This is a genomic window from Polyangiaceae bacterium (assembly GCA_020633205.1).
Classification (GTDB): domain Bacteria; phylum Myxococcota_A; class Polyangia; order Polyangiales; family Polyangiaceae; genus JAHBVY01.
In genome coordinates, this window is record JACKEB010000019.1 from 57672 (window position 1) to 115342 (window position 57671).

Annotated in this window: 47 protein-coding genes (2 of these 47 cut by a window edge); 22 read left to right on the forward strand and 25 right to left on the reverse strand. The window is 64.3% G+C overall.

Going from position 1 to position 57671, the window contains the following annotated elements; all coding sequences use genetic code 11:
- Both H6718_30015 and H6718_30020 read right to left on the reverse strand, forming a co-directional pair.
- A protein-coding gene (locus H6718_30015) for a DNRLRE domain-containing protein (GenBank protein ID MCB9589688.1) crosses the window boundary here: on the reverse strand, positions 1-821 show its 5' portion. The gene continues 3136 nt to the left of window position 1, outside the view; only the first 821 of its 3957 coding nucleotides appear in the window; its start codon is at positions 819-821; its stop codon lies off the left edge, out of view.
- Between the two features lie 143 nt (positions 822-964).
- Positions 965-2269 carry a hypothetical protein gene (locus H6718_30020; GenBank protein MCB9589689.1) on the reverse strand — a complete coding sequence of 435 codons (1305 nt, stop codon included), beginning with the start codon at positions 2267-2269 and terminating at the stop codon, positions 965-967.
- A gap of 196 nt (positions 2270-2465) precedes the next feature.
- Here H6718_30020 and H6718_30025 point away from each other — a divergent pair, with 196 nt between their 5' ends.
- The 4 genes from H6718_30025 (at position 2466) to H6718_30040 (ending at position 8306) form a co-directional block, all read left to right on the forward strand.
- Entirely contained in the window at positions 2466-3509 is a 1044-nt protein-coding gene (locus H6718_30025) for a DUF2169 domain-containing protein (GenBank protein MCB9589690.1), read from the forward strand.
- 12 nt (positions 3510-3521) lie between these two features.
- Complete coding sequence (locus tag H6718_30030) at positions 3522-4676, forward strand: hypothetical protein (protein MCB9589691.1); 1155 nt, start codon at positions 3522-3524, stop codon at positions 4674-4676.
- Complete coding sequence (locus H6718_30035) at positions 4666-6396, forward strand: hypothetical protein (protein MCB9589692.1); 1731 nt, start codon at positions 4666-4668, stop codon at positions 6394-6396. The genes H6718_30030 and H6718_30035 overlap by 11 nt, the downstream gene beginning before the upstream one ends.
- A 71-nt stretch (positions 6397-6467) precedes the next feature.
- Positions 6468-8306, forward strand: coding sequence for a tetratricopeptide repeat protein (locus tag H6718_30040; protein MCB9589693.1), 1839 nt, complete (start codon positions 6468-6470; stop codon positions 8304-8306).
- Between the two features lie 2 nt (positions 8307-8308).
- On the opposite strand, the gene H6718_30045 is transcribed toward H6718_30040, so the two are convergent.
- Positions 8309-10357, reverse strand: a complete 2049-nt coding sequence (locus H6718_30045) for a hypothetical protein (GenBank protein MCB9589694.1) — start codon at positions 10355-10357, stop codon at positions 8309-8311.
- Positions 10358-10460: 103 nt separating this feature from the next.
- Between H6718_30045 and H6718_30050 the strand changes: the two genes are divergently transcribed.
- Positions 10461-10916, forward strand: coding sequence for a hypothetical protein (locus tag H6718_30050; protein ID MCB9589695.1), 456 nt, complete (start codon positions 10461-10463; stop codon positions 10914-10916).
- Positions 10917-10946: 30 nt separating this feature from the next.
- Here the strand turns inward: H6718_30050 and H6718_30055 are convergent, their stop codons facing one another.
- Complete coding sequence (locus H6718_30055) at positions 10947-12068, reverse strand: hypothetical protein (protein MCB9589696.1); 1122 nt, start codon at positions 12066-12068, stop codon at positions 10947-10949.
- A 75-nt stretch (positions 12069-12143) separates the two neighbouring features.
- On the opposite strand from H6718_30055, the gene H6718_30060 reads away from it, so the two are divergent.
- Together H6718_30060 and H6718_30065 are read left to right on the forward strand one after the other, a co-directional pair.
- Entirely contained in the window at positions 12144-13217 is a 1074-nt protein-coding gene (locus H6718_30060; protein MCB9589697.1) for a DUF4150 domain-containing protein, read from the forward strand.
- Positions 13218-13258: 41 nt separating this feature from the next.
- A complete protein-coding gene (locus tag H6718_30065; GenBank protein ID MCB9589698.1) occupies positions 13259-13564 on the forward strand; it encodes a hypothetical protein in 306 nt (101 codons plus the stop codon).
- 160 nt (positions 13565-13724) lie between these two features.
- Here the strand turns inward: H6718_30065 and H6718_30070 are convergent, their stop codons facing one another.
- Together H6718_30070 and H6718_30075 are read right to left on the reverse strand one after the other, a co-directional pair.
- Positions 13725-15368: a thrombospondin type 3 repeat-containing protein gene (locus tag H6718_30070; protein ID MCB9589699.1), complete on the reverse strand. Its 1644-nt coding sequence runs from the start codon at positions 15366-15368 to the stop codon at positions 13725-13727.
- Between the two features lie 138 nt (positions 15369-15506).
- Positions 15507-16472 (reverse strand): hypothetical protein, encoded by a 966-nt coding sequence (locus H6718_30075; GenBank protein MCB9589700.1) that lies wholly within the window; start codon positions 16470-16472, stop codon positions 15507-15509.
- Positions 16473-16849: 377 nt separating this feature from the next.
- Here H6718_30075 and hcp point away from each other — a divergent pair, with 377 nt between their 5' ends.
- From hcp to tssG, 4 genes are all read left to right on the forward strand, one after another.
- Positions 16850-17362, forward strand: coding sequence for a type VI secretion system tube protein Hcp (gene hcp, locus H6718_30080; protein ID MCB9589701.1), 513 nt, complete (start codon positions 16850-16852; stop codon positions 17360-17362).
- Between the two features lie 127 nt (positions 17363-17489).
- Entirely contained in the window at positions 17490-17897 is a 408-nt protein-coding gene (tssE, locus tag H6718_30085) for a type VI secretion system baseplate subunit TssE (protein ID MCB9589702.1), read from the forward strand.
- Positions 17898-17971: 74 nt separating this feature from the next.
- The gene (gene tssF, locus H6718_30090; GenBank protein ID MCB9589703.1) at positions 17972-19741 is read left to right on the forward strand and encodes a type VI secretion system baseplate subunit TssF; all 1770 of its coding nucleotides are present in this window, start codon (positions 17972-17974) and stop codon (positions 19739-19741) included.
- On the forward strand, positions 19705-20766 hold the full coding sequence (tssG, locus tag H6718_30095; GenBank protein MCB9589704.1) for a type VI secretion system baseplate subunit TssG: 1062 nt from the start codon (positions 19705-19707) through the stop codon (positions 20764-20766). The genes tssF and tssG overlap by 37 nt, the downstream gene beginning before the upstream one ends.
- 153 nt (positions 20767-20919) lie before the next feature.
- On the opposite strand, the gene tssC is transcribed toward tssG, so the two are convergent.
- From tssC to H6718_30145, 10 genes are all read right to left on the reverse strand, one after another.
- Positions 20920-22404, reverse strand: coding sequence for a type VI secretion system contractile sheath large subunit (gene tssC, locus H6718_30100; GenBank protein ID MCB9589705.1), 1485 nt, complete (start codon positions 22402-22404; stop codon positions 20920-20922).
- Between the two features lie 2 nt (positions 22405-22406).
- Positions 22407-22904 (reverse strand): type VI secretion system contractile sheath small subunit, encoded by a 498-nt coding sequence (gene tssB, locus H6718_30105; GenBank protein ID MCB9589706.1) that lies wholly within the window; start codon positions 22902-22904, stop codon positions 22407-22409.
- A 77-nt stretch (positions 22905-22981) separates the two neighbouring features.
- On the reverse strand, positions 22982-24628 hold the full coding sequence (gene tssA / locus H6718_30110; protein ID MCB9589707.1) for a type VI secretion system protein TssA: 1647 nt from the start codon (positions 24626-24628) through the stop codon (positions 22982-22984).
- A 237-nt stretch (positions 24629-24865) separates the two neighbouring features.
- On the reverse strand, positions 24866-25816 hold the full coding sequence (tagF, locus tag H6718_30115) for a type VI secretion system-associated protein TagF (GenBank protein ID MCB9589708.1): 951 nt from the start codon (positions 25814-25816) through the stop codon (positions 24866-24868).
- A gap of 88 nt (positions 25817-25904) precedes the next feature.
- Positions 25905-29459, reverse strand: coding sequence for a type VI secretion system membrane subunit TssM (gene tssM / locus H6718_30120; protein ID MCB9589709.1), 3555 nt, complete (start codon positions 29457-29459; stop codon positions 25905-25907).
- 21 nt (positions 29460-29480) lie between these two features.
- On the reverse strand, positions 29481-30143 hold the full coding sequence (locus H6718_30125) for a DotU family type IV/VI secretion system protein (GenBank protein MCB9589710.1): 663 nt from the start codon (positions 30141-30143) through the stop codon (positions 29481-29483).
- Between the two features lie 140 nt (positions 30144-30283).
- On the reverse strand, positions 30284-31639 hold the full coding sequence (gene tssK, locus H6718_30130) for a type VI secretion system baseplate subunit TssK (GenBank protein MCB9589711.1): 1356 nt from the start codon (positions 31637-31639) through the stop codon (positions 30284-30286).
- Positions 31640-32320 (reverse strand): type VI secretion system lipoprotein TssJ, encoded by a 681-nt coding sequence (gene tssJ, locus H6718_30135; GenBank protein ID MCB9589712.1) that lies wholly within the window; start codon positions 32318-32320, stop codon positions 31640-31642.
- Positions 32321-32326: 6 nt separating this feature from the next.
- Positions 32327-35044 (reverse strand): type VI secretion system ATPase TssH, encoded by a 2718-nt coding sequence (gene tssH, locus H6718_30140; GenBank protein ID MCB9589713.1) that lies wholly within the window; start codon positions 35042-35044, stop codon positions 32327-32329.
- Between the two features lie 103 nt (positions 35045-35147).
- A complete protein-coding gene (locus tag H6718_30145) occupies positions 35148-36608 on the reverse strand; it encodes a lytic transglycosylase domain-containing protein (protein MCB9589714.1) in 1461 nt (486 codons plus the stop codon).
- Positions 36609-36846: 238 nt separating this feature from the next.
- Here H6718_30145 and H6718_30150 point away from each other — a divergent pair, with 238 nt between their 5' ends.
- The 3 genes from H6718_30150 (at position 36847) to H6718_30160 (ending at position 39657) form a co-directional block, all read left to right on the forward strand.
- A complete protein-coding gene (locus tag H6718_30150) occupies positions 36847-38148 on the forward strand; it encodes an FHA domain-containing protein (protein ID MCB9589715.1) in 1302 nt (433 codons plus the stop codon).
- A 261-nt stretch (positions 38149-38409) separates the two neighbouring features.
- Positions 38410-38913: a hypothetical protein gene (locus tag H6718_30155; GenBank protein MCB9589716.1), complete on the forward strand. Its 504-nt coding sequence runs from the start codon at positions 38410-38412 to the stop codon at positions 38911-38913.
- Positions 38914-38961: 48 nt separating this feature from the next.
- Complete coding sequence (locus H6718_30160; protein MCB9589717.1) at positions 38962-39657, forward strand: hypothetical protein; 696 nt, start codon at positions 38962-38964, stop codon at positions 39655-39657.
- A gap of 77 nt (positions 39658-39734) precedes the next feature.
- Here the strand turns inward: H6718_30160 and H6718_30165 are convergent, their stop codons facing one another.
- On the reverse strand, positions 39735-40706 hold the full coding sequence (locus H6718_30165) for a hypothetical protein (GenBank protein ID MCB9589718.1): 972 nt from the start codon (positions 40704-40706) through the stop codon (positions 39735-39737).
- 134 nt (positions 40707-40840) lie between these two features.
- Between H6718_30165 and H6718_30170 the strand changes: the two genes are divergently transcribed.
- From H6718_30170 to H6718_30180, 3 genes are all read left to right on the forward strand, one after another.
- Positions 40841-42742: a type VI secretion system contractile sheath large subunit gene (locus H6718_30170; GenBank protein MCB9589719.1), complete on the forward strand. Its 1902-nt coding sequence runs from the start codon at positions 40841-40843 to the stop codon at positions 42740-42742.
- Between the two features lie 208 nt (positions 42743-42950).
- A complete protein-coding gene (locus H6718_30175) occupies positions 42951-43436 on the forward strand; it encodes a hypothetical protein (GenBank protein MCB9589720.1) in 486 nt (161 codons plus the stop codon).
- A complete protein-coding gene (locus H6718_30180) occupies positions 43433-44209 on the forward strand; it encodes a hypothetical protein (protein MCB9589721.1) in 777 nt (258 codons plus the stop codon). Before H6718_30175 ends, H6718_30180 begins: the two co-directional genes overlap by 4 nt.
- Here the strand turns inward: H6718_30180 and H6718_30185 are convergent.
- Positions 44199-45482 (reverse strand): hypothetical protein, encoded by a 1284-nt coding sequence (locus H6718_30185; protein MCB9589722.1) that lies wholly within the window; start codon positions 45480-45482, stop codon positions 44199-44201. The genes H6718_30180 and H6718_30185 overlap by 11 nt on opposite strands.
- A 635-nt stretch (positions 45483-46117) precedes the next feature.
- On the opposite strand from H6718_30185, the gene H6718_30190 reads away from it, so the two are divergent.
- Positions 46118-47560: a tetratricopeptide repeat protein gene (locus tag H6718_30190; protein MCB9589723.1), complete on the forward strand. Its 1443-nt coding sequence runs from the start codon at positions 46118-46120 to the stop codon at positions 47558-47560.
- A 1-nt stretch (position 47561) separates the two neighbouring features.
- On the opposite strand, the gene H6718_30195 is transcribed toward H6718_30190, so the two are convergent.
- On the reverse strand, positions 47562-48158 hold the full coding sequence (locus H6718_30195; GenBank protein MCB9589724.1) for a hypothetical protein: 597 nt from the start codon (positions 48156-48158) through the stop codon (positions 47562-47564).
- Between the two features lie 194 nt (positions 48159-48352).
- On the opposite strand from H6718_30195, the gene H6718_30200 reads away from it, so the two are divergent.
- The 4 genes from H6718_30200 to H6718_30215 all read left to right on the forward strand — a co-directional run bounded on the left by H6718_30200 (position 48353) and on the right by H6718_30215 (position 52198).
- Positions 48353-49006, forward strand: a complete 654-nt coding sequence (locus H6718_30200) for a hypothetical protein (protein MCB9589725.1) — start codon at positions 48353-48355, stop codon at positions 49004-49006.
- 537 nt (positions 49007-49543) lie between these two features.
- Positions 49544-50914 carry a prolipoprotein diacylglyceryl transferase gene (gene lgt / locus H6718_30205; protein MCB9589726.1) on the forward strand — a complete coding sequence of 457 codons (1371 nt, stop codon included), beginning with the start codon at positions 49544-49546 and terminating at the stop codon, positions 50912-50914.
- Positions 50915-50929: 15 nt separating this feature from the next.
- The gene (locus tag H6718_30210; protein ID MCB9589727.1) at positions 50930-51517 is read left to right on the forward strand and encodes a GNAT family N-acetyltransferase; all 588 of its coding nucleotides are present in this window, start codon (positions 50930-50932) and stop codon (positions 51515-51517) included.
- A gap of 150 nt (positions 51518-51667) precedes the next feature.
- Positions 51668-52198 (forward strand): hypothetical protein, encoded by a 531-nt coding sequence (locus tag H6718_30215; protein ID MCB9589728.1) that lies wholly within the window; start codon positions 51668-51670, stop codon positions 52196-52198.
- A 98-nt stretch (positions 52199-52296) separates the two neighbouring features.
- Here the strand turns inward: H6718_30215 and H6718_30220 are convergent, their stop codons facing one another.
- The 6 genes from H6718_30220 to H6718_30245 all read right to left on the reverse strand — a co-directional run.
- Positions 52297-53229: an SDR family oxidoreductase gene (locus H6718_30220; protein ID MCB9589729.1), complete on the reverse strand. Its 933-nt coding sequence runs from the start codon at positions 53227-53229 to the stop codon at positions 52297-52299.
- A 79-nt stretch (positions 53230-53308) separates the two neighbouring features.
- Positions 53309-53902 carry a hypothetical protein gene (locus tag H6718_30225; protein ID MCB9589730.1) on the reverse strand — a complete coding sequence of 198 codons (594 nt, stop codon included), beginning with the start codon at positions 53900-53902 and terminating at the stop codon, positions 53309-53311.
- A 51-nt stretch (positions 53903-53953) separates the two neighbouring features.
- Complete coding sequence (locus tag H6718_30230) at positions 53954-54742, reverse strand: 4-hydroxy-tetrahydrodipicolinate reductase (GenBank protein ID MCB9589731.1); 789 nt, start codon at positions 54740-54742, stop codon at positions 53954-53956.
- A gap of 46 nt (positions 54743-54788) precedes the next feature.
- Entirely contained in the window at positions 54789-55115 is a 327-nt protein-coding gene (locus H6718_30235) for a four helix bundle protein (GenBank protein ID MCB9589732.1), read from the reverse strand.
- 509 nt (positions 55116-55624) lie between these two features.
- Positions 55625-56524, reverse strand: a complete 900-nt coding sequence (locus H6718_30240) for a 4-hydroxy-tetrahydrodipicolinate synthase (protein MCB9589733.1) — start codon at positions 56522-56524, stop codon at positions 55625-55627.
- 42 nt (positions 56525-56566) lie between these two features.
- Positions 56567-57671, reverse strand: partial view of a Sun protein gene (locus H6718_30245; protein MCB9589734.1) — the 3' portion only. It continues 173 nt past the right edge of the window; the window shows 1105 of its 1278 coding nt (coding positions 174-1278); its start codon lies beyond the right edge, outside the window; the stop codon is at positions 56567-56569.

Below are 57671 nucleotides of genomic sequence, written 5' to 3' on the forward strand. Positions count from 1 at the left end.
AAACCGGAGATGCAGTGGGTATCGCTCGAACAGGTCGTGCGGCAGTTACCAGAGTTGCAGGTGTAGTTGGAGCAGCCGGTGGAGGGTGCTGGAGTGCCGGAGGAGAGCACGCAGGTTCCGGACCCATTACACGCTCGACACGCGCCGCCGCAGCTGGTGTTGCAGCAAACCCCGTCCCAGCACTGACCCGAGAAACAGGCGCTGCTCGACGAGCTGTCTGGCGAGCAGGCCGCACCCTGAGGGTTGCGGTAGGTGACCGTCAACGCCGGAGGTGTCGCGCCTTCGCTGGACGTGATGATGGCGAGGCCGCCGCTGGTCTGGGACACCCGGAAGCCGTTGTTCGTGCTCCCGTTGACCCAGGCCTGGACGATTGTGGCGACGTCGATATTTACGGTCGTGGGCACCGCAGTGTAGTCCGCCGTGGCGGTCGAACCGGTCCCAGGGATGGCTCCCGGCGTGCCAACGTCCCCCTTGCAGAAACCACCACTGCCACCTGCGACGCTGGTTGTGCCCTCGCTCCAGGTGCCATTGGCGCGCTGGACCGTGATGGTACGCATCCCTGCAGCGGGGGGCGCACACACGAGGCAGTCCTCCAGGTGCAATGCGAGCGACGCGGTGTCGATGTGCGCGTTCGCCGGGATATTGTTGAGGTTGAAGCGAATCAGCGCGGTGCGGGTCGTGTTGCCCGTCTCGTTGGTCGAGCCCACGACGCCCGCGCAAATCGCGGGCGCGTCACCGTTCTTTTCTCGGTCCGTCCCCGACTGCATGTCGTCATCGAGGACGGGCGTCGCGGTCGTCAGCGCCCCTGCCACCTGTGCCACGGGTTCATTGGGAGTGTTCTGAACGTCTCCGGACGAACACCCTGCCAAGCACCCAACCACCGAAATGAGGACGCACCCCAGCCAAGCAAGCCTCTTCATACAACCCCTCCAGACTCTAATCGATCTGGGAGGCTGGGACGAGCTTAGAGCCCAAATCGTATCGGGTCCGCCGCACTCGCCGGCTCGTCGTCACCGACGTTTTGCGTGCTGCCGTTCCCAAGCACCCCGTTTTGTCCGCTCCCCCAGCACCTGACTCCGTCCGCCGACAGCAAGCAGCAGGCGGCAAACGCACAAGCCAGATCAGTTCCCGCAGGCAGGTCCAGGTCGCTGGTTGCGTTGGCCGAATCCACACTCAAGGTGTCGCCTTTGCCAAGCTGACCGACGTCCGCGGCACCCCAGCAGCGGACCTGGCCGTCTGATTTCAGAGCGCATGTGTGGTGCTGGCCGCCGCCGACCTTCTGGGTGTCGCCAATCATCAGCGGCGACACGGCAGACAGCGGCTCATCATCACCCAAGCTGTCGCGAGCGCCGGAGCCAAGCTGGCCATCCATCCCTTGCCCAAAGCACTTGAGCTCGCCGCCGGTGCCCACGAAACAGGTGTGGGCGATACCGCCCCCCACCGCGTGGAGTGGAAAGCCCGCCGTAAGCGCTCCCGCACTCGCCGGCTCATCGTCACCGATGCTCAGAGTGTCGCCGTGACCGAGCTGACCTGCGTTGTTGTTCCCCCAGCAGCTCACCTGCTGATCGTTCCACGCACAGGTGCGGAAGAAGCCCGCCCAAATGTGATCCGGCGTGAAACCTAGAGGCACGTCGCCGGCACTCGCGGGAGTCTCGTCGTCCCCAATCGTGTCCAGGTTTCCGTAGCCAAGCTCGCCAGCCATGGAGAGTCCCCAGCAACGCACGCTCCCGTTGGTGAGGAGCACGCACGCATGACTCCCACCGACACTCAGTTCTGCAACCTCACCCCCAACGTCCGCGAAGCCGCCCGCGCTGACTGGCTCGTCGTCACCGATCAACTCCCGGTTGCCAACTCCCAGCTGACCCACGCTATTCGAACCCCAGCAACGCACGCGATGACTCTCGAGCAGCGCGCAGCTGTGTGCGCGACCGGCCCCGATGGAGATCGCCGCCTCCCCCAGAGCGACGGGTTGCCCTGCCGAGACCGGCTCGTCATCACCGATCGTTTCCGTGGACCCAAGCCCCAGCTGACCGTCGCTATTGCTCCCCCAGCAGCGCACCGAACCGTCGGCAAACAGGGCACACACATGCTGAGCTCCGGCGGCAAGCGCACTGGGCACTCCCGCAGCTCCCCCAGAACCTGACGAGCCGCCTGCCCCGCTGGTCCCGCCGGTGCCGCTCGTGCCGCCAACCCCCGAGCTGCTGCCACCCTCGTCCCCACATCCGACCAGACAACCGAGAGCTAGGAGCCCGGCAATCGCCATTCTCATGCCGGAACCATAGAGAATTGATCGGCACCGAGCCACTTTGTGATTGGGTGACAGTTTGTGGTTGTTCGCACTCCCGGGTGCGAGTTTGGACGCTAACCGCGCGGATACAATCCCCGCACGAAGCCTCGAATCGAGCAAAACTCAGGCTGGACGTTGTTCGCCCACGAGCCGCTCAGATGCGTCTACACTGCGGCACGTGGACCAGCCCCCCCTGGACAACCAAACGGATTTCTTCGCACATCCCCAGCTCCTACTGGACAAAGACGGCGAGAAGCTCGCAGTGGTCATCAAGGCCACTTGGGAGATGCCCCATGACCGCTCGGGGCCACTCGAGCTGGCACCGGAGCACCGCATGCGCCCGTTGTGGTTCGCCGATGTGCCCTGGGGCGAGCCGGAAATCCCAAGCATCGCGTACCCGGCGGACCTTTGCTTACGCAAGCCCGGCACCGACGTCATCGTCGTGGGGACCGCTCATGCCCCCGAGGGAAAGGCCGTGCCGAGCTTCGACGTGTTGGTGCGGGCCGGTCAACTTCAGAAGGCAGTCAAGGTGTACGGGCTTCGCGTATGGGAAAAGAACGGCACCGGGCTGAGCGAGGCGCGGCCCATCTCCTCGCTGGAGATGCGCTATGACTACGCCTGGGGCGGTTTCGACGACAGCGACGAAGAGAACATCGTCGAGGAGGGTCGCAACCCTGTAGGCATGGGCTGCGTGCGCGACCCCAGCGTGCTCACGCATCAGGCGGCGCCGCACATCGAAGACCCAGCGTTCCCGATCCAGAACTACAAGACCGCACCTCCCCCCGCTGGTGTCGGAGCGACGGGCCGCAGCTATTTGCCGCGCAGAAAATACGCCGGCACCTATGACGAGGCCTGGCAAGAGCTGCGAGCGCCGCTGTTGCCCAAGGACTTCGACGATCGTTTCAATGTGGCTGCGTCACCAGGTTTGTGGTCGGAGATCCCGTTCCGCGGTGGGGAAGCCGTGCAGCTCTTGAATCTCGTCCCCGGCGGCGGCGTACTGCAGTTCAACCTCCCGCTGGTTGGCGTACAAGTCGAGTTCGAGGTGGACGATCGGGAGCCGCTCGTGGTGAAGCCCCAGCTGGACACCGTGCTGATCGACACCTTGGGTATCGGCCCGGACAAGCCTATTGCAGTTGAAATGGTGTGGCGTGCTTCGACCAAAGCACCTCGCCGCATGAAGGACTCGAACACGATTGTCTCCGAAGTCGCCGTCGTTCCCTGACAGAGGATGCTCATGAACACGCTATGCGTCATCGCGGGTGTTGGTGCCCAAACCAGCCTCGGCGCCACTGCCCCAGAGACGGCCTTCGTCTATCGCACCGGCCACATCGGGATGCGCGAATCCGCGATCCTCGACTCCGTCGACAACCTGGTCACCCTGTGCTCGGTGCCCACACTGGAACCCTGGCTAAGCGGTGACGCTCGGCTGATTCAACTCGCCATGCCCGCGCTGGAGGAGGCGATGGCCGCCCTGGGCGAGCACGCCAAGACCCTGCGCATCAAGCTCTACCTATGCGTGGACGAATGGCTCGCGGCCACCGACGCGACGGGCGTTTCCGCTGCGCAGCGCGTAGCCAGCAGCCTGCTATTTCGGGCGCGAAAGCTGGCACACGAGAACGTGACGATCGAGACGCGGGTCGAGGGACCGGCTGCTCCAGGCCTATTCCTCGAGGAAGCGGCAAACTTGATAAACATGGGGCAAGCCGACGTGATCGTGGTCGGCGCGGTTCACTCCGACTATGACCCTGCGGTGATCCGTACGCTCGAAGAGCGCGGCCGTCTATTCTCCTCGGATCATCTCGACGGCATGATCGGGGGTGAGGGTGCAGCGTTTCTGCTGCTGACCAGCGAACGGCTCGCTAACAAGCTAGGGCTCAGAGCCCACGTCGCCCTTCACAGTCTCGGCGTTGCCTACGAACGGGCGACCCCGGACAACGACGAATCCGCGTACGAGGCCGCCGGGATCACCGTTGCCGCGCGAAAAGCGATGGAGCCGATGCTCGCAAGCAACCTCAAGTGTGGGTGGCTCCTCGGCGACGCGACCTACGAGATGCGCGAGATCTACGAGTGGCAGGCCTTGACGGCGCGGAGTCAGCGGGCCTTCGAGTTGCCCCAACAGGGAGACTTCCCAGCCCACCGTGTGGGGCATATGGGCGCGATGGCCCTGCCGCTGATGCTCGTGCTGGTCTTCGAGGCCTATCGTCGGGGATACGCGCCCCACGAACGAGCCATGATGTACGCCGGCAGCGACGCTGGCGCGCGCACGGTGTTGATCGTCGGGCAGACCTCGGACTCGAAGCGCGCGTTGGGCGAAGACGCTCCGCCGATGCGGCCCGTGTCAGGTCAGGGGCTGCCGCCAAGCTCTGGCTCCGCCGGCCGTGTCCGCTGAGCCGCCCCGGCGCGTCGTCCTCAAGCCGGACGTGGACGCGGACGCCATCGACGACGCGGCGCGCTTCGCCGGCTGGCAACTCGCGAACATCATTCCCGGAGACGCCCGGCACCCCCGTCAGCTGCTCTTTTCGGTGTTCGATGGAGGCTGGCTGTACCTGGTAGACGACGCGCGGTTCTCTCAGCGCTGGTTTCAAGCGGAAGGTCCTCGGCAAAACGAGAATCTCGAACGCGTCCGAGCGCTGCTCGACTGCGAGGCGCCAGGAGCGGAGCCGGCCCCTGCCTCGCAACATTCCCCCACGGAATCGTCTACGGCGGCCACGGTCAGCCCTGCCGGGCCCCCTCCCCCCCACCGACCGCGCCTGGCGGATCATGTGCTGCCCCGACTACACCTAATGGATGGCAGCCCGCACTTGCTGCTCCATGACAACGCTCGCGGCGACGCGCTCGAGCTCGACCTCGAGCGATTCGAGTGGCTCGAGCTGGCAGATGGCACACGGGACGAAGAAGGCCTGTTCCTCGAGGCGAGCCGTCGCGGCGTGTTGCACAAGCGCTCCGAGCTCCGCGCGCTGCTAGAGCAGCTCCACGAGCGCGGAGAACTTGCCGGGGGAATCGCAGGCGAGCAGCGGGCCACGCGCATCCCCGAGCGCGAGGTCAAGCTCATACCGGGGCTCCGGCTCGGCTGTGACGGCACCGGCAGCTGTTGCCGAACCTACTCCTCCATGCTTTTTGATCGCGCGGAAGCTGAGGCCACCCAAGGCATCGCGCCCCCCGGCCTGACAGCGCGGCACGCTCGGGTGTTTCTACCGGCGTTTGGCGCCAACGACGCCATCCAGGCGGTCGCGACCCGAGACGGCGAGTGCGTGTTCTTGGACGCAGACTCGCGCTGCGTATTGCACGCCCGCGGCGCAAAGCCTCGCGGCTGCAACGACTACCCGCTAACCCTGGTGGACGACGGGAGTGAGCTGTGGGCGGTCCCGGTGTTCGAGTGCCCGTGTGTGCAACGAAGTTTCCTGGCAGAAATACCGGCGGTGCCGCCCGTGCTGCCAACGCATGAGTCGGGCTTGCCCGAAGAGCGTCCGATCATCCGGCTTCGCGAACGCTTCGAACTCGACTCCGATACGCCGCTCGCGAGAGAGGAACTCCGTGATTGGGTCCAGCGCGGAGTCGCTCAGATCCCCAAGGCAATGGACCAAGCCGACGCACTACACTGGCTTTGGACCTGGGCCCACGCCGACTTGAACGCGCAAGAGGTTCACACGTCGGCGCCCCCCACCTACGCTCTCGCTCCCTGGATACAAATGCTCGGCGACTACGCCTCGCGACGGGTGGACTCGGCAGCTTGGCGGAGCACGCGCGATCGCACGCGGCGGCTGGTGGAGTGGATGCAGGCCGCGTGCGCCACACTCAGTGACCCGCAGCGGGTACGCGCGCTGCTGGCCCCGGCGCAGGAAGGCGCTGGCTCACGCCGTAGGCACGCGGCTGAGTGGGCGTACGTGCGCTGTCAGCTTGGAGGCTACCAGTTCGCTCAAGGCAGCGAACCGCTGCGAAGCGCCCTGGAGCAGCGCTGTGGTCGGATCTTGTTGGCGCGAGCGATGCTCGACACCTGCCCTCACGCGAGCGCCGACGATGCCGCTCGGACATCGCCGCTGACCGCCGTCGAGGCGCTCCTGCGCTCTGAGTCCCTACGCTCGGCTGAAATGGCTGAGGTGCATCCGTGATTCGCTGAACAACTCAACACCGCGCTTCCTCGTCTTCTCCAACCGCCCTGACCAAGGTAGGGTGCCTCGCGATGACGTCGGCCGGTGAACGAGAGAGCCGAGAGCAAGTCCTAGAGCGCGCCAATGCGGAGGCGCAGCGCTGTTTGGCCGCCGGGGAACACCAGGCGGCAGCTGAGTACCTCACGCAGCTGTTGTTGGCCGAGCCCTCTAACCCGGCGTACCAGACGATGATGCGCCGGCTGCTGAGCGACGTGGAAGACCCGCTGGCACTGGCCCCTCTAAGCAACCCGCTCGACCTGAACGTTGCGGTTCGCCACGCGTTTATCCTCGGGGAAATGGGTCGCAGCATCGACGCGACCGGCTTGATGCTGGACGTACTGGCGGCGGTCCCTGGCATCCCCACGTGGGTCTGGATAGCCCGCTGGCTAGATGCCCACGACGGACCCATTGACGCGACCACCCTCGGCGCGCTGAGTCAGAAGCTAGCCTTGGCGGTTCGCACCGGGAAAGCGCACCTCGGAGACGCCGGTACGACGCCCGTGCTGGTGGTTGGTGAGCTGCTTCAGCGCAAAGCGCCGCGGCACGTCGAGCTCGGCCTCTACGTGGTGACGCTGTTCCGCCAGGCGGGCAAGCTTCGACGAGCGGCAGAGATCGCGGAACAGTTGCTGAGCGTGGAACGCACCTGGAGAACGTTGGTGGCCCTGGCCGCGGTGCAACGGGAACAGTTTAATTTCCCCGCAGCAATCAAGCATCTGGAACAGGCAGCAAAGCTCGAGCGGAACGAGGCCTCGACGTTCCTGGATCTGGGCGATATCCAGCTCACCCTGGGCGAGTTCGAACGCGCTCGCGAAGCCTACTCGCAAGCGCTAGCGCTGCGTCCTGACAAGGCGTGGGCCAAGAGCAGTCTGCTCTTGTGCCGCTACTTCCTCGAGGGCGACACGCTGCACCTCGAAGCGCTTCGAAGAACCGCTGCCAGTGGCGAACAGCGCGCCCAGGAGCTCTTGTCGAGACTCGAGAAGCCCGCCTGGGTTGGCTACCTGCCAACTCCCCTCGACCCTGAGACGGCGGCGTTGAGCGCGGCCATCGAGACGCTGAAGCAGCATCCAGCCGTGGACACCGAGCAGGAGGCTGCGAACATTCGCTTGAACGTATCTCAGCTCGGCGCGCCCAGCCTGCAGCTGGGCTTCATCGTTGGGGTGCGGCTCCTCGGGCACCGCGCGAAGCTCTCGCTGGGAATCCAGCGAATTCCCGAGCCCGACCCGAGAGTTTCCACAGGGCAACCACTTTTCAGCGTCTGGCGCTACGACGGGGCAACTGCTGTGGCGGCGTTACCTCCACCGACCGCCGACGTAGAACCACAGATCGCAGCCATCGCATACACTCCGTACGAGCTCGGTGCGTGGTGGCGGCTAGCCAAGCAACAGGCGCAGACCCTCGCTCCGACGAACGTCAGCGATCTGCTAGCCTGCTTGGTGCATATTCCGTTGCCCAAGCCCCCCGATTCGAGCGAGTACGAACTGATCATTCAACCCCACGACTGGGTGCAACGGGTTCAAATCGCGAGCTGCCTGCTGATCGCAAATCTAGATGAAGGCTGGCAGGGTTCCGTCAGGCAGGCGGCGCTCGAGTCGCTCCTCAACGGCCCGGTGGATTGGACGACCAATGCGGCGCTCGTCGCGCTGGCAGGCATCGCGCGGCACGAGCCGGAGCTCGCCGAAACGATCCGGCCGCTCTTCGCTGGCCTGCAAGATCGCGTCCCCCGAGACGGTAGCTTCAGCTGCATGCTCCATCCTCTGGCTTGCCTTTGGGGCAGCCTGCCGGGGGCTTCGGCCAACCTAAGGGGCGACTTGTGGCGGCTAAAATCTCGTGTGGAAATCGCCTCACGGCGTGCTCAAGCCGGCAACGCCTGAATTCAGCGTCGAGATGCGACGGTCCAGGCGCCTGGCCGATTGCTGGCGGCACGTGCCGGCGCCTCCCACGCCACGAGAGCCTGCTCCTGGCGAGGCACGAACCACTCCACACTAAACGGCACGAAGGCACCAGTGCGGTAGACCAGCTCCCGCTGAAGCATACGTCGTTCCCCGGGCGTGCATGGGGCAGCGTCCAGTTCGTTCCAAGACACCAGTGGCGTATACGGCACTCCCCTGCGGAAACGCTGTCCGGCAACGAAGCGCTGAGAGTTGTCCTTCCACCAGCGGTACCAACGGTTGAACTCGACGCTTGGGAAATTCATCAGGTCAGGGGAGCCGGGTTCGGGCATGTCACGCGGGTCGCTCACCAGCTTCGCGAGGGGTTCCGGTTCATCACCGGTGATCGGCTCCGGAGCTTCGGGCTCCTCCAGCTGCTCCGGGGGCACCTCGACCTCTTCGAATAGCCCAGCAGCGGTGATGCGCTCCAAAGCGAAGGCGGCGGCCAACGCGAGATCAGCGTCCTTGCCCTTCAGCGTCTGCATCAACGGCTCGATGTGTGCGGCGTCTCCCGCCCAGCCGAGGGCCGATGCGAGGATTGGTTGCTTTTCAGTCGCGAACAGCTTGAACAGCTGCTCGACGTCTGGTGGACCCCCGAGCGCGCCAAGCATCAACACCGCGTCATCGTGAAGCTCTCCGCCGAGCTCCTGGTAGAGCGTGTAGGTGAAACGAGGATCGTTCGAGACCGCCATCGCCTCCCAGACGGCTTGGCGTACCCGAGCGCCTGGTAAGGCGTAGGCGTGGTTGATCGCATCCCGGATGCGCGGGTGTTTGGCCAACGCCAGCGGAAGCAGCGCGGGCGCCGCCAGCTCCGCTTCCGCGAACGCCGCCCATTCGAGCTCCTCTGGTGTGATCGCTTCGCGCTCGACCAACACCTCCACCCCAAGGCCGCGGTGCGCGGGCTTCGGATCCCGCAGGAGCTTGCGGGCAAGCGGAATCACCCCAGTGTGCGGGATCAACTTCAGCGCGCGTGCAAACTGTGGGACGGCGTCGTCGTCAGCCAGTGCAACGCGGTGGAACGCCCGCTCGGCAGCGGCCAAGGTATCCCTACCCTCGACGCAACCAAGCACCATGGTGATGGCCCAAACTCGGAACGGGTCTGGAGCGGGTGAGTCGACCACCCACGGTTCGAGCTGAGAGAGTGCCCCTGGACCGAGCGCGATGATTGCGTCGATGGAATTCAGCATGCGCTGATCGAACGTCTCCATGGAGCGCCAGGGCTCATTCAACATGGGCAGGCGCGCCATGCCGACCATCGTGACTTCTTCGAAGCAGAGTCGGGCGTTCTGCTGAGCAAACTCCGCCGAAGAGAGCTTCGGCAGCGGATCCCGCGCGAATCCGGGAGGTGGCTCGGGCGGCGCAAGCGGGTCCTCTGCGGTCTCCGCTGGCTTCTTGCTGCGTTCCTTGGCGGCCTCGGCGCGGGCAGCCGCGCGTTCCTTCAACGTCGCCATGTTGGCGTCTAGCTCTTCGAACGTCTTCGGTGGCGGCAGCGGTTCCGCGGGCACGACAGTCACCTCCGGCGGTGGTGCCGGGGGGAAACGCCAGTGGGGCACCATCCTTTGGCGCCGGAGGCGATTGAGACGGGGAACCCGCATGCTGGCCAGTTGATCCGTTGGCTCCGGTGGCGGCAGGTGGATTTGGCTTCGCACCCGCTCCTCCGCGCGTTGCAAATGCACAATTGCCTTACGGAAACCATCTATGACGCCCGCCAGGATCGGATCCGAATCAGCGACACCCGTCAGCCCTGCGGTGCCGCGGTCGAGAAAGCCACGCGCGGCAACCAACTCGGTCACCGGGTCGGCCTCGCGATCGTAGGCTTGCAGCAGGTGTTGATGAGTGGCCACGAGGTCCGACTGCAGAGTCTCGAAGTCGGGTCCCGGTTGGGCGCCGGTCTCGATCAGTCGCGTGTGCGTCCGGAGCAGGTCCAGCGCCGAGTCCAGCTCCTGTTGCCAGACCTCGATGGGCTCGCTCCCCAAAGCCATTCGAGCTTGCATCGCCTTCTGTTTACCATCCCCGCCGAGACAAGTGCGCACTGGAGATCTTCTGGGTCGCTGGCGCTTGGTCTGCCCCTCACGCACTGGCAGACTAGGCCTCGCAATGCAGCCCAAGCTCGACCTGGATACCTACGCCAGGCTGCTCGCCAAGTTCGCCGCGGACAGCTCGGCACGCGAGTCCCTGCTCATGACCCACTCGCTCACGGAGGACGACTGGGAGGAGATCGATGAGTATTGGCAAGACCGGCTGGCGGAGGACGGCGAGACGGAAGACGAAATGAATCCGCTGATCACTCGCTTCTCCGAAGTCTTCACCGAAACGCAGCTGCAGCTCGCGGGCGTGGAGCTCGAGCTCGATCGCTACGTCGAAATTCTGCGACAGGTTCAAGGCGGTCGCGAGTTACACAAAGTGCTCGCTGACGAGCGAGTCCCGTTGAACGACTACCTGAAGGCGCACGCACACTGGACCAAGCGCTCCCTCGAGAGCAGTGAAATTCGTGAAGACCTTCAAGCCAAGCTGAGTGAGCCCCGAAGCTCGCGCCGCCGCAGTCAAGCTTAGAACCGCAAGCGCGTCTGAGTCGCGCGCAGGTCAGCGCTTGTAGACGCTGCGCCAGTGGCGCTTCGCAGACTCGAAGCGCTCCTGATAGTTCTCCATCTCGTAGCCGTCGGAGCGCAGGCGCTGTTCCCAGTCTTGCTGGATGGCTTGCCAGACCCGCGAGTCACCGATCCCGTACTTCGCGAGCGCGCGCTCGACTTGCTCGGGCATGACGACGATCTCGGCGGCGAGCATCGCGTAGTCCCCCAATGAAAGCTGAGGAATGTTCGTGATTGGAGGCGCGGGTTCAGCTGAAGGGGGGGCCGCTGATGTGGCCGACGGCGGTTGAGAGACAAAAAAGCCGCCCGCTGCTGCGACGTTTCCGGGCGCGGAAACGGCGCCAATCATCGGTGGCTCAGCGGGCGCCGCAGCGCTCGGAACCGGTGAGACCATAGGTGGCGGAGCGACAGCGCCAGAACTCGGAAGCGGCGGAACGTCGGCGCTCGGTGGTGCACTCGCGGGGATTGGTGGCACGGCGCCTGGCATCGGCGGAACCCCGCTAGGAGCCGCACCAGGCATCGGGGGTACAGCACCCGGCATTGGGGGCACGCCTGAAATCGTGGGCATCGGCGGAACCGAGTACGCAGGCATCGGCGGAACTCCCGCTGACGCAGGCATCGGCGGAACTCCGCCAGAAGCTGGCATCGGCGGAACTCCGCCAGAAGCTGGCATCGGCGGAACTCCACCCGACGCTGGCATAGGGGGTATCCCCGAGCTCACGATCGCTGGAGGCTGCACCATTGCTGGCGGCGCGGCACCAGTCGGCGGTGCGGAAGGCGCTGTTCCCGCAGCCTGTTGTTGCCACCGCAGGTACTCCCAGTCACCAGACTCGTTGCGCCGAGCTTCTCTTGGCGCGGCAACTGCAGGGGCGGACTGCAATCCGAGTTGTCGCTCGGCATCAAGGCGGTTTTGCAGAAACCACTGCGTATACCGCTGATAGAGTTCATAGTTCTGGCGCTGGATCTGGTCAGAGAGATGAGTCAACCAGGTGACGAGTTCCTCTTCCCATTGCTGCTGGGTCAGGCCAGCCTCTTTCAGCACCCCATCTCGAGGCATGCCTGCATCGAGTCGCGCTGACACGACGGCGAACTTCTCAAGCGACAGCACACTCGACACGGCGGGAACTATATCCAAGGCGCGCCCAACAGGGCTACCGAGCAGGGCGATCCTTGGTACCTTCTGGGAGAGGCCATGGGCAAGGTAACAGCCTGCAAGACTGACTGCGTCACCAAGAAGTCCAACCACAACTGCATCGGTTGTGCCGTGAGCGTGTGTACCACCCCCGCGGCTCCGAGTCCGATCCCGCTCCCTTACCCAACCACTGGGACGGTTTCCGAGGGCATCACCGACCAGGCGATGCGCACCAAGATCGAAGGTGCGGACGTGATGACCGTGGGGTCGGTGATGAGCAAGTGCCACGGCAACGAGCCAGGCACGCTCAAGGAAACTTGCAGCCTCAACACCAGCGGTCCGACGTTCCCCATCATGGGCGCGCCAACCGTCCTCATTGAACTGGGCATGGCAGGGATCACCGGCAGCCCGGGTCAGATGAACAAGGGCATCACCGTGGGTGCCGGAGGCTCTGCTAGCGGGGCCGGCGGTGGCGCCGGTGGCGGTGGCGGAGGCGGTGGAAGCGCTGGTGGTCCAGGCGGACCAAGCAATCAAGGCCCATCCGGCGGTGGTGGCAGCGGCGGAGGCGGTAGCAACGCAGCAGCGGCACCACCCCCTGCTGGCGTCAGTCGCGCCGAGGCGGACCTGGCGGCGGCCCCCGGCAACAGCCCGGAGCAGATTGCCGCACGGCAAAAGCTGGCAGAGGCCTACTACGCAGAAAACTGCCCGGGCATGTCCCAGGCAGACATCGCGTCGAACGTGCGCGGCATCGACATGAATCAGCCCGTTGCCGCGGTCACAATCCCGCCCAGCGGCGGTGGCCCCAACGGCGATCAGCTGTACCAGCACGCCTGGCCAGGTGGTGGCGACGGTCAGTACTTTGCGACGGATCCGAACACCACGCCTGGGGAGCTCGGGATCAACGACCGCGTCCTTGTGCCTGCGGACGGCAATACTCCGCCCCGCATCGCGCCTCGCGAGCCCCGCTCCTACACCGCCTCGAGCGATCAGCCTGCATCAGGTCTGCAGAGCACCGCGTCCCCAGTGACGGACACGTGGTCCCACAGCGGCGAGCCCAAGGACACGCCTGGCGGAGGTCAGCAGACGTTCATCCCTCGCGACAACGGAAATCAGGGCGGCATCGTTCGCCACTGATCTCGGTATTGCGCGACAATCCTTGGTAGGACTCCTATCCAATGGTCAAGCCGAACATCATCCAGAGCAAGCTCACCTGGCGCTTCATGCTGCAAGACGCGCAAAAGCGCACCGACGACATGCTCAAGGTGGACCCCGACTGGCAGCTGGCGAAGGTGATCAAGCGCCAGCTGGATTTCATGGAACAGTGCACGAAGGGCAATCGCGCGCCCACCCCGGAAGAGGCCGACCGCATCACGATCGGGCCAATTGCCGCAAAGAATTTCGAAGTCAGCGACCCAGAGTACGCCACCTGGCTGAAGGAGCTCGACTACGGCTTCCGCGTCAGCTGGAACCGGTTGCCTTAGCTCCGCCCCTGAGCCCCCCGACGCGCACTTCGCGAGCGCGCTGTCGTCCAGCGCACTCTCACCCCCAACCCCCTCAAAATCAGCCGGGATGTCCGGCCTTTTTTTGGGGGGAGGCGGCACCGCAGCGCGTGCCCCATGAGGGCCGCAGCGTGGCGGTCCGCTACTTCTGCCAGCGGCGCGGGAAGTCGATGTACAAGATGGCGCCCCCTTCGAGGTCGGTCTTGTAGCGCATCTTCGGCTCAAAGGCGCCGCCACGCACCATTACCGTGAGGATCACGCGCCCCTCGAGCTGCTCTAGCTTCACGCCGGACAACGCGGAGTCCTTGTCGTCCTTGTGTTCCTTGAACAGGTTCTTGGTGTCCTCGGTGAGCTTGGCGCCCGTGAGCTGATAGCGCACCACCGTGCCCCCGCTCGTGGACGATAGTTCGACCGGTGCGTTCAGGTGAATCACCACACGCTCTGTGTCCGAGTCGACGCGCTCGACCTCGGCTGACGTCACGATGATCTCGAACTTCTCGTCCGCGCCCAGTGCCTTGTGCGCGGGGCAGCCGCCGTACTCAGCTGCGCCCACATCGTCCGGACAAGCGTCGTACTCGTCGGGGATCTTGTCTTGATCCGTGTCAAGCGCCGGCTCTGGGCAGCCGTTGGCGGTGTGTCCGCCACTGCGAGCAAATCCGGCGACCGTCGGGCAGTCATCCTGCCAGTCGTCCAGGCCGTCCTTGTCGAAGTCAAAGTAGTGCTTTGGACAGCCGAAGCGCGCCTTGTCCTTTTCGGGACGAGCGGGGCCCGCTTCCTCGGGGCAAGCATCAATCGAGTTTCGGATCTTGTCACCGTCGGTGTCACCCGGACCGTCGTCGAGGGACGCCTGACGATCTGGCGCGGGAGAGTACGCAACGCTGAGCACTCCGCGCGTCGCGGCGCCAGGAGACGCGGTGAGGCCGGGCCCCGCAGCGGCACCGATCACGATGTCCCCCGCGCGGTATTTCAAGCCAAACAGCGCTCCGCCCGGGGTCGTACGCTTCGAGAACAGCGAGCCGAACTGAGACTCGAAGGTGCTGTAGCCGTAGACTTCCGCGCTTGCTTGCAGGGCATCCTGCAGGAACATCAGACCTAGCCCTGCGGAAAATGTAAGGGAAGGTCCCGTCTCCAGCGAACCGGAGAAGTAGTTCTTGCGAGCCAGGTAGCCGCCCGATGCCGAGTAAATCAGATCGCCAAGCCGCCCACTGAGCAGCAGCTTGGGATTCGCTCGGAACTTCCCGTCGCTTGCGAGTTCGTTCTCGCTGCCTACAGGGATCCAGGTGTCCACTCCCAGACCAATCGCGATGGGATCGACACGGGTGCCGATTAGGTTCAGGCGGGCACCGACTCGAGGATCGGCAAACACGCCGCCGCCGGGTTCATTGGCCGCGCCGACCTGACCGTCCTGATAAGGCACGAAGGGGATGTCCAGGTTGAGGAGCAGTACGTCCTCAATAGCCAAGCTCAGGTCCGCATGGGTGTAGAGCTGGTATTTGTTGACCCGGCGTTTCTCCGCGGTAACCGGATCCTGGCGAATCAACGGCGCCGAGAAGGCCCAGCTGCCGAACGCCATCGCGTAGAGCTGCGTGTCGCCCACGTTCGCGTCGGGAGCAGCAAAGAACCAGTCACCGGCAGGAGCCGGCTCGAGCGTCTGCAGGGCGAACCCCTCAGAGTACTCCTGGTCCAGCACGCTCTGAGCATGCGCCTCACTGGTCGTGAGCGCACACACAGGTATCGACAGCGTGATACCGAGGGCAAGCGGTAAGAAGCGGCGCAGGAAGCTCATCGCGATCTCAGGAGCAACGGAACCCGAAGTAAGACCTTAGTTGAGGTTTTTCGGCGCGGAACCAAATCGACAAGAAACGCAGGGTTCTTGCCTGGAACGCGTGCGCTCTGGCAGGCGAACCAGTGCGCGGACCCGGCCTCATTTGGCCTCCGCTGGATTGTCGCCCTCTGCTCCCCCACCCTCCGGCGGGTTATCAGTCTCGAAGACCCGGGTCCACAGCGAAGGCTCGCTCTCCACCAGTTGCCCTTCCTTCAGCCAGAGCACCCTCTGGAGCTCCGCCTTCCGCAACTGACGACCGAGAGAATCCTCTGCGGAAACCTGCTCGATGATGTTGATCTGACCCTCCTTGAACTCGGGGGAGGAAGTCAGTCGGTAGACGATCGGGCCGCCCATGCCAGGCTCGGCGTTGCGCGCGATGCCGACGCGCTCGAGGGGCAGCTCGGCGGCCGCCTTCAGCTCACCCTGACGAGGCAGGAAGATCCGCAGCGTGGTCTCACATGGGGTCTGACTCTTCGGCTGCAAACAACCTTCCGCCTGGACCGTGGGGATCACCTCGGAGCCCATCCGCTCGATCCGCAGCTTGGATTGCTCCGGCGGCCCTCGATACGCACCGACTCCGTAGGCTTCGGCCTGGTTGTCCAGGGTACGCACCAACGCCAGAGCACCACCCGCAGTGCCATCTGGGAAGGCATGCGTGCGGAGCCAGACGAGGCGTAGGCGACTCCCGCCAGCACCGAAGACCACGTCGCCTTCCTTGATGCGGAAGGGCCAGCCGCGTAAGGGCCTGCCGCCTTGCATGACCTCGCTGGAGTAGACGTCGTGGCCCGCGCAGTCCTTCGAGTCTTTGGGTAGCTCCTGGCGCCGCTCGTTGAAGGCGGGGAAGACCAGCTTCCAGTACTGCTCCTCTCGTAGCGACCGAGAGAAGCTCGAGCTCTTGCCCTTTGGGGGCAACCGCATCACGCAAGCCGGCACCGGGGCCACGCTCCGCGTCAGATCGCCATCCAACGACTTGGGGATCGTGTCGGTACACGCCGCGACACCCCCCAGCGAGCCCAGCCCTAGGCCAACCCCCAGAAATCGCCGCAGTCTTCGCCTGGCTTCCATCCTGCGACAACTTTGCCAATACCGGTGCGAGACGGCCAAGAAAGCCAGCTAGAGGTAGGTCTTTCCCCCACAATATGCAGGGACTTGCACAGGTGCAAATCCCTGCACCGCTGGCAGTGCAACGGCTTGCATCGAGAAACTCATGTTTCGTGAGGAAACGCGCACTTATCAGGCTTGCGACGAGTGGCACGGAGAGTGCTTAAGGCTTGGTCACGAACGGGGGAGGCAGACTCAACCCGCCGAACACTCGGAGCCCACTGGACCGACTGCTTGGCGCGGCCCACAAGTATCCACGCGGATACGAGTGATCAGCTTTCCAAAATTAGGAACCCGCGACTAACGCGCGGACCAACACAGGAACAAGGAGCACCACCACCATGGCATTTGACGTACTTCTGCGCGGCACCAACGGAGCAACCCAGGGCGCTTTCCCCGGAACCTCGATCCGTACCGAGCACACCGACAAGATCGAGATCATCAGCTTCGAGTACGAGCTGCTGGCCCCCAAGGATCCGCAGCGTGGCCCCCACGCCACCGGTCGTCGTCAGCACAAGCCGATCCGCATCTGCAAGAACCTGGACTGCACCACGCCCTTGTTCTTCAACGCCTGCACCACGAACGAGTTCATCACCACGATGACCTTCGAGTTCTGGGAGACCAGCGAGCAGGGCATGCCGCAAATCTACCACGAGATCACCATCGAGAACGCCGCGGTCGCCTCGATCAAGTACACCACCGGCTTCGAGGGCACGGGCAACCTGTCCACCAGCCGTGGCCACTCGCAGTGGGACCTCAAGGAGCTCGAGTACATCGACCTCGTGTTCGAGACCATCAAGCTCGACCACCTCGTTGGTACCCCCACCTCCGCTCAGGACTCCTGGAAGAACTGAGCCCCAGAGGTTCACGGTCACACGGCTCGCACTTCGGTGCGGGCCGTTTGGCTTTTGTGGAGAAGGTTCTCGAGGGTGGAGCGTGATGCCCCCCGCCGCTCGCCAGATGTACTAAGCTCGAGTCGTCATGCGTGGGAACAGCTTGCTCAAACGGATCAGAAATCCTGAGCTCGCCGTCGCTCGCCGCACCTACTCGGATCACGAAATCCGCAACAGCATCCTCGAACATCTGCAGACGATGTGCGGCACTCGCCTCGGGTCGATGCTCACTTGCCCCGACTTCGGGGTGATGGATCCGAGCGATCTCGTGCATGGATTCCCCGACGCCACGACGGCGCTCGCGAGGGCAATCCGACACAGCATCGAGACCTATGAACCAAGGCTCCAGAACGTCCGTGTGCGCTTCGTACCGGACGACGGATTGGACCTCGTCTTGCGCTTCGAAGTGAGCGCGCAGGTGCTTCGCGAGGACGGTAAGGTACCTATTTCCTTCGAGACCAGCTTGAACGCCGCCCGCGAGCTCAAGGTCCGCTAACCCTGGGTGCGCCCGGGCTGCGGTCGGCTCAATTCGCACCGATTCACGCGGCTTTGGACTAAGCTCGACGCGGGGTGTTCAACAAGTATTACCAGGACGAGCTCGCCTACCTGAGGCAGCTAGGCAAAGAGTTTTCCGAGGCGTATCCCGCGTTGGGGCCCATGCTCGCGGACCGCGGTGCAGACCCGGACGTCGAGCGCCTGCTGGAGGGCGTTGCCTTCCTCACGGGCCGCATCCGGCAAAAGCTCGATGATGAGCTTCCAGAGCTCATGCTGGCGATTGCCGGCTTGCTCTTCCCTCACCTGACGCGGCCGCTCCCGGGCGCTGCGATCCTGGAGCTTGAGCTGCTGCCGAACGTGCTGCGCGAACGGAAAATCGTTCCGCACGGATCAGAGTTCTCGAGCATCGCGGTGGACGGAACGCCGTGTCGGTTTACCTCCTGTGCGGACTGCGAGGTCGTACCCTGGGCGATCGCCGATGCGCGCCTCGACCCACTCCCGGACGGCACCCAACAGCTGCGGATCGACTTTCGCTGTGCCGCGGGGATTCAGATCGCTGCCGTCGCGCCGGAGATGCTACGGCTGCACCTCACAGGTGACCCCCGCACGGCCCTCGGCCTGCTGCACTGGATCCATGAGCACACCCGCGACGTCGTGCTGATCGAGACGAACAAGCTCGGTGGCCGAGAGCAGGAGATCTCGATCGGGAAGCGTGCGATCAGCCCCGTCGGGTTCGACGATGACCAAGCGTTGCTTCCGTACGGCGACCTCGCGTTCCCGGGCTTTCGCCTGCTCGAGGAGTACTACGTACTGCCTCAGAAGTTCGCGTACGTGGACATCGCGAACACCGCGCGCCTGGCAGAGCTGAAGGAAGAGCTTCAGGACTTCGCGATCGCGATTCGCTTCGATCAACCGCTAACCAACGCGCCGCAGGTCACGAAAGACTCAGTCAAGCTGCATTGCGTACCGGTCATCAACCTGTTCAAGACCACGGCGGAACCGATTCGCCTGAGCCAGACCCGCGAGCAGTTCCTGGTACGTCCAGCGGGCCTGGAGCCTGGGCACGGTGAGGTCTACCAAATCCTCGATGTTCAGGCGATCACGCGCGGCGCGAGCGAACGCGTGAACATTCCGAGCTTCTTCGAGTTCACGCGCATCGGCGGTACTGCTGCGGCGAACCAGGTCTACTACTCGACGCACTTGCGGCCGGCCGTGATTGGCACCGGCGTCGACATGATGATCTCGTTCGGCACGCCAGAGAACAGCGGTGTCTTGCCTCAAGCAGATGTCGTCTCGATCGACCTGCTGGCGACCAACCAGCGCCTGGCGAGCGCGCTCCGTCCTGGCGAGATTCGCACCCCGACGCCAAGCTCGCCGGCGTTTGCCAAGTTCAAGAACATCGGTGCCGTGACGACCCATGTGCCTCCGCCACTGGGCCGCGACTTGCAGTGGAGAGTCACCGCGCATGCGGCGATGAACCTGCGCAGCCTGGCTGAGAAGAACGCCCTGCGCGCGATGCTCGGCGTCTACAACCTTCACGGGTTGGTGGACCGTCAGGCTGCCCGCGCCAACGATCTGCGCATCCAGGCGATCCACGACATCCAGGTCAAGCCCGCCGAACGACTGTACCGCGGCGCGCCAGTGCGTGGCCTCAGCATCGAGATTTTCCTCGAGGAAAGCGGCTTTACCGGCGACGGCGACATGTTCCTGTTTGGAGCGATCCTGGATCGCTTGTTCGCGAGCTACGTTTCCCTCAACTCGTTCACCAAGACGTCGGTGCACGGTGTTCAATCCAAGGTGAATTTCGAATGGCCGGCGCGCAGCGGCAACCTGACGATTCTCTGATCGAGCGCTTGGTGCAGGAGGCACCGGGCTTCTCTTTCTTCCAGGCGGTGCAGCTGCTGCATCGGGTGTCTCCGAACCTGAAGGCCGTTGGCGACGTGGGTCCTCCCGAGAAGGAGGTGTTGCGCTTCCGTGTGAACCCCGAACTGAAGTTCGCCGCGGGTGACATCGAAGACATCACGGCACCCAAGGAGGGCGTGCAGCACCGTCAGTTCGAGCTGACCGCGAACTTCATGGGGCTCGTCGGCGCCTCGTCACCGCTCTGCTTCAAGTACACCGAGGAGGTGATCGCGGCGGAGCTGGATGACAATTTCACGCTGCGTGGCTTCTACGACATCTTTCACCACCGGCTCCTGTCGCTGTTCTTCCGCGCTTGGAAGAAGTACCGCCTGTCCGCAGGTTTCCGCACGGATGGTAGCGATCCGTTCACCCGACGCGCGCTCGCGTTCGTGGGGGTTGACCCTGGTGCACCCCTCGGCTCTGACGCGCTACCCCCCCGCTTGCTGCTGACGCTCGCGCCGATTCTGGCTCAGCGTACTCGCTCCTCCCGAACGCTCGAGATCGCACTCAGGCGCCTGCTGCCGGGCGTGACCGTCGGGGTCGAGCCTTTCGTCGAACGCCAGGTGCGCATCCCGTTTGACCAGCGCGTGAAGCTCGGAGTGAAGAACACGTCGCTCGACAGCGACTTCACCATCGGGGAACGCGTGCTGGATCGTGCCGGGCGCTTCCGCGTGAAGGTCGGACCTGTCGACTACGAGGACTTCGAAGCGCTGATGCCCGGTGGCGAAAACTACCCGCTGCTGAGGCAGGTGGTGCATCAGTTCACTCGCGGTGTGCTGGAGCCGGAGCTCGAGGTCACGCTCGCGACGGATCAGTCCCCGCGCTTTCAGCTCGGCAATTCCCGTGGTGCGTTGCTTGGGACGACTACCCAGCTCGTCACCAAGCGCGAGAAGCCCATGAAGATGCGCGTCGTCCTCGCGGAGAACACGAAAAACGTCGTGCCCCAGCTGGTCGCGGACGACGAATAGCGTCCTCTCCCCCAACAATACGGAGCAGCCCTGGATACAGGCGGTGGGTACAGCATTCTGCCGTACGGCAATAGCTCGTGACGGTCGCACAAAACACGAAAGCCGCTTCTTGCGAAGCGGCTTCCTTGTCGAGCTCAATCGCGAACGATTAGCTCATGTCTTGTCGAGCTTGCCGACCAAGCTCAGGGTGAAGAACGCGCCCATGTACTTGAAGTGGGGGCGAACCTGCATCCCGACCTTGTACCAGCCTGCGTTGCCCGGCACGTCTTCGACGGTGATCTGGGCCTTGCGCAGCGGCTTGCGGCCACGAACAGCGGCAGACACGCCGTCCTGATCGGCGACGTACTGGTTGATCCACTTGTTCAGCTCGCGCTCGAGATCGCCGCGCTCCTTCCAGCTACCGATCTGCTCGCGCTGCATCACCTTCAGGTAGTGGGCGATGCGGCACGTGACGAACAGGTAGGGCAGCTGAGTACCGAGACGGTAGTTCAGCTCGGCGTCCTTGCCTTCAGCAGACTGACCAAAGTTCTTCGGCTTCTGGCAGGAGTTCGCGGAGAAGAAGCACGCATTGTCGCTATCCTTGCGGAAGCACATTGCGATGAACCCTTCCTCGCTGAGTTCGAACTCACGGCGCTCGGAGATGAGCGTCTCGGTGGGGCACTTGGTCTGGATCTCGCCCATTGCTTCGTACTGATGCAACGGCAGATCTTCGACGGTACCACCCGAGGTCGGACCGATGATGTTCGGGCACCAACGGAACTTCGCGAAGCTGTCTGCGATACGCGTGGCCATTGCGTTGACCGCGTTACCCCAGAGGTACTTCTCGTGCTGCCCGATAACGCTCTCGTTGTAGTTGAACTCCTTCGCCGGCACCGTCGTGTCGCCGTAGGGCAGACGCAACAGGAAGCGTGGGCATAGGAGGCCAACGGAGCGAGAGTCCTCGGACTCACGGAAGGACTGCCACTTGGTGTACTGCGGGCCCTCGAAGATCGACTTGAGGTCCTTCAGCTTGGGCAGCTCGGTGTAGCTCTCCTCCCCGAAGAACTTGGGACCAGCCGCTGCGAAGAACGGCGCGTGAGACATCGTGGCGATGGACGCGCAGTTCGCGAGCAGCGCCATGTCCTGGGGCCCTGGGTTGATCTCGTAGTTCGCGAAGATCGCTCCGTAGGGCTTGCCGCCGAACTGGCCGTACTCAGCGGTGTAGACCGTACGGTACAGACCGCTCTTCACGATCTCGGGAGCGTCCTCGAAGTCCTCCATCAGGTCGGCCTTCGAGCAGTTCAACATCTCGATCTTGATGTTCTCGCGGAAGTTCACCCGATCGATGGTGAACTTCAGGCCACGCCACGCGCTCTCCAGCTTCTGAAAGCCTTCGGCGTGGATGATCTCGTCCACCTGTGACGATAGCTTCGCGTCGATCTCGGAGATCAGCGCGTCGACCAACGCCTTGTCGATCTTCTCGTTCTTGTACTTCGGCGTGATCAGCTCGCTGATCAGCGCCTGTACGCCGGCCTTGGCAACGGCATAGCCGTCATCCGAGGGAGCGATCTTCGTTTCCGCGAGGATAGAGTCTAGGAGGCTACCTTCGGTTACTTCCGCGGCTGCGCCTCCGCCTTCGGCGGATTGTTCTTCACTCATGCTCAGCCTTCCTCTCCACCGCTGAGACCAAGCTCAGCGAGCAGCTTGTCGCGGGAGTCCCCGTCCTCGAGCAGGCCCTGGATCTTCTTGCGGAAGGCAGGCACGTTGCCGAGCGGTCCCTTGAGCGCGGTCAGTGCGCCGCGAAGGTCCATCAACTTACGCAGCTCAGGAACCTGGTTGACGATCGCATCAGGTCCGAAGTCAGCCAGCTTCTTGAACTTCAAGTTGACGTTGAGGTTCGCCCCATCGTCACCCGAAAGGCGATCGGGCACGGACATCGTGAGGCTCAGGTTCTGGCTGGCCAGCACCTGCTCGAAGTTGTCCTTGTCTACGTTGACTGGCTTGCGCTCTTCGAGCGGTCGCGAGTCAGGGCGTCCGGTGTAGTCACCCATGAAGAGCATCTTGAGCGGTAGCTCGACCTCTTCCTGAGCGTCCCCAGTCGCCGGTTTATACGTGATGTTCACGCGCTCTTGAGGCGCTACCGAACCTTCTTTCCCCATCGATTACTCCGTGTTGGACCTCGGAAAGGTGTACTGCGTGAAGCGCCCCGAGAGACGCAGCACGCCCGACGCCGAACTCAGCCCGCTAGCCCCATCGCTGCGGCCGGGTCGAGCCGGCAAAGCTTATCAAATAGCTCGGCGAATTTCGCGACTTCCGGTCGCGGCTCTACCTTTGCTCCTGGTGGTACTGGTGCACCGGGCGGACCGACAGGACGATCCTTCACATCCGCCAGACAAGTGAGCAGGCTCACGTACACGCGCGACGTGAGTTCTGGCTCCCAAATCTCCAGCTGATGCGCGTCCACTTCGCGCACCAACGCCTCGAGAATTGGTCGGGCAATCGTCATTTGACCGCCTTGGATCGCCAAACGAGCAACCGAAAGGCGCGCCCGGAATCGGGTGCGAGCATCCGCTCCACGGTTCGCGAGCTGCAGGGCGACGCCTAGACCGTCGCTCACCTGACCGCCCGCGACGAGTTCCTTCGCTTTTTCGAAGCGCTCCGCGAGCAGCTGGTCTTCTTCGCTAGCAGCGCTTGCGGCGGCGCTGCCACCTCCACCGCCCCCGGCGTACTTGGCCTGCTCCTCTTCGATCCAGGTCTTGGTGCCGGAGTCAGCGAAATCGCTGCCATCGGAGAACTTGAGGGTCAATAGCGCCGGGAAGCGCTCGACGAACGCGACGACCTCGCGGCCAACGGCTTCTCTCGCTCCCTGGGCCAGGGCCCCGATTCGATCGAGACCCAGCGCCGTGTAGCGGTGCACGTCGAGCCAGAAGAGATGTTGCGCCGCGAAACCTTCTGAGGCTTCGATCAACTCGACCCAGTTGCTGGCCCCCGCGAGGGTCTCCATGCGCTGCTTTTTGTCGGGGGTCGGTGGAGGCAGGCGGGTCTGGTTGCCCTCAGCTGGGGGCGTGCCTGCGATCTCGACCCAGAGCGCAAAGCGGAACACGCGATAGGAGATCGCGGCTGCGGGATCGCCTTTGCGGATCAGCGATGAGATCTTCCGCAGCTCGACGCAGGTCTGCTTGAGCGCGCGTTGGGCGTCTTGGGGCGTCGCCATCGCCATGGCAGGCGCGGCGGCCACTGCTGGAGGCGCTGCTTGAGCGGGCGCGGCTGCTTGAGCAGGCGCGCCTGCCTGGGGGGGAGGAGCAGCCTTCTGTTCCGCAGGGAGCTGACGAGAGGTCTCGCGCAGAGCACCGCGCAAGCCACCCATACCAGGGTAGTTTTCGCCGAGCTTCTCGGTGAGCAGGTCGTCGACCTCGCCGTAGAGCGTCTCACACAGCGCAACGGCTTCGCGATCGCCACCCGTGGGCGAATAACCCCCGAGAGTCGCTTCCGCCTGGTCAGACAGCCACCCCGCAAGGTTTCCGCGAGCGCGGGCGCGCTTCGCGGGGGGATACATCGCGTCGTTGTGGTCTTTCGTTACCTCGAGGATACCGAGGAGGCCTTCAGCGAGCCCTGCCGGCCCCTTCTCGATCATGAGAGCGGCGGCGAGCCAAATCAGGAGCCTGAAGTCCTTCGTCTTGGACTTGAGAAGCTCCTGGGACACCGTCGCGACACGACCCCAGTTCGGCGTCTGCCCTTCCAGCGAGCCAAGCTTGTCGATCTCGGCTTTGACCTCCTCGAACTCAGGTTCGTAGGACGCATCGATCCCTTGCGGTTCGCCCCCGGGGATTGGCGCCTTCAACGGCGCAATCTTCTCGGCTAGCGTCTCCCTCAGCTCCGCCATCGGGTTCAGACGCTACCCGTGCACCTGGGGAATTTCTAGATCACAAACGGTTTTCGATTCGCGCTCAGCACCGGTCCTCCGGTGGTTTGAACGCGACTGATGCATGCGGCCGGGAGGCCATGGGATTTGTGGCGCTAACGCCGCGCGCCGCGTGGACCCCCTCGCTCGCACACGGCGGAACGCGTTTGTTGCCGCAGAGTGTTGCCGCGCCGCGCGACTTCGATAACCGCGAATCGCTCAGCTACCGAGCGCCTGAAGGAAGTAGCCCACCGGATGCCCGGGGGAGTTCAGCGCCTGCCCGATGGCGGGCGGCAGGCGACCCAAGATGGATTCGCGGCTGAGTCGGGGAGCGTGCCGCAGGTCGCACACGTGATCGCTGTCAGGATCCGGCGACCAGAGCTCCGCGAGCGAGGAATGCGGGGTCGCGCCCAGCTGAAGCAACAGCGTGCCGTCGTCATCACTCGCCGACCAGAACGCGCTGGGAACCGTGCGCCGCCAGCGCGCCACACGCCGCGCGACGTCAATCCAGAATGCGGCAGAGGCGACGCCACCCGCGCCGAGCGGCAGGCGCGCAGACAAAGGGGTGGTCATCGGCTCTTGTCCGATGAACGGAGCCACGCACTGAATCAATGTATCGATGGCGTGGGGAGCGGCAGCGCCGTCAGGTTGCCCGTAGGTGACGCTCAAGGGTGTCGCGAGCGGCGTCGCGGACACCCAGTCGTTGTACTCGGCAATGTAGGTCGCGAGCTGATCGATGCGTGGTGCCGGGATGCCAAGCACCGCGGCGCGAAACTCCTCGGCGGTCATTCCGTGGGCGTCCAGCAGCACTTCGCTAGCCAGCTCGAAGAAGTCGCCAAGCATCAGCGGTGCGATGTGTGGGGCGCCACTCAACACCGGCTCGGGGATCTGAGAAAAGATCACTAGCGGGAAACGGCGCCCGACCGTGTCGCGACTTGGGCGGATCACCCCGACAATCACGGACACCGCGCCGACGTTCGGAGGAGCGCGATAGATGAAGCCGTGCAGCGCACCGCCATCGAACGCTTGCTGCCAGTCGCCACGGCGCGTGGAGCCGTAGACCATCCCCTGCTCTATCCAGCGCTCAAATCCGCTCGCCGGTTCCCCGGCGACGCCACCGCGCAAGAAGTCTCCTGCTTTGGGGAGCTTGCCGAAGTAGCCGACGATCATGCTTTCCTCGAACTCACGTCGCGCGATCCGTGCCGCCGATACCGAGCTGCGGCAGCCCGCTCGCGAACAACGCGAGCGGGCGTGTCTCCTAGTGGGCGATCACGCGCGGGCAATCGTAGCCAAGGAACAGCATCGGCGATAGCCCGCGATCACGCTTGGACGGCTTGAAGTCGAGCTTGATGTGAGCATCGCGTGAGCGGAGGTACCAGGTCACGACCACGGTCGGCACGCCTTGGGGCGATCCGCCAGCCGTGCCGGACTCCACGCTCTGCGCGGCGTCGATCAGGCGGTAGATACCGAAGTCTCCAGGGCGATTGATCTCCTCATCCAGGCCGCTGTAGCCGCGGATGCGCACGCGAGCCCCCGGTGTCTCGACCTTCTCTGCGGGCCACTCGGCAGCCAGCCACTGCTCGGGATGGTTCTTGTAGACGTGGGAGACGCCGTCGATCTCGATCGCGACTTCGCTCACGTCGGGACTGACCGAGTGCAGGTTGACCTCGAACTTGATCTTGGGAGTCTCGCCGCCGCTCGGGAACACGGCAGATGTGATCTCGGCGCCGCGAGTCAGGCAGGTCGAGAGGAAGTCCGGCGTGTAGCCGACGCTGCTGTTGAAGCGGCGGCTCGGAGTGAACCCGTCGCCATTGCGCTTCAGGGTACCCTTGAGATTTTCCGTATAGAAATTCCACAGGAGGCCGCTGTTGGGCTTGAAGAACTCCGTGAAGTCCGCCAGCGAGGCATCACGCTGAGTCTTCTTGAAGGGGTAGCGGTTCGCGAGCGTGTCGCGCCAGACGCTCCAGACGTTGGTCTCCCACAGACCACTCGCCGCTCCGCCTGCATCGTTGACGACGCCAGCCCACGCGAAGGTGATGGGGCGCATCAAGAGCGGGGAGAGCATCGGCCGAGTGAAGCCGCTCTGGCTCATCAGGAGGCCGCTAGTGCCGCGGAACGCGCCTTCGAACTCACCCAGAACCGCCGTAGGATCCGGTGCGGCGTCGGCATCACGCAGGTCCGTGAGCACACCGACCAGCTTGGAGATGGTGCCCTGGTACTCGGCGAGACCCGTGGATTGGGCGTCTTTCTCAGGGTCCTTGCTCTCCTTGGGCACCGCGAAGTCGGTCAGCGGCTTGAAGGCGAGCTCGACCGGAGACATCGGTCGCACCTTCTTCTCCGGTGCGTCTTCTTGCAGTGTCAACTTGCGTTGGAGCTGACGCTTCGCATGCTGCAGCGCGCTCTCCGCAAGGCCCGCCAGTTCACCTTCAGAGATGTCGAGGGTGACGTTCTCGTGCAGCGTGGTGATGAGGCGCTTGTAGGGCCACTCCGGCTCACTGAGCGCGGTGAGCTCCGACAGCGACGTCTCGGCGTTCTCTGGCTCGTGAACTTCGATGTCGAGAATGAAGTCGCGCCACGCGATCTTGTAGCGCTCGAAGTACAGGTTCTTCAGCTTGACGATCTGCTTCTCGACGTCGGCTTCTTGTTGCGCCTCTTCTTCACCGAGCACCCAGCGCTCGGCGCTGAGCTCCGACTTCTGGCTACCGAGCAGCTCACGCACCCGGGTCCAGCCTTCACGGGTGTACGCACCCTGCACCTGCAGGTCTTGCTTGTACGTGATGAACGGCGAGATCGAGCCGTAGAACACATCGCTGTGCTTGATCGCCTTGATATCAGCGTTGGCTTCACGCACCAGCGCCTCGTACATGCGATCCAGGCGCGGAGCCCTGAGCAGCGCGCTGCGCGCTCGGGTGACCGTCGGGTCATTGCGATCCCAGGGCTTCACCTCACCACGCTTCATCAGATCGAGGTAATAGCGCGTGTGCGGGAGTAGATGCTCGGCGTCACCGACCGGGTCTGGAGAGCGCAGCGCCTTCGCCCAGGCGATCGCCAGGGGTCGAGCCGCCCACTCCGGGTCGAGCTTCTCGGGCCAGGTGAGCATCAGGTAGAGCTTCAGCAGGTCGTAGCGCTCATTGTATTCCTTACCGTTCTTCGTCGACACGGCGGCAAATGCCGAGAGCTTCGCCTCGAGATCCTTCTGGGTCGGCTCCTTGAGGCCGCGTTCGATGGCCGTGACGTAGACCCCGCGCAGTGGCTCGTAGAGGCTGTCGCCGACGTACATGCCAAAGCGGTAACCCGTTGGCGGGTCCGTCGCGCGCCAGTAGTCCAGCTGCTTGAGCAGCGCGCGAATCGTGGTCAGGTCCGCGGCTTTCTCACCGACGGCTTCCTTGCCAACCCAGTTCACTTTCGATGCGTCCGCCGCCGTTCCCTCGACAGTGCGCGTGAGCTCGCGGTTGCGTGAGAAGCTGCATGAACTCGGCACCAGGATCATCATCGCGGCGAACAGCGCAGTCGCGCCGAGGGCGACTCGCGAGAGCCATTGCCGACGCATCTCCTTGCGTGTCCGCGCGGCAATGTCTTGATCAGGGAACACCACGCGACGGAAGAGGTCCGTCACGAAGTAGGACTTGGGCTCGAGCTGAGCCTCGCTCTCCATCCGAGGAGCCAGACCGAACGCCCTGGCCAGACCTCCGAGGACACGATCGACCGGGTTACCCTCCTGAGTACCGCTGGAGAAGTAGAAGCCGCGGAAGATCGGCTTGTCGTCTTGAGTGTTGTCCTCGAACAGAGCCTGAAGGAAGTCAGTGAGACTCGTACGCAGCGCCTGGAACTCCAGGGGGAACTGCACGACGCGATCCCGCATCTCCTTCTTCTCACGCGCGACGCGCTTGATCGCGCGCGAGTGGATCTGCGAGATGATGAGCCCGAACTCCTCTTCGAAGAGATCCTCTGGCTTGCGCTGCACCGCGAGATCCATGGGGAATGTCGCGCCGAAGACGCGGTCGCGGTCGCTCTTCTTCAGGTCGTTGAAGAACTCGACGAAGCCCGCCACCAAGTCGACCTTGGTGAACATCACGTAGACCGGGACCACCATGTCGAGGCGGTTCTGGAGCTCGTCGACACGCGCCCTGAGCGTGCGCGCCATCTGCGTCGTTTGCTCTTCGGTCTGCTCCAGGATATCGCTGGCGCTGACCGCGAGGATGACGCCGTTGATCGGCCGCTTGGTGCGGAAGCGCCGCAGGAGATCGAGGAACGCGAACCACTCGGGCTGGTCGTCATCCTGCGTGGCGTAGCGGCCCGCGGTATCGAGCAGGATGGCTTCGTTCGTGAACCACCAGTCGCAATTTCGAGTACCGCCGACACCCCTCACCGCACCGCCGGTCGCATCAAGCAACGGGAAGTTCAGGCCGGAGTGGCGGATCGCGGTCGTCTTACCGGAGCCCGGCGGACCGACGATCATGAACCAGGGCAAGGTGTAGAGCGCGTTCTGGCCGCGGTCTCCCAGCTTGCTCTGCTTCAGCGCCTGAATGCCGCGCTCCACCTGAGCTTTCAGCTCGATGATCTCGGCACGACGATCCGGAGCGGACATCGCAGCTTGCTGCTCCGTCTGCTTCATGATCTCGCGCTCGAGCGCGCGCGCCGCAGCGCCTGCTCGCCAACGGCGATACAGCAGAATGCCCGCGACCATTGAAACGACGCCGGCGGTTAAGCCGATCTGCGCCGACAATGGAATCGGTACACCCAAACTCCTTAGAAGCCACCCACCACCCCAGATGAGGGCAAGCAGCAGAATAGCGAAGATCCAAAGCCACATAGCGTCTCGGACGCTATTTCATTACTTTGCGCCGGTCTGGGCAAAGTTCTGCATGTTCTTTGCTGCGCTATCTGCGCTGGAGCTCACAACTACCCGCAAAACAACGAATACGAGGACCGCCAATCCGATGAGCGCGATGCTCGCCGCGACGATAGGTGCCTCGCGACGCACAGCAGATCGCACACCCCCAGCAAGTTCACCGTGGGGGCTGAGTTGATCGCTGCGCGGCAGATTGCGAGCTAGACGAGCGCCGACGCGTTCCATGATCGCGCCAACGCCTTCGCCTCCGCGAACGGCGTACTGACCTTGGAATCCAAGGCACAGGCACAAGTAATAGATCTGCAGCACGTGGGCGCGCTGCGGCTGCGCCTCGAGTTGCTCGAGACGCGTGAAGAAGCCCTCACCTGCGGTGTTCTCGTTGAAGTAGATGAGCTGGAGTGGACGGCTCATCCACTGCTGCCGGCCGGGCCACTCTGAACGCAAGATCTGCTCGTCGATGAACGCGCAGAGTGCGTACTTCGCCTCCATCACATCATCGTCGGGTATGCGTGAAGCCCGGGCGCGCTCCGCCATTTGATCGAATACGCCGGAGATGCGCTGACTGAGCACATCGGGCGGGGGCAAGTCTCGAGCGGTACCCAACTGAGTCGCCAATGTGAGCGCATCGGAACAGGCCCAATACATCTGTTCGATCACGACATCACCTCTGCGCTAGACAGCCACATCTCAGAAAACTCCAACACAACGTCTCGGCGAGTGGAGCGCGGTGGCGAAACACCGCGCCTCCCCCCCGAACCATCCGGAACCCGCGGAATCACCGCAAATCACAGATTCTCCGGGTCAACTGCGTAGAGTGAAAGCTCGACGGCTCGCGGCTCCAGCGGTTGATAGATCGCGATGGTTCCAGTTCCTTGGATATCGGTCCAGTATTCGGGGGTTTTGTGCACCCGGAAGAACACGACTCCAGGACGCAGCGGGAGCGCACCCGGGGGCTGATACTCGAGTTCGAGCCTGGCTCCGTTGATCGCGGAGTTGAGGATCGAGCCGACCTGAGACCAGCTCGCGATCTTGGACAGCTTCGGTAAGCGGTCCCGTAGCTGACCCTCCGGGAGCGACCCCTTTGCCGCGAGGAAGAACTCGTAGCGCAGCAGCGAGCCGTCCTCGATCTTGCCGAGGTACATGCCGTCCTCACGACGCTGCATCGGGACTTCGACGTAACGTTCGGCGATCACCGCGTCGAGCAAGGCGAGCACTCGAGCAAACAGCTTCTCGAAGGTGTCTCCAAGCTCCATGTAGTTGAACTTCGGGATCTCCGTTGCGTCGGCCTTTACTGCGAAGGTGCACAGCTGACCAATCAGCTGTGCCATCGTGATGTACACCTGCTCCGGATGGGAACGCCCCTGATCGACGTAGTGGGCGATGATCGGGATGAAGTTGTTCAGGGTGCTCAACAGCCAGAACTTCGCGGCGTCGCTGGCCTGGAAGTCGATCGCCGCTTCTGAACGCTGACGCCGCGAAGCCGCCAGGCTCCGCATACGTGCCGTCATGTTCTCAAGCACGTGGCGTAGCCCAGTGGTCAAAAACGGCGCGGCGCCGATCCTCAGGACCGGCGGCACGTAGGTGCGCTTGGCGATGATGGCGCCGGTGTTGCTGCGCATCAGCACGGCAACTTTGATCGAGTCGAAGGACTCGCGGCGCTCCTCACCGAACAACAGGCGGACATTGGGGCGAGCCCAACCGAAGTTCTGCTCGTTGGACCCGGTGTTCGCGTCATAGACCCGCGACGACTCCTGGGTGTAGCGAGTCAGCGCGCCTGGCTTGTCCTCGAGATCGACGTTCGCCGAGGTCTCTGTTTCCTGCGGCAACGCGACGAACACATCGAGCGACTGCATCTGAGGCGTGAACACCTCGCCGATGTCGCGTAGCGGTGCATCGTTGGAGCGATCCCCACAGGTGACGGGCGTGCCGTCTGGGAGGATTGCGGAAAATTGCGAGAGCTTCAGCTGACCTGCACCCAATGCGCGCTCGTCCAATTGGATCTCGGTCACGCCCCATGCGTAGGGGACCGAGGCGGACAAGCGCCGATCCAGCAATCGCTCGTGGTAGCCATCGAGCTGCTGGAAGTGGTGTTGAGTGATGAACAGGCCCTCTGTCCAGACGGGCTTGCGAATGCTCACGATCTATTCTCCCTGAGTCGGGGCTCCCTCAGCAGGCGCCCCAGGTGCGCCCTCCCCTCCGGAGGGCGCCTTCGCCTGGGACTTTACTTCCTGAACCCGTCCCTCAGGAACGTCCTCTGCATGTTCGACGCCGTCTTCGACACGCGACTCGTCGATCCACACGTAGAAATGCGGCATCGGCGGGGGTCCTGCGTCCTCGCAGTCCTCGCCTTCACACTTTTCCTGACCACAGGCCCCCTCACTTGGAGCGGGCGGCAGGTCGAAAACCGTGTACCAGCTCCGCCCCTTGGGGTTGCGGAACAAAGCTACCGCGGCAACGTACTGGGCCGAGTCGTCGCGCTCGAACTTCAGGGCCGTGCGGGTGTTCGGGTAGACGGGGAACTCCTCACCTTTGACGAGGTCATCGGCGAGGATCTCCTCTTCCTTCTTCCACACGTCTTCGAACGAGGCGTTCTGAAGGCTGGTGTCGCTCTTAAGTTGGTAGACACGTAGCTGGACTGGGCGAGCCTCACCGTTCTCCGCACGGTTGATATCCGGTGAGGAAATGATGTCGAGCGTCACTTCCTGGAACTTGCAGTCGTCAGGTTCCTTCACCGGTAAGACCGTGGGGGAACAGGCAGGAGGTGAAAGCAACAGCCCCACCAACCCCACTGTTCCGACCACGAACGCTAAGCCTCGCTTCATCCGTCGCTATCCCTTCACGCAGATGATCTCGCCGGCATCGTCGAGATCTAGCTGCATCTTGTCGAGCTCCTCGCCAGCCGCGATGCTCTTGAGGATCTCGCTCGAGACCAGTGGCATCACCGTCCCTCGCAGGATGTGATCCACGTTTCGCGCGCCGCTCTCCACTTCTTGGCAACGATCGGCGATGGCATCGATCACCTTGTCGGTGATCTGCAGATCCATACCGTGAGCCGCCTTGGCGCGAGAGACGATGCCGCCCATCTTCATGCGCGCGATGCCCTTCAGCGCGTCGGGACGAATCGGCACGTAAGGCACGACCGTCATGCGCGCGAGCAGCGCGGGCTTGAAGTGCGCGCTGAGCGTCGGCTTGATGATGGTGGTGAGTTCTTCGTAGTCCGGCAGCTCCTCATCGGGTGCCGCCGTCGTCGTGATCAGATCCGTTGCCAGGTTGCTGGTGAGGATCACGATCGTGTTCTTGAAGTCGACCACGCGGCCTTCGCCGTCGCTCAGCATGCCCTTGTCGAACACCTGGTAGAACAGGTTGAGCACTTCCTTGTCGGCCTTCTCGACCTCGTCGAGCAGCACGACGGAGTACGGACGGTGCCGCACGGCTTCGGTGAGCACGCCACCCTCGCCGTAGCCAACATAGCCCGGAGGAGAGCCGATCAAGCGCGACACCGTGTGGCGCTCCTGGAACTCGCTCATGTTGATGGTGACCACGAAACGTTCACCGCCGAACATCAGATCCGCCAAGGTGAGCGCGGTCTCGGTCTTACCCACACCGGAGGGCCCGACTAGCAGGAACACACCGAGGGGCGTGTTCGGGGGCTTGAGACCGGAGCGTGCTGCACGTACTTCGCGAGCAATCGCGGCCAGCGCCATGTCCTGACCGCGCACGCGCGCCTGCATGCGATCTTCCAGGTGCACGATCGCGTCGACGTCGTCCTTCACCATCTTGCCGACGGGGATACCCGTCCAGTCGGCCACGATAGAAGATACCGCTGACTCGTCCACGTCTGCAGCGACCAGGCGATCTTCCGCCTTGATGTTGCGCAGCTTCTCCAGTTCTTCGCGCAGACTCGCTCGTGCCGCCTCGACATCGATCTTCTCTGCCGGTGCAGCGCCGGCTTCCGCCGCCTTGTCACCTTCGGTCTTCTTTTGGGCGTCGTCTGCCGCCGGCTCCGCGCCTTCGGTAGCCAGCTTGATCTGCCCGCGCAGCTCGTCGATGCGATCGACGATCTTACGTTGCTCCGCGACCTTTTCTTCGAGCTCAGCTACGCTCGCCAGGAGCGCCGCCTTCTTCTCTTCTGTTTCCTTGCGGACATCGGCCGCGGGAGTCACGCCAGCCTTCTCATCGCGGTCCATGGCCTCGAGTTCGCGCTCGACAGCAGCTAGCTCGGCCTGCGTATCCTCGAGGATCGCAGGGGGAGCGTTGCGCACCAGGTTCACGTAGGCAGCACTGGTATCGAGCAAGTCGACGGCCTTGTCCGGCAGCTGGCGACCGCTGATGTAGCGGCTCGACAGCGTGACGGCTGCGACCACCGCTTCATCCCGGATCACGACGCCGTGAGACTCCTCGAACTTTGGCGCCACGCCGCGAAGCATGACCGTTGCGACGTCGACTGACGGCTCGCCACAGTGGACCGGCTGAAAGCGACGCTCGAGCGCAGCGTCCTTTTCGAAGTACTTCTTGTATTCGGCGTAGGTGGTCGCCGCCACGGTGCGCAGCTCACCGCGCGCCAGCGCAGGCTTGAGCAGGTTCGCTGCGTCGCCACCGCCGGCAGAGCCGCCGGCACCGATGATGGTGTGGGCCTCGTCGATGAACAGCACGATCGGCGTGGGCGATGACTTCACGGCTTCGATCACGCCCTTGAGGCGGTTCTCGAACTCACCCTTGACGCCGGCGCCCGCTTGCAGCGCGCCGAGATCCAGGGACATCACCTTGACGTTCTTCAGCTGGTCCGGGACCGAGCCCTCAACGATGCGTTGGGCGAGACCTTCGACTAGCGCAGTCTTACCGACGCCCGCCTCACCGACGATGATGGGATTGTTCTTACGTCGACGAACCAAGATCTCGATCATCTGTCGGATCTCACGCTCGCGACCAAAGATGGGGTCGAGCTCACCGTTGCGGAAACGCGCGGTCAGGTCCGAGCAGAAGCGTTGAAGCGGTCCGTCCCCAGGCGCGCCGGCGGCACCACCGGGGCCCGCAGACTGGGCGCTGCTCTGGGTGGCGGCGGCTTGCTGCGCCGCTTCGCCGCTCATCGCGGCGATCACCGGCAGATCTTTGCGCAGCTCGTCGCGCGGGATCTGTTCGAGCGCCGGGAACTCCACCGGCAAGTAGCGATTGGGCGACTGCACCAGCCGCACGAGCAATGCGCCGGAGCGCAGCAGCGAATCTCCCAGTTCGGTGGATGCGTAGATCCACGCGTCCTGAATCCACTCGAGCAGCAGGGTGCTGAAAGTGGGTTTGCCGGGATTCCCCGACTTCATTTCCCCGATGTAACGCCCGAGCGTCGCATGGAACACTTCAGCGTTGACGTTGTAGTGCGCCAGCGCGGACGTGACGTCGCTCTGAGGGTCCTCCAAGAGCGCCATCAAGACGTGCTCGACGGTGACCTCGTAGTGGCGATGCGAAACGCAGCTCGAAGCCGCGGCCTCGAACGCTTTCGTGCAAGTCGTGTTCAGCTTCCGCAGCAGTGTACGCGGGTCGGCGATCAGCATGTTCTCCCCTGCTCTATGTCGGCTCTCCTCGAGGCCCACCCTCGAGGGCCGCCCACGATAGCCGAAGGGAGTGCGAACCCACAGCCCCGACGGCCAGCTGCGGTCATTGAGTCTTCCCAGAGCCCGAAGCAGCGCTCTTTCCGGCTGCTACCGCCGCCCAGTCAGATTTCTTGGCGGGCTTCTTGGCGCTCTTCGTGCCGTCGCTCTGCGCCGAGGAATCGGTCGCCTTGGCGTTGGGCTCTGCTGGAGTCGGCGCCTTCGAAACATCCGCGGCCTGACCAGGGGGCGGTACGAGCGCTGGGAGCAGCCACGGATCCTTGTCCCTTGCCTTGTTGCGCTTTGCGGCGCTCAGCTGAGGAGCGAACTCCGTTGGGGCAGAAGGAAGCTCATCTCGCCCCCAGTCGAAGCTGGACGGGACGTGACGATGTAGGTCGTCAGAGCCGTAGCCGCTCATCACCTGAGCGAGCAGCATGCGCGCGCGTCCCGCACTGCCCGAAGGCACCTGAATCGTCAGGTCGCGCGTAACGCTTGGCACGAACTCGCTCAAAATCGAGGGGTTCAGCATGCGGATCTGGTCCAGGCTGGTGCCAGAAGCGCGGGCGACGAGTGACAGATCCATGCCGGCAGGCACTTGCATCCGCGCGGGATAGATCGGTGCATCTGGCTTCGTATCGAGCTGGAACGAGTCCCGGTTCTTGAGCACCAGCGCCGTGGCGAGCACCAAGGGCACGTACTCAGCTGCAGACTTGGGCAGCTCGCCGTCGCTGGAGAGCAGCTCCCAGAAGCTCTTCTCACCCACATCGGGCACACGGGAGATCGTCGCGTCACCCGAGTGGAACGCCGCCAAGGCGAGCTCCCAGGTACCGTACTTCTCGTGCAAGTCAGCGAGCCGCTTGGCCACGGCGCGCGTCGCCAGCTCCACGTCGCGGCGCTCGTCGTAGTTCGGTTTCACCATCAAGCCGTAGAGCACGGCCTCTGTGGGAGAGAGTTGCCAGAGCCCCGCGTCACCACGTGCCGAGACCGCGTCGACTTGGAAGCCACTGGACGCGAAGACCACTGACACCAAGTCCTCGGGTAGTGCATTCTCCCTCAGGATCTGCAGCACCAGGTGCGAGTACCGTCCGCTCGCCTTGAGCGCCGCCTCCACTCGCTTCCGCAGCTTTGGATCGGAGGTGAGGCTCGCGACCTGTTGCTGAACCAGCGGATTGTAGTCGACGGGTAGATCCGGCAGCGCGTAGGCCTTGGTCCAGTCTGGCGTCCCCTGCGCCATCACCGCGCGCTCCTCCGGCGTCAGACCCGAGTGCCCCTCGTCGACCTCTGGCTCTTCCGACTTGGAGTCGAGCTTGGCTTCCAAGGCTTGGAGCCGTGCGATCCCAGATAGCGCCTCATTCGAAGGCGCATTGCTGGCTGGATTGGGGCGCGGCTTGACGACGCGGGTTGGGCGCGGCTCGAGCTTGGCGATCGGCATTGGCGGCGCTGCAGCCGGCCGAGCTACCGCCAAGCCGCCGCCGACTACCAATCCGGCCACCACGGCGCATGCCTTGGCCACCGTTTGACGCTGCATGGCTGGAACTTCGCACAACCGGTCTCGTCGGTAGAAATAACCAACGAAAGTAAATCACCAGGGCCCACGGAAGCGAGACATGGGTCACCCGGTCGGGTTCGAGCTTGGACCTCGGACCAAAGGACCAGGGCTCGAGGGTTGTGGTGCGGCCCTGCGAGGAATCAGCCGAAAATCCCGGTGACGCAACGTACGGGGCACTTGCTAGCCGTGGTGAAAGCGCCCTGATAGACTCCACGACGTGTCAGCCGGCTATGGCGTGCGCGTCACCAACACCAAGACTGGCTCGAGTTTGGAGCGCACGTTCGCCAAGCTGCCGATCCGCATCGGCCGCAACGCGCTGAACGACCTGCGCCTAGACCTGCCCTTCGTCTCCGACTTCCACGCGGTGATCGAGTCGCAGAACGGCGAGATCATGCTGCGCGACCTGGGCAGCACGAACGGCACCATGCTGCGCTCCACGGGCAAGCTACAGCCGAACCAGGTGATCAGCCTGCAGGCACACAACTACGAGTTCGCGATCGTGAGCGTGGTGATCACGATCTACTCCACCCAAGTCGAGCCAGAGCCGACCAGCGCCCGACGCTTCGGGGTCGCGAGCTACGCGTCGCCTCAAGTGCTGGAATCCGCTCGCCCTGCGCCGCCAGCCGCCGCCACCGCCCACCTCCAAACCTACGCGGCGTATCGCAAGGGGTGGACCGAGTTGATGACCAACATCAACGAGCACATCGGGCGCTTTCCTCCGGAGCAGCGGGTCGCAGCGCTCCAGGCGATGGCTCGCGAGATGCCTGCGCTGCTCCAGGAACCCGACTTTCAGCGGCTCGCGGCGTCCCTCGGATCGCCCATTCCCCACGCTCCTCGCACAACCACGCGGGAAGAAGCAGTCGCGCTGCAAGGCTTGAAGGAGCTCGCGAGCGACCTCGTGCCGAGCCGCGGCACCCCGGAGAGCGTGGACGATCTGGTGCTGTTTCTCACCAAGCTGCGAGAAGTGCTGTCCATCTTCCTGCAGACGTTCGTGCCGTTGAGGGATGGCTACCGTCAGTTCCGCTCGGACATGGAAATCACTGGAGCGGTGGACGTCACCGGAAGCTCACAAATCGTGAGCCGCGCCAAGGACCCCCAAGAGCTCGCCGCCGGGCTGCTGGACTGGAAATCACCCGTCAATGACGCGCCCCGGGCGATCGAAGGCACCTTGGCGGATCTGATGACCCATCACGTCGCGATGATCAACGGCGTGATGCAGGGCGTGAAGTCCCTGCTCAACGAGCTGAGCCCACAGACGATCGAGCAGATGCTCGACGACCCCAACGCCCGCAAGCCCGAGGGCACCACCTTTGGCCCCTTCCGCTTCAAATCACTGTGGAAACTCTATGAGCAGCGCTACGGCGACCTGACCAGCGAGGAAAAGCACGTCTTTTCCCTGCTCTTCGGCGACGCATTCGCCCAGGCCTACGGGCGCTACCAAACCAGCGGGGGCAGCCGCATGACCACACGTCATGTGAGCGCGGTCAACCCGACGGGTGGTCCGTTCGGCACACGCTGACGCCCAAGGCAACCTCCCTGGCGCTGCTCCCCGCCCTGAGTTTGGGATCCTCGAACGCCACCGGCTTCACTTTGTTGGCCACCGCGGCCAGGAATTCGGATCATGCGGGGGATGCGAAAGCGCCTTGCACTCGGTCTCGCCGCCGCGGTCAGCTTGACGGCGGGCTCGGCGTCAGCTCAAACGCCCACTCCCAGCCGCGACGACACGTGGGGTACGGTGTCTACCATCACCGCCGTCGGTTCGTTGGCGACTGAAGCCTTGATGCCCCGGATCTTCTACTCGGATCCTGAGGTCACCGTTGGCTGGAAGGCTCGTTGGCACGTGTCCTCGTTGGCTCCCGTGCTCACCCTCACCTCGCTGACGCTGTTCAACGAGTTCGTGCTCAAGGATTCGTTCGAAGCCTATCGCCCGGGTTGTGACGAGACGAATCAAGGCGGCCCGAACTGTCAGTCCTTCGGTTCTCCTTCGAGTCACTCCTTCGCCGCCTTCTCTGGCCTGGGACACGGCGCGGCGGTCTTCCTCTTCGACACCACCAAGTGGAGCAACGGTCGCTTCAATGGTGGCAGTTTCGCGGGGCACGTCGCGGTCCCCGCCGTCTTCAGCTTGATCACCGCGATTGGCCGCGGCGCCGGCGACTTCAACTCCGCCGACCAGATTGTGATCGGTGGCGGCATGGGCCTCGGCTTTGGATTCCTGACGGGAATGACTTACGCGCTGATGGCGCGCCCCGAGTGTGGTTACTCCGGCGCGATGGTCTGCTGGTAGTCGGCGCGAGGCGCGGAGCAGTCTACTGGTGCTAGGCTTGGGACAGTCATGGGCTTGAGTAAACTTAGCGGAGCGCTCGGGGGGATTCTGTTGGTCGGCGTGCTGGCGTCGGCAGGTGGCTGCGAGCAGACATGCTCCGAGCAGGCCTCGACCTGCCCAGGCAACTGCCCTCCGATTTACGGCGCGCTCCACGAAGGCGCGGGCACCTGCCTGCAGTCCAACGTGGTGATCTCTTGCAAAGGCCGTGAAGCAAGCAAAAGCAGTGAACCCGGCTGTGTCCGCGTGAAGGATCCCGCGGACCTCACCGTGTACAAGCTGAGTTCCGCTACGGAAGAGTACTGGATCACCTTGAACGGCAGCATCTACGAGAGCTGTCCGGACAATATCCGCGCGGCGGCCTTCGCGGCGGACACCTGCGACGACTGGGCGATTTCCGACGCCGGAGCCGACGCAACCGTCGACGCTTCGGCGGACGCCGGGACTGACGCCGCGGCCGGTGCTGGCGGTAGCGCAGGGACCGGCGGCAGCGCCGGCACCAGCGCGACGGGTGGCACCTCGAGCGGCGGCACGTCAGCCAGCGGTGGTTCCGCGGGGACAAGCTCGAGCGGCGGCACGTCGGCCAGCGGTGGCACCTCCAGCGGCGGCACGTCAGCCAGCGGTGGTAGTAGCGGCAGCGGCGGAACCAGCAGCGCCGGTACGGGCGGAACCGCTGGGACCACGGGCGGTAGCGCGGGCAGCAACTGAGCCCTCACCCCCAAGAAATGAAAGCCGCGCGGCTGATTGCCACGCGGCTTTTTCCATTTGGCGAACACGCCGAAATTTCAGGGGTTCAACGCAGCGCTGTGGCAGCGCGGGCTATCGAGCACGACGTGCACACCGCGGTTCGTCGGTAGCTGCTTCTCGAGGTGCAAGCGCATCTCGGCGGTGCCCGCGAAGACATCGATGTGCTGCCCCTTGACCCACATCCCACGGTCTTGAGCCACGAAGCAACCGTCGTGAGTCACACCGCCAGGCAGACTCACTCCGTCAAACTCCGGCACGTACACCAGGCTCCCCATGGGTACGACGCTGGGGTCGACGGCCAGGGTGCGCAAGGCAACGATGGGGCGCCCCGTAGAGCCTCTTCCCCACGGAAATTTTTCGGAGTCAAGGCGATCGAAGCAAAGACGCTGACCGGTGCGACTACAGGTCGCCGCGCAGCTGCAGTCGCGCTTGGCAAAGCTCAGCGTGTCGCCGCTCGAGAGCATGCCGCTGCCCTGCACGCAGAGCCGCTCGAAGAACTGCTGCGGCACCGACGCCACCTGCTGGCAGCTAGCGTTGAACAGCGACACCGAGCGCCCCTCGCGCAGCTCGGACTCCGCCGGAAAGTCGTAGTAGGTGTTCTTGAAGGTGCCGATCACGCGACCGCCGGCACTGCCCGTCGGCAAGCGGCGTGAGCTAGCGTTCGAGGCGCCAGGCTTTTTGGGGGTGAGGTCCTCCGGTCCCAAGGAGCGCTGCCCTTCCCCGCGGCCTGGCCCAATCGTGGAGCCCGCGGGCAGCGGCGCTTGAACCGGCTTCGGCCCGGCCTCGGGGGCGCTCTTCGCTTGCTTGGGCTGAGCTCCGCTTTGCTCATGAGCAGCCAGGTAAGCAGGCGTGTTCCGCCACTCCTCGTGCGGCGCGACCAGCGGCTCAGCCATCCAACCCGAAGCGCCGGGGCTACACGCCGTCACCAGCCCGACGCAAGCCGACGCGGAGCACAGGAGGGTGAAGCGCAGAGCCCCGAATCCGGGAAAACGTCGCCGCCCGAAGCGCATTCGCGCATGCGTTGCCATCCATCGGCCGTGCCAGAAAGTGCTGCGCTGGGCCAAGATTGTGCCGCGCTGCGTGGCTCCGAACAGACCGTGAGTCCATGGAATCCCACCGCCAGCTTGGGTATTACGTCTGACCCATGAGCGACGAAAAGACAGGCGGGGGCATCGCGGGCTTTGGCATCCAGTTCGGCAGCGGAAGCAGCGCGAAGACGGCTCAGAGCGATCCGGTCGCCGAAGACAGCGGCCTCGGCGGTCCCTTCCGCATCGTCGTGGTGAGCCAAGTCACCGCCGGCGCCGACTACTCCACGGGTGCGGATCCGGTGCCCAACGTGATGCGTCTGAATCGCAGCGACTTCGACCGCACGATGAGTGAGCTGGCGCCGAGCTTCAGCATCGAGGTCGAGACGGCGCTCTCCGACAAGCCGCTTCGGGTCGACTTGCGCTGGGAGCGCATGAAGTCGCTCAAGCCCCAGAGCATCATCGATCAGGTGCCCGCGTTGCGCTCCTTGATTGACGCGCGCCGCGTGCTGCAAAACCTGGTGGAGCGGCGCATCGACCGCGATGCCGCACGGATTCAGCTCTCACGGGTGCTCCCGGATGGACGCTTCAACGACGAGCTATGCCGCGACCTGGCGTCGGCCAGCGGTGCAGCTCCTGGGGACACTGCGGCAGCGCCTGCGGCGGCAGCGCCTGCGGCGGCTCCGGCGCCGACCGGCAGCGGCGCCCTCGACTCGTTGCTCGAGCAGGTCGACATCGCGACCCCGCAGCAGACGTTGGAGGACGTCGCGCCCGGCGCCGCTTCTTCGCTGATCGCCGCCGTGGTGAAGGGCGCTGGCGGCACCAAGGGCGCCGTGCTGGGCAACAGCCTCGACCGTGCGATTTCTCGCGTGGAAAGCACCTTTACGGACCTACTCGACGCGATCTTCTGCCACCCGGAGACGCAGCGCCTGGAGGCCACCTGGCGCGGCCTGTGGCTCCTGCTGGAAAACGCGAACACCGGCGCTGGTGTCGAGATCGACTTGATCCCGGTGTGTGAAGGCCACGACAAGATCACTCAGGCGCTCACCATCCTGGCGCGTCGTGAAGGCATCCACGAGGCGGAGCGCGCGCCGGTCGATATGGTGATCGTCGACGCGACCGTAGGCAGCTCTCAGACGGACCTGAAGGCCCTCGAGGCGTGGAGCGTGGTGGCCGAGGTGCTGCGTGCGCCGCTGGTCACTGGCGCTAGCCATGAGCTCGTCGGCGTCGATAAGCTGGAAGATCTCGCCTACTCCGAGCGCCGCCACACGGGCACCACGGACCCACGTGCCGTAGCAGCGCGCGCTATCGCGGGTCGTGATTCCGCGCGCTGGGTCTGCCTGGCGCTGAACCGCGTGCTGGTGCGGGCCGCTTACACCACGGAAACGTCCCGCTCGAAGGAGATCCCCTTTGGGCAGGATGCAAAGGGCAAGGGCCATGTGTTCGCTGGCGCCTACTGGGTGATCGCCAGTCGCTGCGCCGACAGCTACGTCCGCACCGGTCTCGGCACCGCCATGACCGGCGGCAGCGACGGGTTGATGAGCGGCCTCCCCGTGCACGAGATCGAAGACCGTGGCGAACACGCGGCGATCCCAGTCGAGACCTTCATCTCCAGCGAGTCCCAGGCGGAGCTCGCGCGCGCCGGGATCACCAGCCTTGGTTGCGCGCGGAACCGCGACATGGCGATCTTGAGCCACGCGACGACCTTCTACCGTGAGCCAAGCCAGACCGGCGGAGACGCGGCGCCCGCCAGCGCATCACTCGCGGATCAGCTGTTCGTTGGCCGCTTCTCCCACGCGGTGGAGATGGTAGCCGCAGCCATCCCGGCCCACGCGTCACCGAACGCTGCAGCAGACGTCGCGCGCATCGCCTTGGCCGACTTCTTCAAGAACCCGCCCCCGGTGGGCCCTGAGATCGACGCCAAGGCGCGGGACGGCTTGCTGGAGGTCACGGTACGCCCGCGTCGTTTCGCCGGCATTGGCCTCTCCGAAGTGACGCTAGCTGCGCCGCTGGCGCAGTGACCGACTTCACGCAGCAAACACGCCTCGACGCTCAGCTCAGCGGCACGTCGGAGCAGCGCACCTACATTTCCCCAGGATGCTGCCGCACGGATTCGAACCAGACCGCGTGGTCGCACTCGGTTCAGCTCGACGCGCGCGGCAGTCTGCCGTAGTCATTGGTCATCGACAGGTCCGGCTCCGCGTACGCGACCGACTCGAGAGGAGACCGATGAGCAACGTAGAATGGCTGCGACACCAGGTCGACGAGGCTGAACGCCATGCACGGGCAGTGGCTGGCGGCCTCAATATCGACGAGTGGAATTCCCTACGGCAAAGCTATGGGCTTGGCACCTCGCTCGAGACGGCGACGCCGATCTCATTGCGGGAGCTGGACGAGGTGCTCGAGGCGCTCCGTCGCTACGCGGAGGCGCGACTCGCGAGCTTCTCGGCGCAAGAACAGCACGGAGCAGAGGCGGGTTCGCTGCGTGCTCGACTACAGCAACTCACTCAGGCCACGGCACCCCCAGCGTCGCCCGTGAGCGGTCTGCTTGGAGGCATTTTCGCCAACGCTGCAGCGAACAAGAACTGGGAGTCCAACGAGCAAGCTTCCTGCCAAGTGACGCTCCGCTGCCCCCATTGCGGCGCGTATCAGGAGCGTGCGCTGGACTTCTGCTGCGCCTACTGCCGCAAAGCGATCGCCGGAGGTGGCCAATGACACCCGACCAGCAGGCACTCATCGCACGCCTGGACGGATTCGTCTCACAGCTCCATGAGCGGCTCCAGGCAGTCTTCGCCGAGGCTGCTGGAGGTATCGCCGACCTGATGCAACAGCGCCCAGGAGAGCTCGGTCCAATCCGCGCGGCACTTGGGGCGGTCGAATCACTCTCGAAGCAACTGCTCAAGACGCTCAAGGACAGCTGGGACCAGCGCATCGAGGGGATGTTTCGCGCGCACGGCGATGACTTCGTGTCCGTAGGAGAGGACCGTGTCGAAGACGCTCGTCAAGCCATCGAGCAAGCGGTCGAACGCTTCAAGCTGCAGCAAGAGTCGCATTGTCTGGGCGCGATGTACCCCGCGGTTCAAATCGCCATGGCGAAGACCCGCCCGTGCACGAGTTGCGGCGCACCACTGCAACTGCAGGTCCCCTACGAGGCGGAGTCTGTGAGCTGCTCCAGCTGCCGTGCGGTGAATCAGCTGATGCCCGAACCCCTCGTCAGCAACTACTTCCTGTATGGCCAAGAGATTTTCCCTGCGGCAGCGGCACACGCAATCCGAGTCGAGCTCGAGTGCGCGCAGAAGCTGGTGGACCGTCAGCTCCGCAACACGGGAATAAGAGAGACGCCCGAAGCCCTCCAACAGCGGGAGGCCCTCGAGCGCCGATACTGGGAGACCTACGCGACCACGAAAGCCAGCTTCCTCCGACGCCCGGTGGAAGCTGCGCTGATCGACGGCCGCATGGCTCGCTTTCGTGAGAACGCTAGAAGTTGATGCCCTGAGCGACGTTGGGCTGCGCTGCAGCGTACTGACGGTGATAGAAGTCCACCTTGTCGGAGTAAGCCACTTGTAGGGCCGAGTCCTCCATCATGCGGGTCATCCACCAACTGGCGATGTTACCGTAGTCCAAAATGGAGACGCCAAACTGACGCTCCACCTCTGCGCTCATGTCGACGCCCATCTCTCCCCACGCCCCAAGCGCGCCAGCAAGCTCGCAGTAGCGCTCGAACGGCATTGGTTCGTCTCCAGCCGCTCCCGCGCCGCTGAAGTCCGTGGCCACGGCGGCTTGCCCCGCGGCACCATGCGCTCCTGCGCCTTGGGCCATATACGCCTCGCCGAACAGGCGCCCCAGGGTGCCGGTGCTGTCGCTCTGCATGCGAGCCGTCCAGTCACGGTTGGCTTGCAACCAGCGCGGCAAGTCGAGCTGATGACTCGCCAGCACCTGCATGAACTCATCATCGCTGACGCTCGCGACCTTGGCGGTTAGCTGGGCGTACAGCTCGAAGCTGACCCCCGCGATGGGCTCCATCAGGCCGGGATTCGCCTGGAGCGTCGACTCGGCCTTCTCGTTCTCCATGCGACGGCTCGCCTTCCAGCTCGCTGCGCGAACCGCCTCCCCACCGAAGATGCAATCCGAGACCAGAGGCCCGTCCTTCTCGCCGTAGTGCTTGAGCACGGTGGTGCGGACGCGATACCACTGCCCAACGCTCACGTAGCCGAAGCCGAGCAGGGTTTGTTCGATCTTCTCGGCGTCACCCTTGAGCGCGTCGAGCTTCAGCTCGTGATAGACCATTTCGTCAACGCGCTCCTGCGGCGCCATGCTGAGTAGCGGCCCCCATTCATCGCGCCACTGCTCCGGATGAACTCGGTCCTGGTGACGGTCCACCCAGCCCACGGTGCCGCCATCCTCGACCAAGTCGGCTCCATCAGAGCTCCTCAGCACCCTTGCGTTGGCCCCTGCGCCGAGCACCTTGAGGTGCTCGATACCTTGGATGTCCTCGGCGCCGCGCACTTGCTGCTGAAAGATCGCCGCGCGCTCAGCCTCGGAGATCGCGTTGGGTGCCGGAGCACTAGCCGCTTGAGCATAGCCGGCTTGAGGGTAGCCAGCTTGAGGGTAGCCGGACTGAGCGTAGTCGGCCTGAGGGTAGCCCGCCTGAGGGTACGCGCCCGGCATGGCTTGGTTCACGTTCGAGACCGGAGCGAAGCCGAACAGCGACTTGAGCCAGCCAAAGAATCCAGTCGACGCAGGTTGTTGAGTCTGTTGCACTTTTGATTCCCCTTGGAAACGAAAACGGGATTCTCTCCCGACAGCGACCGATACTCAACGAGCGCCACGCGCAGCGCGAGGCGAGTCCGGTCCGCTCACGGACGCTATCACCCCAAAAGCCGTCGTCCACCCGCAAACGCCCACAAAACAAGACCGCGCGGATACGAACATCTCACCCACCAAGCCACGACCGCACGGAACAACCGCAAGGAGCATGAAACCGGCACTCCAGCGTTCCGGAACCCGAGTCCGCGCGGATCTTCCGTTGCCTCTGCCTCCCCAGCAAAAGCACATTCTTTCGGCGCTGCCGCCCGGCCCAGGCCCACCCTAGGCGGGACAAGCCGCGGGCGCGCCCGACCAAACTCCGAGCCGCGCGCGTTCGCTCGAGGGGCTGCGGCACTTGCGCAACCTGAGCGTCGCCACCCAAGGCCGCACGCCGCCAGCGGGCCCGTCCGATCGAACGCGTGAGCAGCCCTGCCCTCAGGCGCGGCGGAAACCGCCCCTAATGCAGGCCGGGCGCTCCTCACCCCCAAACCAGGAGCCTCCCAAACCACGGAGCCGCATAAATCAGCGCTGAAATCGCGCGAGTGCATTCAGCGCCCCACCGCTCTCCACTCCGCGTTAACCTCGCCACCATGGGCGAGTGGGCATACGTAAAGTTGGAAGAGAACGTCGCGAAGCGCAACGGCATGCCGAAGCAGATCCCGGTGCCGAAGGAGGAGTTCGAGGGTCTCGCTGAGACCGGTCTCGACGGCGCCAAGGTGCGAACCTGGATTAGCAAGTTCATGCAAGAGGTGTCCGGCTCGTGGCGCCAGCAGAACAACGAGCTCGCTTCGCGCTACGATGCGTTCCTCGCCAAGGGGATGCACTGGGACAAGGCGCAGAAGGCTTTCCAGAAGGGCGACAGCGAGGGCGCCATCAAGGCGCTGAAGATGATCACCCGCGTCGACAAAGAAGACGCCGCCGCGAAGCTGAACCTCGCGATGGCGCTCGCTGCCTCGGGGCAATACCCAGAAGCGCTCGAAGCCTTCACCAGCATCGAAGACGTCGCGAAGGGCGACCCCGAGTACCACGTGGCGCGCGCCAACGTGCACATGGCGCTGCAGCAATCGGACGACGCGATCAATCAGTTCGCGGATGCGCTCGAGGCGAAGCCCGACTGCAAGCCTGCGATGGACGGCCTAGTGACCGCCGGCCTCTTGATGCGCGTTTACGAAGATCCAAAAGACGCCGCGAGCCTCACCTACGTGCGCCGGGACTCGGTGCTCGAGTACTTCGAGCAAGTCTGGGACGCCGAGGAGCGGGACGCCGAGTACCTGCTCGAGCAGATTGGCTACCACGAGCTAGAAAAGCGCTGGGACGTCGTGATCGCTGCGGCGGATCGCGTGCTCGCCAAGAGCGACGGTACCCAAGATCGAGCCGCTGCGGCTCGAATCGCCGCGCTGCGTTCGTTGAAGCGAGAGGACGCCACGAGCGAAGCGAAGAAGTACCTCGAAGCCCACCCTGACTCCGTTCCGATGCTCGTGGAGCTCGCGCAGTGCGTGGGCGCCTACGGTGATGAGGGCAAGGCGCTGCTCGACAAAGCGCTGGAGCTCGACCCCGGCGATCAAATCGCCCTCACGCTGCGCTACTGGCCCGAGACGGGTGAGGAGCTGAAGCCGCTGCTCGCGGCGCTGCCGGCGCTGCAAGCGTTCGCCGAATCCCACGCAGAGAGCGCCGGGGCCTGGCGGAGCGTAGGCCGCGCGATGCTGCGCTTGGGCAAAGACGATGAAGCTCTTGCTGTTTTCCGCAAGGCAATTGACTTGGCACCCGACGACGACGACCTACGCAGCGAGTTCTGGTCGGAGCTAGGTCGCCTGCAGAAGTGGGACGACATCATCAAGGACGCGGAGGGCGTCGAGGACATCACCAAGCGCTCTTGGCAGCTGCGTTGGGGTGAAGCAGAAGCCTACGCCGGAGTTGGCAAGAAGATGGAGGCGCGCACGGCGTTCACCGCCATCAACCAGGACGAGTCGCTGTTGATCGACATCCGCAAGCGTGCCAAGCGCGCCGCGGAGCGCGCCTTCGGCGGCGAGTGAGCTAGAGTTCCTGATATCCGCCGGGAATGACGAACAGGTCGTCCCGGCCGGCGATCATCAGCTCACCCCAACACGCGAGCTTGGAACGCACCGCGAAGTACACCACCTTCTCGGTGTTTCCGATGGGGCCGAGCACAGCGAGGTTCGAGCGATGCACCCCCCAGGTACCGGGTCCGTGCTCGAGGATCGCTTGATGCAAGTCGCGCCCAGCCTCCTGGGCATCGCCGAGCGTCGCGACGCGCAGTCGAACGACGCTGTCTCCCTTGCCCGTGAGGTCGAGGTAGACCAGGTCGCTGCGGCGCTGAGTGACCTTCACCTTGAAGCCGCGCTGCTGCAAGAACTGCACGAGCTCCTGGTAGGACAGCGACTTGTAGTCAGGCTGGAGGTCATAGCCCTCGCAAGCCTTGGCGTTCAAGCGAACGCCGCCAGGCTTCATGCTGCCCGACTCCTCGTCGAAGCCTTCGGTGTTTTCCCGCGCATAGCCGCGGTTGGTCTCGGTGAGATAAACCGCCTGGCTCGGACCACCACAGCCAAGCAGCGCGGAGCCGAGGCCGGAGAGCAGCACCAAACGTGCCCAGACATGCACTGAGAAACGCACGTGGCTAGGCTAGCAAGAGCCGCCGCTCCAACAGAAGAAACCGGCGAATCTCTCCGAGGCGTCCCTCCACCCCACGGGCTCGACTCTGGAACTCCCGCATGGATTTCGGGGGGAGAGGGGCCACGTTCGGCCGCTGCGCGCCGCGAACAAACAACAATTTGGCCTGCCTTTGCTCCTCTGATTACGCTTCAGTCATGAGCGTGCGTCGGCAGCTGACCCGTTGGGCACTCGCCTCTTCAAGCCTCCTCCTCGTCGGAGTTGGCACTGGCTGCGCGTCGGGGCCGGAGCCCGTCGCCTTCCAAAACGAGGTCTTTTACGCCTACGATCAGCTCTCTGACAGCGACTTGAGCCGCTTCGAGGTCCCCTACCCGCCGCTCGATCTGGAGTCCAAGAGCCCTGGGTTCATCGGCGTCGGCGTGCTTGGCTCCAAGGTTCGCTTCTCGCGCCCCAAGAACTGGCAAATCCGCTCGGCAAGTAACCGTCCTCAAGGGCGCTTCATCGAGTACATGAGCCCCGAGCAGTACATGTTCGCGATCTACGAACGCCTGGAGTCCCCCTGGGATCCGTGGCGCGTGATCATGGGACACTACGAAAGTGACGTGAAGAAGAAGGGCGGCAAGCTCCTCGGCGAAGGCGTGGGCATGTCCACGTACAACGCCCAAGGCCGCGCCTACAACGTCCAGCGCCCCATCGACGCTCCCAAAGAACCGCTGATGAGCAACACTCGCGAGTACCTGGTGCGCAGCGACCATCGCATCCTGCTGGTGCAGGTCGTCTACCAGGGGAAATCTCTCAAGTCGATCGACGACGAGATGATGCGCGTGGTGCAGACCTTCCGCGTTTATTGAACCGCGCGCGCTACCACTGAACTCGCGCAGCAGCGACGGTCAGTCCGGTCGGCACCCTAGACATACCGCGCGGAAATTGGCGAACGTAGCCTTGCGCCCGCGTACCCGAAGTGAACACCGAACGACTCGCCGCTGACGGGCCGTGGCGACTTCGCGGGTCCGCCAAGGGACCAGAACAGGGCGTCGCGCCACCGGTTACGGGCGTGGCGGAGCACTGCTCGCCAGCGCAGCCGGGCAGCTTCGGGCGACGAGCCGCACCACGCAGCCCGGCGGTCGCGACGGCACCGGCCCTTTCAAGGCTGAGCTCTCACGCTGGACAGCGATCCGTAACTTTTTGAAATCACGGGAGTTTCACCAACTTTTCTAGCGCGACCGATCCGCTATCCTAACCGCCTCCGAGCACCTGCCCAGGGCCACATGAGCTTTGTCTCCCTCAGGGCGCGCATCCATGCGAAGACCCCCACCCAAGCCGCCCTTTTCACGCTGGGCGGAAACGATTGCGGACGAGTCAGTCCCCAAACCATCGAGTGAGTCCAAGTGCCTAGCTTCAAGTGGGACCACGATCCCATCGCCTTCAGCATCCACCTGCCCTTCGACCTGAAGTACGTGCTCTTCGTCGTGGTCGCGCTGGGGCTGATCTCAGCCGTCATCTCGATCCGCGAGAAGATGTCGCCCATCTTCGGTCTGGTGGTAGCCGGTGTCGCCGGCTACGCGGCCCTGCGCTGGGGCGACATGCAGCCGGACATCCCCATCCGCTGGTACAGCTTGCTGTTCGTCGGGGTGTTTCTCGGCGGATACGCTTTGCTCAAATGGCAGATCGTACGCGGCGGCGGCGACCCCGACGACGCGGGCGACTTCATCGTCTACGGCGTGCTGGGCGTACTCGTCGGCTCGCGTCTCGGGCACGTCCTGTTCTACGACCTCGACAAGGCGATGCAGGACCCGATGTGGGTGCTGGAGATCTGGACTGGCGGCCTGGCCAGCCATGGCGCCGTCGCTGGCCTGATCCTCGCCATGTACATCTTCACCAAGCGGCGCGGGATCGCGTTCCTGGAGGGCGCCGATCGCTTCGCGTTCAGCGCCGCGCTTGGCGCAACGTTGGTGCGCGTCGGCAACTTCTTGAACTCGGAGATCGTCGGTCGCGTGGTGCCGGGCCAGACCTGGGGCGTGCAGTTCCCGCGCTACGACGCGCAGCTCGTCGCAGATGGCAAGGAAGTGCCGTTCCGCTACCCAACTCAGCTCTTCGAGATCGCACTGGGCGTGCTCATCCTGCTGGTGCTGTACTTGGCGGACCGCAAAGCGGGCAAAGAGAAGCGCCCCCGCGGCCTCCTGATCTCCATCTTCTTCTCGATGTACTTCCCCGGACGTTTCCTTGTGGAATTCTGGAAGGAGTACCAGACCAAGGGTGAAACTGGCGTCTTGAAAGAGGCCGGGCTCACCATGGGTCAGTACCTGAGCATCCCCGGAATGCTGCTCGGCTTCTACGGGATCTGGTGGGCGATCAACCGCCACCTCCCGGTGGGCTGGAAGCCCCGTGAGGAGTACCTCGAGGACGACTTCGACGACGAGGACCTGGACGACGAAGCTCTCGACGATCTGGATGACGAAGACGAAGACGACGCGCCGCGCCCAAAGAAGAAGCTGAAGAAGAAGGCTGGCAAGAAGAAGAGCAAGAAGAAGACCGGTAAGAAGAAGGTCAAGAAGAAGACCGCACCCAAGGTCGCGAGCGACGACGAAGACGAAGACGAAGACGAGCCCGCGCCCAAAGCGACCTCATCTCAGGACTCGAGTGAGGACGACGAGGACGAGGACGAGGATGACGACGCGGACACGTCCAAGGCGGCTGACCAGGACGACACCAAGGACTCGTCCGACGACGACGACGACGACGACGACGAAAAGAAGTAGCTCTCCCGAGCAAGTATGAACTCCAACCTCACCGACATCGTCTTCGAGACCCAGCGGCTCATTGCGCGCCCTTGGCGCCTCGAAGACGCTGCGGCCGGCCTCTCGCTGTACAGCGATCCGGAGGTGGTGCGGTTCATCGGCATGGAGCCGATCCTCGGTATGGACGGGATGCTCGACATGCTGAGGCGCATCCAGCAGCGCAACGAAATGTTTCCGCGCGGCATGGGTGGTTTCGCGACCTTCGAACGGGAGACCGGCGAGCTGGTGGGTAACCTGCTGCTCAAGCCACTGCCTGGGGTCAGCGGCAGCCTCACCTTCGACATCGAGATCGGTTGGCACCTGCGCCGGTCACACTGGGGTCGCGGCTTTGCGAGCGAAGGTGGTCGCGGGCTGCTTCGCTATGGCTTCGAGACCCTCGGGCTAGATCGCCTGCATGCAGTCGTCGAGCCGCCCAACGAACGCTCCCTGAACGTGGCCCGCGCCATCGGCTTGATTCACGACGGCCGCACCCAGCGCTACTACAGCGGGATCGAGCTGGAGCATTTCCAGGTCGATAAAGCGGACTGGACTACGGGGTCGCTGACCGCCGGAGCTCCGCGTTAGGCGCCGCGCTGACAGCAGGTGTCGACCGTTTCTCGCGGCGCCTCCGGGCACCAAGCCTGATTCAAGAACGCGCCCGGACCGGCCCACCGAACAGTTGGCGCCGTCCACCGCGTGAGGAAGAACGGCATCACCTCCGTCGTAGTGGTCCGCATGAAACGCGGTCCCAAGAGTCTCCTGATTGTAGGCGCGAGCATTGTCGTGCTCGGGCTGATGGGAGCAGCGGGGGTGGCGTCCATCGTACTCACACCAAACCGTCTTCCGTGCGAGTCACTGAATCCGACTCCGGGCACCATCCCCGCAGCCGCAAGCAGTCTGGTGCGCGAGGAAGGCGGGTTCGTGTGTTCCCCCCCGCCAGACCTTGCGTACCCCAATGGCCAGAAAGTACCAACCAAGTCGGCCGTTGAACTCCAGTACCGGGAGCCCGACGTGCCCGTGCTCAAGGACTACATGACGCGCCTGAAGGCAGCCGGGTATGAACGCACCGCCTGCGCTTTCGAGATCGACCCGAAGGGCAAGCGGTCCTGCATTGGAGAGGCGGGCGACTGGTGTAGCGAGACGCTCTGTTTCGCCAACAGCAGCCTGAAGGTCGTGAGCCACCCTTGGCCCAGTTTCAACCGGTGGCTCCCGAAGCCAGTAACAGAGGTTAGCGTGTTTATCGGACCCACCATTACCGCGCGGTAATATCCCAACAGAGCACAGCAGACCTCAGCACCTCTGACAGCCTTCCCGGTTCTCGGCTCAACTCCGGAATCGCTGCCGAACAGCAGCCCTAAACCGCTCTAGTTTTTGGGGGTGAGGGCGCGCTCACAAAGCTCTTCGCTCAACTCCCAAAGCCGTCTAGCGAGCGCAGTGTCGTGCGCTAGGGGACACGGACTGGCGAGTCTGAGCCGCGAAAAGTAGCGCCCGGTGGTGTCGCAGAGGCGCGGATGGGTCGCGACGTGCAGACTCGTGCGCGCGCCTTCCTCCGGCGTGAGTAGCCAGCGTTTGCCAACCCAGTTACTGCCCCAAGTGAGAAAGCCGTTGTCCCGAGTGACCGCCGTCGCCACATCCCCCGGGTGCAGCGAGTTACTGATCACGTTGGTCGCCCACAGGCGCCGCGCCAGCTCGTTGGAGAACAGTACATTGGCGAGCTTCGACTGACTGTAGACTTCAATTCCCCAGTAGCGGCGCTGCGTCACTTGCCAGTCGTCGAGCTTGAACCGCTTCACCTTCGCGTTTAGCCGCGAGGAAACATTGACCACCCGCGCGCGCGGCGCCGCTTTGAGCGGCTCCAGGAGCCGCGTCGTCAGCAGAAACGGCGCCAGGTGGTTGACCGCAAAGGTCCGCTCATAGCCGTCCAGGGTCTGCTCACGGCGCTGAAGCCAGAGTCCCGCGTTGTTGACGAGCAGGTCAATCTGCGAGTAACGCCGTGAAAGCCGCTCAGCCAGCTCAGCCACCTCCCGAAGAGACGCAAAGTCCGCGATGAACTCGCTGACGTTCGGGTTACTCGTGTACTGACGGATGGCTTTGCATACCTCGGGCGTACGCTTGGGATGTCGCCCGACCACGGCTACCTCCGCGCCCCATTCGGCGAGGCGTAGCGCCGTCTGGAGGCCGATCCCCGAGGAAGCACCCGTGACGACGCACGCCTTCCCGCGCATGTCGACGCGCTGGAGCTGTGGGTAGGGCAGCCACGGGATCCGCCACCTAGGCGGCTCGTCGAGCGCGATCATGACGCTAAGCTATCCGATTGCCTCCCGGGCGGGTAGCGCGGTGCGTATCCACGTTTGGCTTTAAGGAGGAACCCTGCGCTCAGCGCGTGGGAGTGTCAGGAAACAGCTTCGCGGTCCCCTCCAAGACCTCGAACCGCGCGAAAGCCGGGCGATGTAGTCGCAGGCTTGCTGCATCGGCGAACAACACATCCGCGCCGCGGTCATCCCAGAAGCGCACCAAGACGTGTCGCCAGCGAGCCCAGAGGAAGACTTCGCAAGCGACCCCGTTCCAGGTTCCGAAATCGCCGAGCAGCACAATCTCGGCCAGCGTGGCCACACACTCAGCGCTCAGCTCAACGCGCTGACTGAAGGTCCAGCATTCTCCCTCTAAGTCAGGCTCGTCGGGTTCGACACGTTTCAGCCACTCAGTGGCAACGCCCACGCCAGACCGTTCGAGCAGCTCAAGCGCTTCCTCGGGGGAACGGCCCTTGGGGTGCGTTGGGATCCGAAAAGCGAGCCCGATCTCAACCTCTCCGAGGTCGTGCATCGCGTCGAAGACAGCCAGCAGCTCCTGGCGGCGCGCATCCTGCGGCTCCCCGAAAAACTCGAGATACAACCCCAGGCGCATACCATCTCGAGGGTACCGCACGTCAAAGCGGCCGAATGCCGCTGCGACTTGGTCGAGGAGGTGCACTTGGCTCTTGCTTCGGTAGGGCTAGCGGAACCTCGGAGTCGAACCAGACCGCTACCCGTTCACGACGTCTGAAATCGTATACGTGCCGGCAGGCTTACCCGCGAGGAAACGCGCGGCGCGCACGGCGCCGTGGGCGAACAGGCCGCGATCCGTCGCGCGGTGGGTGAGCTCGATACGTTCGCTGGGGCCCAGCAAGTAAACGGTGTGATCTCCGATCACATCCCCGCCGCGCACACCGAAGATCGCCATCTCCTCGTTCGTGCGCGCGCCCACGTCACCGTCACGACCGCGCAGCTCGCGAGTCTCCGGGCGCACCTTGCGCACGACATCGCCGAGGCGTGTGGCGGTGCCGCTCGGCGAGTCGACCTTGCGGCGGTGATGGATCTCGACGATCTCCGCGTCGAAGGCCGGCCCCAGGCGCTTGAGCGCCTGCTCCAAGAGTTCCGCCAGCACCTGGACGCCGAGGCTCATATTCGGCGCCCAAACCACGGGCACCACCTTCGCCGCAGCGTCCAGCGCCTGCTTGGCCTTGTCGTCCAGGTTGGTCGTGCCACACACCACCGCAACCTTTTGCCGCGCGGCAATATTGACTAGCGGAGCTACGGCGCCAGCCACCGAGAAATCGATGACCACGTCCGCACCCAGCAGGGAAGACGCGGTGTCCGCGCTGCACTCGACACCGAGGGTGCCAACGCCGGCCAGCTCCCCGATGTCCTTTCCGAGGGCCTTGTCCTCGGCGCCGCACACCGCGCCCACGAGCTGGATGTCATCGGCCTCGGCGACGATCTTGGTGATCGTGAGCCCCATGCGCCCGGAAGCGCCATGCAGTGCGAGCTTCATGGCGCTTCCATAGCCAAGACGGCGCCGCGCGTCGACGCCGGCCTGGCTAGCCGCGAGTCAGCCTCCAGAGCACTGCGAGCAGGTGGTCTAGTTTGTCCATGATTGGTGCGCACTCAGGCCCTCGCACATACCCCCAGGCCGCCGCAACCTCGAGCGCGGTGCGCGTCTCGCTCGCGGACCCGGCCGCCGAAAGATACCGCTCGCGGCGCGTGCCACCTGAAGAGTACTCGCCCTCCCCAATGTTGAGCGCGATGGAAGATGCGCTGCGACTGAGCTGCTTCGCAAGTGAGAGATCGAAACGCCGAATGCGGGCGACGAGCGGTCGCAAGAGGGTGATGGTTTCGATGGAGACAGTGTGAATCTGAAGTGCCATGCGTAGTTCCTTTCCGCCCCGTCGGCGGGGCTCACCCGAGCCCCCCCGACGACGGGGTGGAAAGGGACTGCGGCTGGGAGAGGGACTGCGGCTGGGAGAGGGACTGCGGCTGGGAGAGGGACTGCGGCTGGGAGAGGGACTGCGGCTGGGAGAGGGACTGCGGCTGGGAGAGGGACTGCGGCTGGGAGAGGGACTGCGGCTGGGAGAGGGGAGAGGGACTGCGGCTGGGAGAGGGACGGCGGCGGCGACGGTTGCAAGCGCCAGTGACAGGCAAAGCCTGGCACGCGCTTGCTCAAGCGAAACGACCCCAACCGCAGCGGCCGCGCGAAGCGCGCCGCGACCACCAACCAGCCAACCGTAGCGGCCGCGCGTAGCGCGCCGCGGTGGCGTCAGTTCCCCACGGCAACACCCGGACGCAGACCCAGCCCCGGACGCAGACCCAGCCCCGGACGCAGACCCAGCCCCGGACGCAGACCCAGCCCCGGACGCAGACCCAGCCCCGGCCCCGACTACCTTACAGAGAGTCCGAGGTCGCTCAGCACCCCAACCAGCTGCTCCCTGACGGCGAGCCCGGCAGGCAGCATCGGCGACCGCGTCATCGCGCTGCCGAGTCCGAGCAGCTCCATCGCGAGCTTGACTGGCGCCGGGTTCGGCTCTTCGAACATCAAGCTGTGGAAGTCGAGCAGCCGATGGTGCTCCGCGCGCGCTTCTGCAAAACGCCCAGCCAGGGCGTGCTCCACCGCGGAAACGACCAGCTCAGGGATGGCGTTGGAGCTGACGCTGATGAGCCCCTTCGCCCCGACGCTGATGCATGGAATGCTCAGCGCGTCGTCCCCGCACAATACGCTGAGGCGGTCGCCGGCTTTCGCGAGCAGGCTCTGGCACCACAACACGTTCCCCGTAGCGTCCTTCATGCCCACGACGTTGGGGCAGCGGTCCAAGATAGCGAGCATACTCGGGACGCTGAGTTCAACGCCGGTCCGCGCCGGTACGTTGTAGAGCACGATGGGGCACGGCAGCTGGCGCGCGAGCTCCTCGATGTGATGCACCATGCCGGCCTGGGAAGGCTTGTTGTAATAGGGCATCACGATCATCACGCCGTCAGCGCCAGCATCCACCGCAGCGAGGGAGTCCTTGAGCGTCTTGGTGGTGGAGTTCGAGCCAGTACCAGCGAGCACCGGCAATTTCCCCGCGGCAACCTTAACGGTACGGCGAATGACCTCGCGCTGTTCCTCGTCCGTCAGCGTCGGCGTCTCGCTCGTGGTGGCGCACGGTACTAGCCCCCTCACCCCCGACCGAACTTGATGCTCGACCTGACGCTCGTACGCCTCGAAGTCCACGTGTTCGCCGTCCGCCGTAAACGGAGTGGTCAAGGCGGTGAACGTGCCCTCCAGCTTCAGCTGTGCCATGGGCATCGTTTCCCCCGTTCAGCGCCATAAGGCAAGAAAGCCTCACGCTCTCTTGCGCAAACACGCGAGGAAGTATCCGTCGGTGCCGTGCTCCCCCGGCAGCAGCCGCAGTTGAGTGCAGTCCGCGCTGAGCCAAGCAAGCTCTGACGCGTCGAAGGGCGCTGGTTCGAGCACATCACTCACCCGCTCGAGCACGCCTTCGCACTCTTCCGGCAACACACTGCACACCGCGAAGATCAAGCGGCCCTGTGGCGCCAGCAGGCTCGCGGCCTGGCGCACGATGCTCGCTTGAAGCTCGGCCATACGCGTGGGGTCCTCCGCGGTCAGGCGTAAGGCGATCTCCGGGCGGCGACGCAGAGTACCAGTCCCAGTGCAGGGGGCGTCGACGAGGACGCGATCGAAGGGCCCGGTTAGATCGCCAGCACCCAAGCTGAAGTCAACCGCGTGGGTCTCGATGTCCGGCAACCGCAGGCGCTTGAGCTCTTGTTTGAGCGCCTTGAGCTTGCTGCCATGAAGGTCACACGCGACCAGCGCCGAGCTTCCGTCAGCCGCGAGCTGGTCCGCGATGAGGGTCGTCTTCTGACCGCGCCCCGCGCAGGTGTCGAGCACGCGCATGCCGGGCTTCGCGCCGACGGCAAGCGCAATGACTTGCGCGCCCTCTTCCTGGACTACGAACGCGCCTTCGCCGTAGCCCTCGAGGCGCCGCGGGTCCCCCACGCTGCCTGGGCGTCGCGCCAAGGGAGACCAATTTCCCCGCGGAACCTCGCGCAGCCATTCAGGAAGTTGAGCTTCTTCGGTGCCGACGCGCACACGGATCCCAAGGGGACCAGCGCCGTCGCCCGCTGAGGGGGACACCAGTGCGCGCACCTCTTCCCCCGGCAACGCGGCTTCTAGCGCCGATTTCAGCCATGGGGGAAGCGAAGCGAGCGCAGCGTCACCCGCGTCCAGTTTGCCCTCGGCGCTCAAGCGCCGCAGCACCGCATTGACGAAACCCGCCACGCGAGGCCCGCGCGCGCGCTTGATGGCCTCCACCGCGTGATCAACCACCGCGTGAGCCGGCACTCGGTCCAACAGGAGCAGCTGGTAACCCGCCAAGAGCAACTGGCTCTTCAACACGTAGTCCTTCGGGTCGAGCTTCTTTGCGAGG

What these genes read in the sequence shown, in the direction of transcription:
- H6718_30020 (MCB9589689.1), bottom strand. Translation starts at nt 2,269, where the DNA reads ATGAGAATGGCGATTGCCGGGCTCCTAGCTCTCGGTTGTCTGGTCGGA.
- H6718_30030 (MCB9589691.1), top strand. Translation starts at nt 3,522, where the DNA reads ATGAACACGCTATGCGTCATCGCGGGTGTTGGTGCCCAAACCAGCCTC.
- H6718_30040 (MCB9589693.1), top strand. Translation starts at nt 6,468, where the DNA reads ATGACGTCGGCCGGTGAACGAGAGAGCCGAGAGCAAGTCCTAGAGCGC.
- H6718_30045 (MCB9589694.1), bottom strand. Translation starts at nt 10,357, where the DNA reads ATGCAAGCTCGAATGGCTTTGGGGAGCGAGCCCATCGAGGTCTGGCAA.
- H6718_30050 (MCB9589695.1), top strand. Translation starts at nt 10,461, where the DNA reads ATGCAGCCCAAGCTCGACCTGGATACCTACGCCAGGCTGCTCGCCAAG.
- H6718_30060 (MCB9589697.1), top strand. Translation starts at nt 12,144, where the DNA reads ATGGGCAAGGTAACAGCCTGCAAGACTGACTGCGTCACCAAGAAGTCC.
- H6718_30065 (MCB9589698.1), top strand. Translation starts at nt 13,259, where the DNA reads ATGGTCAAGCCGAACATCATCCAGAGCAAGCTCACCTGGCGCTTCATG.
- H6718_30070 (MCB9589699.1), bottom strand. Translation starts at nt 15,368, where the DNA reads ATGAGCTTCCTGCGCCGCTTCTTACCGCTTGCCCTCGGTATCACGCTG.
- H6718_30075 (MCB9589700.1), bottom strand. Translation starts at nt 16,472, where the DNA reads ATGGAAGCCAGGCGAAGACTGCGGCGATTTCTGGGGGTTGGCCTAGGG.
- hcp (MCB9589701.1), top strand. Translation starts at nt 16,850, where the DNA reads ATGGCATTTGACGTACTTCTGCGCGGCACCAACGGAGCAACCCAGGGC.
- tssE (MCB9589702.1), top strand. Translation starts at nt 17,490, where the DNA reads ATGCGTGGGAACAGCTTGCTCAAACGGATCAGAAATCCTGAGCTCGCC.
- tssG (MCB9589704.1), top strand. Translation starts at nt 19,705, where the DNA reads ATGGCCGGCGCGCAGCGGCAACCTGACGATTCTCTGATCGAGCGCTTG.
- tssC (MCB9589705.1), bottom strand. Translation starts at nt 22,404, where the DNA reads ATGAGTGAAGAACAATCCGCCGAAGGCGGAGGCGCAGCCGCGGAAGTA.
- tssB (MCB9589706.1), bottom strand. Translation starts at nt 22,904, where the DNA reads ATGGGGAAAGAAGGTTCGGTAGCGCCTCAAGAGCGCGTGAACATCACG.
- tssA (MCB9589707.1), bottom strand. Translation starts at nt 24,628, where the DNA reads ATGGCGGAGCTGAGGGAGACGCTAGCCGAGAAGATTGCGCCGTTGAAG.
- tagF (MCB9589708.1), bottom strand. Translation starts at nt 25,816, where the DNA reads ATGATCGTCGGCTACTTCGGCAAGCTCCCCAAAGCAGGAGACTTCTTG.
- tssM (MCB9589709.1), bottom strand. Translation starts at nt 29,459, where the DNA reads ATGTGGCTTTGGATCTTCGCTATTCTGCTGCTTGCCCTCATCTGGGGT.
- H6718_30125 (MCB9589710.1), bottom strand. Translation starts at nt 30,143, where the DNA reads ATGTATTGGGCCTGTTCCGATGCGCTCACATTGGCGACTCAGTTGGGT.
- tssJ (MCB9589712.1), bottom strand. Translation starts at nt 32,320, where the DNA reads ATGAAGCGAGGCTTAGCGTTCGTGGTCGGAACAGTGGGGTTGGTGGGG.
- tssH (MCB9589713.1), bottom strand. Translation starts at nt 35,044, where the DNA reads ATGCTGATCGCCGACCCGCGTACACTGCTGCGGAAGCTGAACACGACT.
- H6718_30145 (MCB9589714.1), bottom strand. Translation starts at nt 36,608, where the DNA reads ATGCAGCGTCAAACGGTGGCCAAGGCATGCGCCGTGGTGGCCGGATTG.
- H6718_30155 (MCB9589716.1), top strand. Translation starts at nt 38,410, where the DNA reads ATGCCCCGGATCTTCTACTCGGATCCTGAGGTCACCGTTGGCTGGAAG.
- H6718_30160 (MCB9589717.1), top strand. Translation starts at nt 38,962, where the DNA reads ATGGGCTTGAGTAAACTTAGCGGAGCGCTCGGGGGGATTCTGTTGGTC.
- H6718_30165 (MCB9589718.1), bottom strand. Translation starts at nt 40,706, where the DNA reads ATGCGCTTCGGGCGGCGACGTTTTCCCGGATTCGGGGCTCTGCGCTTC.
- H6718_30170 (MCB9589719.1), top strand. Translation starts at nt 40,841, where the DNA reads ATGAGCGACGAAAAGACAGGCGGGGGCATCGCGGGCTTTGGCATCCAG.
- H6718_30175 (MCB9589720.1), top strand. Translation starts at nt 42,951, where the DNA reads ATGAGCAACGTAGAATGGCTGCGACACCAGGTCGACGAGGCTGAACGC.
- H6718_30180 (MCB9589721.1), top strand. Translation starts at nt 43,433, where the DNA reads ATGACACCCGACCAGCAGGCACTCATCGCACGCCTGGACGGATTCGTC.
- H6718_30190 (MCB9589723.1), top strand. Translation starts at nt 46,118, where the DNA reads ATGGGCGAGTGGGCATACGTAAAGTTGGAAGAGAACGTCGCGAAGCGC.
- H6718_30200 (MCB9589725.1), top strand. Translation starts at nt 48,353, where the DNA reads ATGAGCGTGCGTCGGCAGCTGACCCGTTGGGCACTCGCCTCTTCAAGC.
- H6718_30210 (MCB9589727.1), top strand. Translation starts at nt 50,930, where the DNA reads ATGAACTCCAACCTCACCGACATCGTCTTCGAGACCCAGCGGCTCATT.
- H6718_30215 (MCB9589728.1), top strand. Translation starts at nt 51,668, where the DNA reads ATGAAACGCGGTCCCAAGAGTCTCCTGATTGTAGGCGCGAGCATTGTC.
- H6718_30220 (MCB9589729.1), bottom strand. Translation starts at nt 53,229, where the DNA reads ATGATCGCGCTCGACGAGCCGCCTAGGTGGCGGATCCCGTGGCTGCCC.
- H6718_30230 (MCB9589731.1), bottom strand. Translation starts at nt 54,742, where the DNA reads ATGAAGCTCGCACTGCATGGCGCTTCCGGGCGCATGGGGCTCACGATC.
- H6718_30235 (MCB9589732.1), bottom strand. Translation starts at nt 55,115, where the DNA reads ATGGCACTTCAGATTCACACTGTCTCCATCGAAACCATCACCCTCTTG.
- H6718_30240 (MCB9589733.1), bottom strand. Translation starts at nt 56,524, where the DNA reads ATGGCACAGCTGAAGCTGGAGGGCACGTTCACCGCCTTGACCACTCCG.